Source organism: Flavobacterium sp. GW821-FHT12A05, assembly GCF_058807735.1.
Genome location: NZ_JBXAQY010000002.1, coordinates 712,097 through 769,767, shown reverse-complemented (window position 1 = coordinate 769,767; position 57,671 = coordinate 712,097). Strand labels below are relative to the sequence as shown.

The 57,671-nt window shown below is 34.0% G+C and carries 45 protein-coding genes, 1 tRNA gene and 1 riboswitch (2 of these 47 running past the window's edge); of the genes, 22 read left to right on the top strand and 24 right to left on the bottom strand.

From position 1 onward, the window contains the following. From AC1RRQ_RS06620 to AC1RRQ_RS06570, 11 genes are all read right to left on the bottom strand, one after another. On the bottom strand, positions 1-423 hold the 5' portion of the coding sequence (locus tag AC1RRQ_RS06620; RefSeq protein ID WP_493022219.1) for a Crp/Fnr family transcriptional regulator. The gene continues 150 nt to the left of window position 1, outside the view; 423 of the gene's 573 nt are visible here — the first part of the coding sequence; its start codon is at positions 421-423; its stop codon lies off the left edge, out of view. A 3-nt stretch (positions 424-426) separates the two neighbouring features. Continuing rightward, a complete protein-coding gene (locus AC1RRQ_RS06615) occupies positions 427-1,074 on the bottom strand; it encodes an HAD family hydrolase (RefSeq protein ID WP_493022218.1) in 648 nt (215 codons plus the stop codon). 4 nt (positions 1,075-1,078) lie between these two features. Continuing rightward, positions 1,079-2,287 carry a BaiN/RdsA family NAD(P)/FAD-dependent oxidoreductase gene (locus tag AC1RRQ_RS06610; protein ID WP_493022217.1) on the bottom strand — a complete coding sequence of 403 codons (1,209 nt, stop codon included), beginning with the start codon at positions 2,285-2,287 and terminating at the stop codon, positions 1,079-1,081. Positions 2,288-2,453: 166 nt separating this feature from the next. Next, positions 2,454-3,140, bottom strand: coding sequence for a glycerophosphodiester phosphodiesterase (locus tag AC1RRQ_RS06605; RefSeq protein WP_493022216.1), 687 nt, complete (start codon positions 3,138-3,140; stop codon positions 2,454-2,456). Between the two features lie 170 nt (positions 3,141-3,310). Then, positions 3,311-4,978 (bottom strand): alpha-amylase family glycosyl hydrolase, encoded by a 1,668-nt coding sequence (locus AC1RRQ_RS06600; protein ID WP_493022215.1) that lies wholly within the window; start codon positions 4,976-4,978, stop codon positions 3,311-3,313. A 206-nt stretch (positions 4,979-5,184) separates the two neighbouring features. Beyond that, the gene (locus tag AC1RRQ_RS06595; protein WP_493022214.1) at positions 5,185-7,047 is read right to left on the bottom strand and encodes a glycoside hydrolase family 13 protein; all 1,863 of its coding nucleotides are present in this window, start codon (positions 7,045-7,047) and stop codon (positions 5,185-5,187) included. A gap of 106 nt (positions 7,048-7,153) precedes the next feature. Further along, entirely contained in the window at positions 7,154-9,268 is a 2,115-nt protein-coding gene (locus AC1RRQ_RS06590) for a glycoside hydrolase family 97 protein (RefSeq protein WP_493022213.1), read from the bottom strand. A gap of 28 nt (positions 9,269-9,296) precedes the next feature. After that, positions 9,297-11,600 carry a glycoside hydrolase family 65 protein gene (locus tag AC1RRQ_RS06585; RefSeq protein WP_493022212.1) on the bottom strand — a complete coding sequence of 768 codons (2,304 nt, stop codon included), beginning with the start codon at positions 11,598-11,600 and terminating at the stop codon, positions 9,297-9,299. 165 nt (positions 11,601-11,765) lie between these two features. After that, on the bottom strand, positions 11,766-12,419 hold the full coding sequence (gene pgmB, locus AC1RRQ_RS06580) for a beta-phosphoglucomutase (RefSeq protein WP_493022211.1): 654 nt from the start codon (positions 12,417-12,419) through the stop codon (positions 11,766-11,768). 26 nt (positions 12,420-12,445) lie between these two features. Beyond that, positions 12,446-13,792 carry an MFS transporter gene (locus AC1RRQ_RS06575; protein WP_493022210.1) on the bottom strand — a complete coding sequence of 449 codons (1,347 nt, stop codon included), beginning with the start codon at positions 13,790-13,792 and terminating at the stop codon, positions 12,446-12,448. Positions 13,793-13,969: 177 nt separating this feature from the next. Next, positions 13,970-15,001: a LacI family DNA-binding transcriptional regulator gene (locus tag AC1RRQ_RS06570; protein WP_493022209.1), complete on the bottom strand. Its 1,032-nt coding sequence runs from the start codon at positions 14,999-15,001 to the stop codon at positions 13,970-13,972. 235 nt (positions 15,002-15,236) lie between these two features. On the opposite strand from AC1RRQ_RS06570, the gene AC1RRQ_RS06565 reads away from it, so the two are divergent. The 4 genes from AC1RRQ_RS06565 to AC1RRQ_RS06550 all read left to right on the top strand — a co-directional run bounded on the left by AC1RRQ_RS06565 (position 15,237) and on the right by AC1RRQ_RS06550 (position 23,927). Next, positions 15,237-18,212 (top strand): SusC/RagA family TonB-linked outer membrane protein, encoded by a 2,976-nt coding sequence (locus tag AC1RRQ_RS06565; protein ID WP_493022208.1) that lies wholly within the window; start codon positions 15,237-15,239, stop codon positions 18,210-18,212. A 35-nt stretch (positions 18,213-18,247) separates the two neighbouring features. Next, a complete protein-coding gene (locus AC1RRQ_RS06560) occupies positions 18,248-19,855 on the top strand; it encodes a RagB/SusD family nutrient uptake outer membrane protein (protein WP_493022207.1) in 1,608 nt (535 codons plus the stop codon). Between the two features lie 20 nt (positions 19,856-19,875). Continuing rightward, positions 19,876-20,973: a SusE domain-containing protein gene (locus AC1RRQ_RS06555; RefSeq protein WP_493022206.1), complete on the top strand. Its 1,098-nt coding sequence runs from the start codon at positions 19,876-19,878 to the stop codon at positions 20,971-20,973. Positions 20,974-21,056: 83 nt separating this feature from the next. Further along, a complete protein-coding gene (locus AC1RRQ_RS06550; protein WP_493022205.1) occupies positions 21,057-23,927 on the top strand; it encodes an alpha-amylase family glycosyl hydrolase in 2,871 nt (956 codons plus the stop codon). A 115-nt stretch (positions 23,928-24,042) separates the two neighbouring features. Here AC1RRQ_RS06550 and AC1RRQ_RS06545 read toward each other — a convergent pair whose 3' ends face one another. Together AC1RRQ_RS06545 and AC1RRQ_RS06540 are read right to left on the bottom strand one after the other, a co-directional pair. After that, a complete protein-coding gene (locus AC1RRQ_RS06545; RefSeq protein ID WP_493022204.1) occupies positions 24,043-24,270 on the bottom strand; it encodes a DUF6814 family protein in 228 nt (75 codons plus the stop codon). Between the two features lie 11 nt (positions 24,271-24,281). Then, complete coding sequence (locus tag AC1RRQ_RS06540; RefSeq protein ID WP_493022203.1) at positions 24,282-25,778, bottom strand: MFS transporter; 1,497 nt, start codon at positions 25,776-25,778, stop codon at positions 24,282-24,284. Between the two features lie 242 nt (positions 25,779-26,020). Further along, positions 26,021-26,216, top strand: a riboswitch (cobalamin riboswitch). Between the two features lie 103 nt (positions 26,217-26,319). Between AC1RRQ_RS06540 and AC1RRQ_RS06535 the strand changes: the two genes are divergently transcribed. Beyond that, positions 26,320-26,517 (top strand): hypothetical protein, encoded by a 198-nt coding sequence (locus AC1RRQ_RS06535; RefSeq protein ID WP_493022202.1) that lies wholly within the window; start codon positions 26,320-26,322, stop codon positions 26,515-26,517. A 33-nt stretch (positions 26,518-26,550) separates the two neighbouring features. After that, positions 26,551-27,870 carry a DUF5074 domain-containing protein gene (locus AC1RRQ_RS06530; RefSeq protein WP_493022201.1) on the top strand — a complete coding sequence of 440 codons (1,320 nt, stop codon included), beginning with the start codon at positions 26,551-26,553 and terminating at the stop codon, positions 27,868-27,870. Positions 27,871-28,308: 438 nt separating this feature from the next. Here the strand turns inward: AC1RRQ_RS06530 and AC1RRQ_RS06525 are convergent, their stop codons facing one another. Next, positions 28,309-29,889, bottom strand: coding sequence for a C1 family peptidase (locus AC1RRQ_RS06525; protein WP_493022200.1), 1,581 nt, complete (start codon positions 29,887-29,889; stop codon positions 28,309-28,311). A gap of 374 nt (positions 29,890-30,263) precedes the next feature. Then, a tRNA-Phe gene (locus AC1RRQ_RS06520) sits at positions 30,264-30,339 on the bottom strand. A 104-nt stretch (positions 30,340-30,443) separates the two neighbouring features. On the opposite strand from AC1RRQ_RS06520, the gene AC1RRQ_RS06515 reads away from it, so the two are divergent. The 7 genes from AC1RRQ_RS06515 (at position 30,444) to AC1RRQ_RS06485 (ending at position 37,405) form a co-directional block, all read left to right on the top strand. Further along, positions 30,444-31,178: a type III pantothenate kinase gene (locus tag AC1RRQ_RS06515; RefSeq protein ID WP_493022199.1), complete on the top strand. Its 735-nt coding sequence runs from the start codon at positions 30,444-30,446 to the stop codon at positions 31,176-31,178. Beyond that, positions 31,171-32,400 (top strand): BamG family beta-barrel-assembly machinery protein, encoded by a 1,230-nt coding sequence (gene bamG, locus AC1RRQ_RS06510; protein ID WP_493022198.1) that lies wholly within the window; start codon positions 31,171-31,173, stop codon positions 32,398-32,400. Before AC1RRQ_RS06515 ends, bamG begins: the two co-directional genes overlap by 8 nt. 52 nt (positions 32,401-32,452) lie before the next feature. After that, positions 32,453-33,010: an LPS export ABC transporter periplasmic protein LptC gene (gene lptC / locus AC1RRQ_RS06505; protein WP_493022197.1), complete on the top strand. Its 558-nt coding sequence runs from the start codon at positions 32,453-32,455 to the stop codon at positions 33,008-33,010. A gap of 2 nt (positions 33,011-33,012) precedes the next feature. Then, a complete protein-coding gene (locus tag AC1RRQ_RS06500) occupies positions 33,013-33,204 on the top strand; it encodes a hypothetical protein (RefSeq protein WP_071636096.1) in 192 nt (63 codons plus the stop codon). A 5-nt stretch (positions 33,205-33,209) separates the two neighbouring features. Beyond that, entirely contained in the window at positions 33,210-34,469 is a 1,260-nt protein-coding gene (locus AC1RRQ_RS06495; protein WP_493022196.1) for a hemolysin family protein, read from the top strand. Positions 34,470-34,578: 109 nt separating this feature from the next. After that, complete coding sequence (locus tag AC1RRQ_RS06490; RefSeq protein ID WP_493022195.1) at positions 34,579-36,678, top strand: peptidylprolyl isomerase; 2,100 nt, start codon at positions 34,579-34,581, stop codon at positions 36,676-36,678. 292 nt (positions 36,679-36,970) lie between these two features. Next, positions 36,971-37,405, top strand: coding sequence for a hypothetical protein (locus AC1RRQ_RS06485; RefSeq protein ID WP_493022194.1), 435 nt, complete (start codon positions 36,971-36,973; stop codon positions 37,403-37,405). 20 nt (positions 37,406-37,425) lie between these two features. On the opposite strand, the gene AC1RRQ_RS06480 is transcribed toward AC1RRQ_RS06485, so the two are convergent. Both AC1RRQ_RS06480 and AC1RRQ_RS06475 read right to left on the bottom strand, forming a co-directional pair. Then, on the bottom strand, positions 37,426-38,340 hold the full coding sequence (locus AC1RRQ_RS06480; RefSeq protein ID WP_493022193.1) for a GYDIA family GHMP kinase: 915 nt from the start codon (positions 38,338-38,340) through the stop codon (positions 37,426-37,428). A 117-nt stretch (positions 38,341-38,457) separates the two neighbouring features. Further along, on the bottom strand, positions 38,458-39,771 hold the full coding sequence (locus tag AC1RRQ_RS06475; RefSeq protein ID WP_493022192.1) for a hydroxymethylglutaryl-CoA reductase, degradative: 1,314 nt from the start codon (positions 39,769-39,771) through the stop codon (positions 38,458-38,460). A gap of 180 nt (positions 39,772-39,951) precedes the next feature. Between AC1RRQ_RS06475 and AC1RRQ_RS06470 the strand changes: the two genes are divergently transcribed. The 6 genes from AC1RRQ_RS06470 (at position 39,952) to AC1RRQ_RS06445 (ending at position 47,238) form a co-directional block, all read left to right on the top strand. Continuing rightward, positions 39,952-42,123, top strand: a complete 2,172-nt coding sequence (locus tag AC1RRQ_RS06470) for a S9 family peptidase (protein WP_493022191.1) — start codon at positions 39,952-39,954, stop codon at positions 42,121-42,123. Positions 42,124-42,159: 36 nt separating this feature from the next. Further along, complete coding sequence (locus tag AC1RRQ_RS06465) at positions 42,160-43,836, top strand: peptide MFS transporter (RefSeq protein ID WP_493022190.1); 1,677 nt, start codon at positions 42,160-42,162, stop codon at positions 43,834-43,836. Between the two features lies 1 nt (position 43,837). Further along, complete coding sequence (locus tag AC1RRQ_RS06460) at positions 43,838-45,322, top strand: peptide MFS transporter (RefSeq protein ID WP_493022284.1); 1,485 nt, start codon at positions 43,838-43,840, stop codon at positions 45,320-45,322. A 53-nt stretch (positions 45,323-45,375) separates the two neighbouring features. Continuing rightward, the gene (locus tag AC1RRQ_RS06455; RefSeq protein WP_493022189.1) at positions 45,376-45,843 is read left to right on the top strand and encodes a thioredoxin family protein; all 468 of its coding nucleotides are present in this window, start codon (positions 45,376-45,378) and stop codon (positions 45,841-45,843) included. 226 nt (positions 45,844-46,069) lie between these two features. Continuing rightward, positions 46,070-46,522 (top strand): thioredoxin family protein, encoded by a 453-nt coding sequence (locus AC1RRQ_RS06450; RefSeq protein ID WP_493022188.1) that lies wholly within the window; start codon positions 46,070-46,072, stop codon positions 46,520-46,522. A gap of 266 nt (positions 46,523-46,788) precedes the next feature. Then, positions 46,789-47,238: a thioredoxin family protein gene (locus tag AC1RRQ_RS06445; protein ID WP_493022187.1), complete on the top strand. Its 450-nt coding sequence runs from the start codon at positions 46,789-46,791 to the stop codon at positions 47,236-47,238. 6 nt (positions 47,239-47,244) lie between these two features. Here the strand turns inward: AC1RRQ_RS06445 and AC1RRQ_RS06440 are convergent, their stop codons facing one another. The 5 genes from AC1RRQ_RS06440 to surE are packed head-to-tail and all read right to left on the bottom strand — an operon-like array spanning position 47,245 to position 52,025. Then, the gene (locus AC1RRQ_RS06440) at positions 47,245-49,281 is read right to left on the bottom strand and encodes a ComEC/Rec2 family competence protein (RefSeq protein ID WP_493022186.1); all 2,037 of its coding nucleotides are present in this window, start codon (positions 49,279-49,281) and stop codon (positions 47,245-47,247) included. A 51-nt stretch (positions 49,282-49,332) separates the two neighbouring features. Then, the gene (locus AC1RRQ_RS06435) at positions 49,333-49,818 is read right to left on the bottom strand and encodes a C40 family peptidase (RefSeq protein ID WP_493022185.1); all 486 of its coding nucleotides are present in this window, start codon (positions 49,816-49,818) and stop codon (positions 49,333-49,335) included. An 11-nt stretch (positions 49,819-49,829) separates the two neighbouring features. After that, complete coding sequence (gene lpxB / locus AC1RRQ_RS06430) at positions 49,830-50,945, bottom strand: lipid-A-disaccharide synthase (protein WP_493022184.1); 1,116 nt, start codon at positions 50,943-50,945, stop codon at positions 49,830-49,832. Positions 50,946-50,980: 35 nt separating this feature from the next. After that, positions 50,981-51,253, bottom strand: a complete 273-nt coding sequence (locus AC1RRQ_RS06425) for a hypothetical protein (protein ID WP_493022183.1) — start codon at positions 51,251-51,253, stop codon at positions 50,981-50,983. Then, entirely contained in the window at positions 51,246-52,025 is a 780-nt protein-coding gene (gene surE, locus AC1RRQ_RS06420) for a 5'/3'-nucleotidase SurE (RefSeq protein ID WP_493022182.1), read from the bottom strand. Before surE ends, AC1RRQ_RS06425 begins: the two co-directional genes overlap by 8 nt. Before the next feature lie 212 nt (positions 52,026-52,237). On the opposite strand from surE, the gene AC1RRQ_RS06415 reads away from it, so the two are divergent. The 3 genes from AC1RRQ_RS06415 to glsA all read left to right on the top strand — a co-directional run bounded on the left by AC1RRQ_RS06415 (position 52,238) and on the right by glsA (position 56,357). Beyond that, complete coding sequence (locus tag AC1RRQ_RS06415; RefSeq protein ID WP_493022181.1) at positions 52,238-54,421, top strand: carboxy terminal-processing peptidase; 2,184 nt, start codon at positions 52,238-52,240, stop codon at positions 54,419-54,421. 86 nt (positions 54,422-54,507) lie between these two features. Continuing rightward, entirely contained in the window at positions 54,508-55,287 is a 780-nt protein-coding gene (locus AC1RRQ_RS06410; protein WP_493022180.1) for a DNA/RNA non-specific endonuclease, read from the top strand. Between the two features lie 59 nt (positions 55,288-55,346). After that, complete coding sequence (glsA, locus tag AC1RRQ_RS06405) at positions 55,347-56,357, top strand: glutaminase A (protein WP_493022179.1); 1,011 nt, start codon at positions 55,347-55,349, stop codon at positions 56,355-56,357. 63 nt (positions 56,358-56,420) lie between these two features. Here the strand turns inward: glsA and rpe are convergent, their stop codons facing one another. After that, on the bottom strand, positions 56,421-57,083 hold the full coding sequence (gene rpe, locus AC1RRQ_RS06400) for a ribulose-phosphate 3-epimerase (protein ID WP_493022178.1): 663 nt from the start codon (positions 57,081-57,083) through the stop codon (positions 56,421-56,423). Positions 57,084-57,485: 402 nt separating this feature from the next. After that, a protein-coding gene (locus tag AC1RRQ_RS06395) for a sigma-70 family RNA polymerase sigma factor (RefSeq protein WP_007804760.1) crosses the window boundary here: on the bottom strand, positions 57,486-57,671 show its final stretch. The gene runs 678 nt beyond the window's last position; only the last 186 of its 864 coding nucleotides appear in the window; its start codon lies off the right edge, out of view; it ends in the stop codon at positions 57,486-57,488.

Below are 57,671 nucleotides of genomic sequence, written 5' to 3'. Positions count from 1 at the left end.
TTTTAAAACGCGGTCTGCCATGCACAGATAATTCTGCTCAGCTAAAATTCTTCCAACACGTTCCCAGTTTGGAATTTCGGCATATAAATAGTGCATTTTTTCGAAAGTAATTGAAAGAACTTCACAGTCTTCGATACACTGAATATTCTCAAAAGAAACAGATTGATTGATGAAACTGGAATATGAAGCAATAAAACCGTCATCACAGCTTAAATAGGTTGTGATTTCTTTTCCGTCTTTGAGATAATAGACTCTCGCCAATCCGTTGAGAATGAAAAAAATCTTGTTACTGATTTTTCCCATTGACGAAAGAAATTCTTTAGCCGAAAATTTTTCATATTCAAAGCAAGAATCGATCTTTTCGATTTCATTTTCAGAAAACGAAGCGATCGCTAGTATTTGTTTTAGTAATTCAGCATTCACGATTTACAATATTTCAATTAATTCCGAAGCATTATTAATAACCACTTTTGCGCCACTAGATCTCAATTCACCTTCGGTTCTGTAACCCCAAGTTACGCCAACAGGAAACATATTTGCATTTATTGCCGTTTGCATGTCAATATCTGAATCGCCTACAAAAAGGATTTCTTCGGGTTTTAAATTCCATTTTTTACTGATTTCAATTGCTTCAAACGGATTTGGTTTTTTAAGATCTTCTGTGCTTAAACCAACTGCTGTATCAAAGTGATTTGGAAATATTTCGGATGCTATTTTCTTCGTCAGTTCATCGGCTTTATTGGAGAAAACCGCCATTTTAATGTTTTGTGAAGTCAGTTTTTCAAGCAATTCAACGATTCCATCATACGGTTTTGTTTTCAGCGTACAGATTTTAGTATATTCTTCAACCATACATTCAAAACAACTTTCGATTTCATCATCAGAGCTGTTTGCAGTGGGCAGAGCTTTGCTAACAAGATTTCGTAAACCGCTCCCAATAAAATATTGATATGTGTCGTAAGTATGAGTTGGATAATTTAAAGCGGTAAGTACTTTATTCATCGCATCTGAAATGTCGTGTAATGAATTAACTAATGTACCGTCTAAATCAAAAATAATTCCTTTAAATTTCATTTTATTAAATATTATTGGCCAAGATAAACCCGCTTGTCCAGGCATTCTGAAAATTAAAACCTCCCGTTATAGCGTCGATATTTACAATTTCACCAGCAAAATAAAGATTTTGGTGAATTTTACTTTCCATGGTTTTAAAATTGATTTCTTTTAAATCGATTCCGCCAGCCGTTACAAATTCTTCTTTAAAAGTACTTTTTCCGTTTACCTTAAATTCGGCTTTTGTTAGTTGTAAAACCAGATTCTGTAATTGATTTTTAGATAAATCGGCCCATTTTGTTTCTGCATCAATTCCCGAAGCCAGAACTAAACTTTCCCATAAACGGTTCGGGAAGTCAAATGGAGATTTTTTAGAAACGGCTTTTTTTGCGTGTTCTTGTTTTAAGTCTTTTAGGATTTTTTCGGCATCTTCAAAATCAACATCATTTAACCAATTTACAAAAATGGTAAACTGATAATTTTTATCGTGTAAAATACGTGCGCCCCAAGCCGAAAGTTTCAGGATTGCGGGTCCGCTCATTCCCCAATGAGTGATTAATAAAGGTCCTGTAGATTCCAGTTTAGTGTCTTTTACTTTTACCGAAACTTGTGCTGCAACGCCGGGTAATTCTTTAATTCTCGAATCTTTGATATTGAAAGTAAATAGGGAAGGGACAGGGCTTACAATTGCGTGTCCGTGTTCTTGAAGCATTTCCCATATTTTTGGGTTGCTCCCTGTTGCCATTACTAATTTTTCAGCAGCATAATTATCGCTTTGGGTATCAATTTTCCAGTGATTTTCTTTTTTGAAAATTGACTGAACGCTTTGGCCTGTCAGTACTTTTATACCTAATTTTTCGGTTGCTTTTAGGAAACAATCAATTATGGTTTGCGAGGAATTCGAAACCGGAAACATTCGGCCGTCTTCTTCGATTTTTAATTCTACACCATGTTTTTCGAACCATTCAATGGTATCACCGGAACAAAATTGATGAAAAGGCCCGCGAAGTTCTTTTTCGCCTCGGGGATAAAATTTTACCAGTTCGTTGGGTTCAAAACAAGCGTGCGTAACGTTGCATCGTCCGCCTCCGGAAACGCGGACTTTAGAAAGGACTTCTTTTCCTCTTTCTAAAATGGCAATTTTTAGTTTCGGATTTTTCTCTGCAATATTAATCGCGGTAAAAAAACCTGCAGCGCCTCCGCCAACGATGATTATGTCGAAATTTTTGATCATATTTTTTTGGGTTGCCACGAATTACACGAATTGGCACTAATTTTTTTCTGCCACAGATTACACAGATTAAAAGAATTTTCTTTTAGCAACGAATTAATTTATTCATTTTTAAATTTGTGAAAATTTGTGTAATTCGTGGCAAAAAAATCTGTGGCTATTTTAAACTTTATATTTTATCTGGATTATCAGAGATAATTCCGTTTACGTTGTAACTTTTTACTTTTAGGATATCTTCTTCTGTGTTTACCGTCCAGGGTAAAACCAAGAATCCTTTTTCTTGTATATGTTTGGTGTTTTCAGTATTCAATAAATTAAAATCAGGATGAATTGCTTTTGCTTTTATTTTTTCGGCGAAAGCCAGAGCGGTATCAAGATTTTCTTCGGTTAAAACACCAATTGGAATATTTGAATTTAGGTTTGATGTTTCCTCCAGCATATTCCAATCAAAACTTGAAATGATGAAATGATTGTAGTTCCAGTTTTTTTCTGAAATATATTTCTCAATAAGCTGAACAACTTTGCTGGGAGTTCCTAAACCTTTTAATTCGATATTGATCAGGCATTTTTTGTCGACTAAATCAAAAACTTCTTTTAGAGTTGGAATTTGATGTTTTCCATCAATTAAAAATGATTTTAATTCAGAAAGAGAAAAAGCATTTACCAAACCTTTTCCGTTAGTGGTTCTGTCTATGGTTTCGTCGTGAATTACGATGATATGACCATCATTGCTTAAGTGAACATCAAGTTCAATTCCGTCTGAATTTAAGTCTAAGGCTTTTTGAAAAGCTTGTAAAGTATTTTCAGGTTCGTAGGCTTTGGCGCCTCGATGTGCAATCTTCAGTATTTTATTCATTTTTTGAAGGTTCAGAGTTGCAAAGGTACAAAGGTGCAAAGGAAAAATAATAGCCACAGATTAAAGGATTAAAAGGATTTAAAAAAATCTGTACTAATCTCTTTAATCTGTGGCTAAAAAACTTTGTGAATCTTTGCGAAAAATCTTTGTGTTTCTCTGTGGTAAAATCGTTATATTTTTTCTAGTAAAACAATATCAAAATTGTTCTCTATAATCACTTTTCCATCAATTACTTCAACTTCTTGGTTCGAGTAAGTATCTTTTATTTTTGTTCCGTTTGGGAAAATATCGCCAACAGGAAGCTCTTTTCTGCCTTTTGGTAAATCTACTCCCATAACCACTTTATCTGTAAAAGAGCCTTTTGTGTAGATTCTGGAAAAAGTATAAGGGTATGGATTAATCAGTTTATGAACGCCTGCTCCAACAGCTGGATGGTTTCGTCTAAACTGACCTAATTTCTGCCAATGCAAAAGTGTTTTTTGTGTTTCAGGATTGTTCTGGATATCCTCCCAGTTCATGTTGGAACGCAGAGTTGCATCGCCTTGAGTGCCTTCAATAACTAAAGATCTTGCCGATTCATCTCCATAATAAACCTGAGACATGCCTGGCGAAAGCAATAGTTTAGTTCCGGTTTCGATGCTTTTTGTTCGGTTCGCATCAAAAGGCTGTCCGTCGTCGTGAGAAGACATATAATTAAGGACAGAATATCCTTTTAAATCATTGTTCAGCGCATTCGAATATTTAGAAAATAAACCTTCGTAATCGTTTTGGGCAGCATTCCATTTGAACTCAAAATTGATCATGCTGTTAAAACCATTCTGGAAATAGTTTACTTTTCGGTCTCCAAAATCATAATCTTGTCCGCCGCTTATTCCGTAACCGTAAACTTCGGCAATCGTATAAAACGGATTTTGATCTAAAACTTCCAGCGGATGGTGTTTTTTCCAGGTTTCAAATGCATAATCACATTCTTTTTTAAAATCGGCCCAGACATTTTCATCTGTATGTTTTACAGTATCTCCTCTGTAACCATCAATTCCAAATTCAACAACATAATCTGTCAGCCATTTTATAATGTAATATTTTGGTGTTCTTGGATATCCTGTTCTTTTGAAGAATTCATCAAGCGAAGCTTTTTCTTTTTCATAACGGCCTTCTTTTTTCCATTTTTCAACTAAAAAAGGAGGCACTTCTACTTCCTGCGTGCTTTCAGTTTTTACGTCTGGAAGATTTTCTACTAAAGTACACATGGTTGTATTTTCGAATGATTTGTAATCGCATACCACGCCAGTTCTTACCCAGTCTGAAGGCCAAACAGGATCTTCTGGAGTTACTGGTCCGGTATGATTAATTACACCATCCAGAATTATTCTAATACCCTTTTCGTGAGCTTTTTTAACCAATTTTGCCAAATCTTCTTTTGTTCCAAAGTTCGGATCGAGAGCCGTCCAATCTTTTGCCCAATAGCCATGAAAACCATAACTCAATCCAGTTCCTTCGTCAACACCATCATGAATCTGTTCGACAATCGGCGTAAGCCAAATCGCATTTATTCCTAATTTTTCAAAATATCCAGATTCGATTTTTTTGGTAATTCCGATGATATCACCGCCTTCAAATCCGCGTAATTTTCCCGGAGTTTTGGTTCGGTTAAAATTAACATCGTTCGAAGTGTCTCCATTGTAAAAACGATCTGTAAGTAAAAAATAAACATTTGCTCCTTCCCAAACGAAAGGTGTTTTCGAAGTGTTTTCGTTATTCATTGTAACTGATTTTGAGCCAGAACAACTCATTGTTAAGTATACTAAAGATAAAAAAAGGAAAGTGTATTTTTTCATTATTTTAGAATATTTTAGGATGGATTGTGTTGAAAAAAATAGCCACGAATTCACGAATTATTTTTTAAAATCTTTGAGAATAAAAATTCGTGAATTCGTGGCGGAAAAACTTTGCGTAGACGCACTGCAGTGCGCCTCTACGATATATACTGTGGTAAAAAATATTGCGAACTTTGCGCTTGTCCTTGCGAACTTTGCGTTTAGGTCTATTCCAATTCTAAAACCAAAGCTGATTTTGGTTCTAAAGTAATTTCAGAAGCTAAATCGAATGTTTTTCCTGAAATAACATCTTTTCCTAGTTTAAAGTTTTTGATGTTTTCTTTAAAACGATTTGTTTTTACAACCTGCTCTTTTGCATTGTTGTTGAAGATTACCATTACGGTTTTAGCATCTGTATATCTGAAATAAACGTAAGTGTTATTTTCTGGAATATAATGTGTCATTTTCCCGAAATGAACGGCTTCATTCGTTTTTCTCCAATTGAATAATTTTGAAGTAAAATCGAAATATTTAGCCTGCTCAGCTGTTCTTCCTGATGCGGTTAAAGCATTGTTTTTATCGCCAGCCCATCCGCCTGGAAAATCCTGACGAATATCGGCATCTCCTTTGCTTTTGTCACCGCCCATTCCAATTTCTGAACCATAATATACTTGTGGAATTCCGCGAACGGTAGCCAATAAAGTCATGGCAAGTTTGTATTTTGGTAAATCATATTTGAATTTTTCATTCATACGATCCGTGTCATGATTTTCAGCAAAAACTAAGATATTATTGGTATTTGGATATAAAAAATCCATTGCAAAATTGTTGTAGAATTTAATCAATCCGCTGTCCCAGTTTGGTTCATCTTCACTGAAGGCAGAAGTAATCTGACTTTGTAGCGTAAAATCCATTACAGATGGAAGGTTTGAATTGTAATTTTCAATTGCACCAATTTTACTGTCTTTTTGCCAATAAGCTAAGTTCGCCTGATTGTGCATCCAGATTTCACCCACGATATTAAAATTTGGATATTCGTTTGTAATTGATTTTGCCCAATTTGCCATTGCTGTTTGGTCAGAATAATTATAAGTATCTACTCTAAATCCGTCAAGATTAGCAAATTCGATCCACCAAATCGCGTTTTGAGTTAAGTATTTTGCTACTAGAGGATTTCTTAAATTCAAATCGGGCATCGAAGGTACGAACCAACCATCAACACAAACTTCCTGATCTATTTTTGAAGCATGAATATCTGTAATAACTTCACGACGGTGATGCGTTTGTGTATAGTTTTCGAATTGGTTAATCCAAGATTTTGTTGGTAAATCTTTGATCATCCAGTGCGTAATTCCCCAATGATTGGTTACATAATCCATAACCAGTTTCATGTTCTTTTTGTGCATTTCTGCCGCTAAACGAACGTAATCATCGTTAGTTCCGTAACGCGGATCTATTTTGTAAACATCAGATTGTGCGTATCCGTGATAAGAATGCTGTTTGTCGTTGTCTTCGCACAAAGGCGTGCTCCAGATTGTAGTTGCACCAAGAGACGAAATATAATCCAGATTTTTGATGATTCCTTCGATATCGCCGCCATGACGTCCGCTTGGATCTTGACGATTTGCTTTTTCAGTTAAAGAAGTGTTGCTGTCGTTTTTAGGATTTCCATTTGCAAAACGATCCGGCATGATTAAGTAAATCATATCCGATGCATCGTAACTTTTTCTATCTGCTGAATTTGCTCTTCTTTCTTTAAGCGAATATTTCTGCGTAAAGGCAACTTTGTTTTTGTTTTTGAAAGAGAAAACCAATTCAGATGCTTTTAGATTTTGCGTATCAATGGTTACGAAAAGGTAATTAGGATTTTCGGTTTTTTCTACATTTTTTATCACCACATTGTTTGAAACCGAGGCTTCGTATTGTGCAATGTCTTTTCCGTAAAACATAATCTGCAACTCTGGATTTTTCATTCCAGCGTACCAAAATGGCGGTTCTACTTTTTGGATTTGCGCTTTCGCGGAAGCGGAAAACAACAAAACCATTAAAACTAATTTATATATGTAGTGGTTTATTTTTAGGTTATTCATAGTAAAGATGAATTTAAACCATATAAGAAATGTAAGAACATTTAAGACAAAAACTGGGGAGATTTCTATTTAAATGGACTTACATTTCTTATATGGTTAATTAAAATTATTTGTTTTCAATAATGCTTATCGCATATCCTCCGCCTGGTGCAGAAAGCTGCGATAATTTTGATTTGTTTGTTACAGCAATTTTCTTGATAGTGTAAGCCTGCGGATTCGTTTTGTAATGCGCATCTTTTGCATCAGCATAAATTGTTGCAGTGTATTTTTTTCCTTTTTCAAGGAAGCTGAAATCGATGTTTGATGTACGCGGAGTTTCTCCGTTTACGTTTCCAACAAACCAGTTGTTTGTTCCTTTTGCTTTACGGGCAACTGTGATAAAATCTCCAGGCTCAGCCTCAATATATTTACTTTCTGACCAATCTACCGCCACATCTTTTATGAATTGGAATGCATCCGGGAAACGGTTGTAGTTTTCCGGAGTATCAGCTGCCATTTGCAATGGGCTGTACATCGTAACATATAATGCCAATTGATTTGCAATTGTACTGTTTACATGCGATTTGTTATCAGGATTCATTTTGCTGATATCCATTTCGAAGATTCCAGGAGTATAATCCATTGGACCTCCAATTAAACGTGTAAATGGTAAAACGGTAACGTGATTTGGTTTAGAACCTCCAAAAGCTTGGTATTCTGTTCCTCTTGCAGACTCATTTCCAATTAAGTTTGGATATGTTCTCGCAATTCCTGTTGGGCGAACTGCTTCGTGAGCGTTTACCATAATTTTATAATCGGCTGCTTTTTCGATAGCGTATTGGTAATGGTTTACAATCCATTGATCGTAGTGGTTTTCACCGCGAGGCAAAATGTCTCCAACATAACCGCTTTTTACAGCAGTGTATCCGTTATCGTTCATGAATTTATAAGCTTTATCCATGTGACGCTCGTAGTTACGAACAGAACCTGAAGTTTCGTGGTGCATGATAATTTTTACACCTTTCGATTTTGCGTATTCGTGCAAACCTTTTACATCAAAATCCGGGTAAGGCGTTAAGAAATCAAAAACATAATCTTTTGAATGTCCAAACCAGTCTTCCCAGCCTTCGTTCCATCCCTCAACTAAAACAGCGTCGAAACCATTTGCAGCAGCAAAATCAATATATTTTTTTACGTTAGCATTGTTTGCTCCGTGTGTTCCGTTTGGTTTTGCTTTTGAGAAATCAGAAACTCCTAATTGCACCGTTGGGAAATCGTTTGTGTATGACCAAGAGCTTTTTCCTGTAATCATTTCCCACCAAACACCAACGTATTTTACTGGTTTAATCCAAGAAGTATCATCAATTTTTGATGGATCGTTTAAGTTATACGTCATTTTTGAAGCTAAGATTTCTCTCGCGTCGTCGCTTACCATAATAGTTCTCCAAGGAGAGTGGCTTGGTGCCTGCATATAGCCTTTATCTCCTTTTGCATCTGGTGTTAACCAAGAAGTGAAAGTCATGTTTTTATCATCTAAATTCAAGTGCATACAAGAATAGTTGATCAAAGCCGCTTCGTGAAGGTTGATGTAGATTCCGTCGTTTGTTTTTAACATCAAAGAAGTCTGAACTCCTGTTGGTGAAAAAGATTTTTGAGAAACGTTTGCTGTATAGGCTTTTTGAGATAAACCTCTAATTTCAGATAATTTCGATTTTGTATAATCATATTCCTGCGTATCATAATCTCCTGGAATCCAGAAAGCAGTGTGATCTCCAGTCATAGCAAATTGAGATCTTTCTTCTTTAATTACAAAATAAGTAAGATTCTTTTGCGCTGGAAATTCATATCTAAATCCTAAACCGTCATCAAATAAACGGAAACGGATAATGATTTGTCTTTCTGTTCCTTTTTGATTTAAAGTTACAGCCAATTCATTATAATGATTTCTGATGTGATCTACTTCTCCCCAAACCGGTTTCCAAGTTTCATCAAAAGTTGAAGTTTTTGTATCAGTAATTGTAAAATCGTTTAACAAAGACTTTTTATCATCTTTAAGTTCAAGACCTAATTTACTGGTTTTTACAACTTCTTTGTTTTTGTATTTCAAATTGTAAGTTGGAGTTCCGTCGTTTTGAAGAGAAAATTCCATTACGAACTTTCCTTCGGGTGATTTTAATTGTTGTGCTTCTGCAATTGAGCTTAAAGCAAACAAGATTAAACTTGCGAAAAATAAGTTTTTCATGTTTTTTAGTTTTTAAGGGTATTGTAATTTAATTAATTTGTACAAATTTACTTGCAATTACAGGATTTCCGTTAACTACAATTGTTAAATCTTGATCACCGTCTACAGTAAATGTTGTTTCGTTATGATTTACAGCTACTTTTAAAATTTGGTTTCTGAAATTAATTTTAAAAGAGTAGCCTTTCCATTCTTTCGGGATCTTTGGAGAGAAATGCAATTGATTATTTTTAACTCTCATTCCTCCAAAACCTTCTACAATACTCATCCATGTTCCGGCCATTGAGGTAATATGACAGCCTTCTTCCACTTCTTTATTATAGTCATCTAAATCCAGACGAGAAGTTCTTAAGTAGAAAGTATACGCCATATCCATTTTGTCTAAAACAGCAGCCTGAATTGAGTGTACGCAAGGCGAAAGTGAACTTTCATGAACCGTAAATGATTCATAAAAATCGAAATTTCTTTCTAATTCTTCTCTCGAAAAATGATCTTCGAAGAAATAGAAACACTGTAAAACATCGGCTTGTTTGATGTATGGCGAACGTAAAACACGGTCCCAAGACCATTTTTGGTTAATAGGACGCTGCGATTTATCTAAATCTTTTACCGGAACTAAATCTTTGTCTAAGAATCCATCTTGCTGCAGATAAATTCCTAAATCCTGCGAAGTTGGGAAATACATATCATCGGCTACTTTTTTCCATTCCTGGATTTCATTCGCCGAAAGGCTCACTTTTTCTAAAATGCGTTTGTGATCTGCAGGATATTCTGCGCTAACTTTAGTAATTTGTTCCGAGGCAAAATCAATACACCATTTTGCAATATAATTGGTGTAGAAATTATTGTTGATGTTGTTTTCGTATTCGTTTGGTCCTGTAACTCCTAATATCACATATTGATTTTTCTCTTTTGAGAAAGAAGCTCTTTGGTGCCAGAAACGAGCAATACCAATTAAAACTTCTAAACCTTTTTCCGGGATATAAGAGTAATCTCCAGTGTAACGGTAATAGTTGTAAATCGCAAAAGCAATCGCTCCATTTCTGTGGATTTCTTCGTGCGTGATTTCCCATTCGTTGTGGCATTCTTCACCATTCATGGTTACCATTGGGTATAATGCTGCTCCGTTTTTGAAACCTAAATTATCCTTAGCGTTTTCAATCGCTTTGTCTAATTGATTGTAACGGTAAGTCAATAAATTACGTGCAACCTGCTGATCTTTTGTTGCCATGTAAAACGGAATACAATATGCTTCGGTATCCCAATAAGTAGATCCTCCGTATTTTTCTCCGGTAAAGCCTTTTGGTCCAATGTTTAATCGGCTGTCTTTTCCTGAGTAGGTTTGGTTTAATTGGAAGATGTTGAAACGAATTCCCTGCTGCGCTTTTACATCGCCTTCGATTGTAATATCTGACATTTCCCAGATTTTTGCCCAAGCCTCAATTTGATTTTGAAGTAAAGCATCGTATCCTGAATTTACGGCAGATTTTATTACTTTTTCGGCTGCAGCCAAAGTGTTTTCGTGGTTTAAAGAAACCGTATATCCTCCAATTTTCTGGATAGATGAGGTTTGGCCTTTTGCAATAATAGTTCCGTACGTATATTGAACTTTATCTGCAGTTGAATCGATTGTAGATGGTGAAACATGAATATCTTCATCATTTGCCAAAATCGTATTGTGCATAAAAGTCGTAACTTTAAAATGCGTTTTAAACGTTTGAGCGGTTACAAAAGCTTCGTTTGTGCCTTTTTTAACTTCAAGCGGTTCCCAGAATTTCTCTTCCCAGTTAGCATCTTCATTGGTTACGCCTGCATCTATGTAAGGTTTGTAAACGATTTTAGCATCTTTATTTAAAGGCGTAATATCGTATTTAATGATTCCGGCTTCGTCTAAATCTAACGAAAGAAAACGGCGAACATTTACAGCGATTTCGGTTCCGTTTTTTAGAACTGCTTCAAAAGAACGGTTGTACCATCCTTCTTTCATATTCAATTCTCTGCGAAAGTTTCTAACTTCGGTACAAGTACTTAAATCAAGATTTTCTTCATTGATTTCTATGTCAATTCCTATCCAGTTTGGAGCGTTTAATACTTTGGCAAAATATTTCGGATATCCGTTTTTCCACCAGCCCACTTTTGTTTTATCTGGATAATAGATTCCGGCAATGTAACTTCCCTGAAAAGTTTCTGCGGAATATGTTTCTTCAAAATTGGCGCGCTGCCCCATAGCACCGTTCCCGATACTAAAGAGACTTTCAGACGATTTTACTCTCTCGGCATCAAATCCTTCTTCTATAATTGACCAATTATCTGGTTTTATATAATCTTGGTTCATTTTTTCTTTAATTAGAGAATTAGATAATGGCCAATTTGATAATTACTTTTTGGCTATTTCTAATTCTGATTCTTTTTACTGTTTTGATTGATGATTTGTAACGATTTATTAGTGTGTTTAAATTTGATAGTTATTCATTTTCTAATTATCAAATTGGCACATTTTCTAACCGATTAATGATTGTATAAAGGATTCTTCCATAGAAGTAAAATCTTTAAAAATATAGTCAGCTTCATGTAAAATTGTTTCCTCACCAATTCCTACACTTACCATTCCGCCAATATTTGCTGCCTGAATTCCGGCAACAGAATCTTCAAATACGATTGAATTTTTTGGATCAATATGTAATAATTGAGCCGCTTTTAAGAAAACTTCCGGATCTGGTTTTGCATTGGTCACATCGTTTCCGTCAACAATAACATCGAAATACGAAAGGATTCCGGTTTTCTCTAAAATTGGTCTTGCATTTTTACTGGCAGAGCCCAATGCAATTCCCTGGTTTTTATCTTTTAATAGTTTTAGCGTTTTTAAAACTCCTGGAAGAATCTCACTTTCATCCATGTCAACTAAATAAGATAGGTAATCTTCATTTTTTTGAATCAGCCATTTGTCTTTGTCTTCCTGCGAAGCTTCAACATTTCCTAATCCAAGTATAATATCCAGCGAACGAACGCGGCTTACGCCTTTTAAAAGTTCGTTGTCTTCATGCGTAAAATTTATATTTAGAGATTGTGCAATTTTCTGCCATGCCAAAAAGTGGTATTTAGCGGTATCAACGATTACTCCGTCAAGATCGAATATGAATGCTTTTTTGTTCATTTTAAAAGGAATTCTTCTTTATGATTTTAGATAGTGTCGTCTACATCTTTTACTTTGTAGACTAAAAGAGCGGCAATTAAAAAACTTACTCCGCTGGTAATTAAGGCATAAATTGCGTCTCCATTGTAAAGGTATTTTACAATTGGCCCGCCAATTAATGCGTTTACGATTTGTGGAATAACAACAAAGAAGTTGAAGATTCCCATGTAAACTCCCATCTTTTTTGGAGCAATAGATCCTGCAAGAATTGCGTAAGGCATTGCCAGAATACTTGCCCAGGCAACTCCAATTAAAATCATTGGCAGTACAACCCAGTCTTCATTTGGCATAAAATAAATGGATATTAAACCAATTCCTCCAATAATTAATGAAACGGCGTGAGTTGATTTTCGTCCAATTTTTTTTGCGATGTAGGGTAAGAAAAACAAAGCGACTATGGCAGAAACTAAGTTGTAAACGCCAAACAAAATTCCGACCCAGTCACCAGCGTCCTGATATTGCTGACTAGAAGTGTCTTCCAATGGCAGCCCGTAAATGTGATGTGCGATTGCCGGAGTTGTAAAAACCCACATTCCGAATAATCCGAACCAAGAAAAAAACTGCACCCAGCTAAGCTGACGCATTGTAGTTGGCATTTTTGCAAAATCAGTAAAAATGTCTGTGATTTTTGATTTTTCCTCAGAATCAGAAATCGCATCATTTTGCGGATCTTCAAATTTTGCTAACTCTTCTGGTGAGTATTCTTTGGTTGTGAATAAAGTTACAAGGATAGAACCAATTAAAACTGCTGCGCCAATTATAAAGGACAAAGTCAGGTTTAAAGGCACGCTTCCGGGAACTGTACTGTTCGAAACATTAAAGTACTTTGTTAGTACATAAGGCAATGCTGAACCAATTACGGCTCCAAATCCAATTAATGAAGTTTGAATGCTAAATCCTGCAGTACGCTGATCTGTTCTTAAATTATCACCAACAAGTGCGCGAAACGGCTCCATGGCAATGTTAAAAGAAGCATCCATGATCATTAACATTCCGGCTCCAACCCATAAAGCGGGTAAAACGGAAATGAAAATATTAGCCTGCGGCATTAAGATTAATCCAACCGAAGCTAAAATTGCGCCTACTAAAAAGAAAGGTTTTCGTCTGCCGAATTTTCCCCAGGTTTTGTCGCTGTAATGACCAATGATTGGCTGTACTATTAACCCCATAAGAGGAGCAATAATCCAGAACCATGAAAGTTCATGTACGTCGGCACCAAAAATTTGAAGAATTCTGCTGGCATTTGCGTTTTGTAAAGCAAACCCCATTTGTATTCCCAAGAAACCGAAACTCATATTCCAGATTTCCCAGAAACTTAATTTACGCTTTTCCATTATCGTAATTTGTAAAAATTATACGATAAGCGCTTTGCTTATCAAAACTTACTGTTTTTTTCGAAGTAAAAGTAAAAGCCTTGACGGGCGTAAAAGTATTAATTATTTTTTTAAAAACGCTAACAAAAAAGCCATAAATATTTTTTATGGCTTTAGAAAGTGTTGATTTTAAGAAAATTAGTCAGTAGATTCTCTTTGTATTAAATGGGTTTCTATGACTTCTGTTGTATAATTTTCGTTTTCTTCGTCGTCGTCATCGTGTTCGGCTTCGAGCCTTTCAATCAGCATTTTGGCTGCTTTATTTCCCATTTTTTCACCGCTTTGGCTTACTGTTGTAATGGTAGGTGTTGAATATTTGGAAATGATTCCGTCAGTAAAAGCAATTACGGCTAAATCTTCGGGAATTTTTAATCCCATTTTTGATGCAGTTTTAATAATTGTTACAGCAAAAAGCTCGTTTACAGCAAAAACAGCATCAAAAGCTCTGTCGTGTAAAAGCTGACTGATTGTGATTTCGCAGGTGTCTACGTCTTCAATTTTTATGATTAAATCTTCGTTAAAAGGAATTCCGTTGTCTAAAAGTGCTTTTTCATAACCATCTGTTCTTAGTTTACCAACACTTACATAATCGACTGTTGTTACTAAGGCAATCTTTTTTCGGCCATTATCAATGAGACTCTGAACGGCTTCATAAGCTGCGGCTTTATCATCAATAATCACTTTATCACATAAAATATCGTTGGTAACGCGGTCGAACATTACAACCGGCATTCCTTGATTTATAACTTCGGTAATATGGTGAAAATCGCCTTTAAACTGGGTTTCTTTAGAAAGAGACATGATAAAACCATCGATACTTCCATTGGCTAACATTTCCATATTCAGGACTTCTTTATCGAAAGAATCATCAGATAAACAAATGACAACACTGTATCCATTTTCGTTTGCAACCTGTTCGATTCCGTTGATTACGGTAGAGAAAAAATGATGTACAATTTCGGGAATAATGATGCCGATACTTTTGGTTTTTCTGTTCTTTAAACTAAGGGCAATATTGTTTGGTTTGTAGTTATAAAACTTTGCAAAAGCCTGCACTTTTAATCGTGTTTCTTCTCCAATTTCCAAACTGTTTCTAAGTGATTTTGAGACAGTTGAAATAGAGACATCAAGCTCTTTTGCAATCTGTTTTAGGGTTATTTTACGTTTCATGGCGTGAATTGAAAAAAATCTAATTAATAATAAAGGTATCTGAAATTTTTATAATTGACAATTTTTACCTCAAAAGACTACAAAAAATAGAAAGTTTTCAACACTACCACGTTTTCGTAACTCAATAAAAATAGTCTCAGGTCGAGCACGTTAATAAATTCATAATTTTGAAATTCGAAGTAAAATTAAAAACTTAACTAACAATCACAAACTCAAACTAATTTAAACAAAAAGTATGAAAACAATTTACAAAAAGTTGTTATTTTTATTCCTATTGTTGCCGTTTACAGTGTTAGCTCAAAACACTCTAAGCGGGACTGTTGTCGATAAAGCAACAGGTCAGCCAATACCGGGAGTAAACGTAAATGTACAAGGTGCTCCAAACGGTGCATCGACGGGATTTGATGGTAATTACCAGCTGTCAAATGTTAAAAACGGAAGTAAAATCGTTGTTTCTTTCATTGGATACAAAACTGCAACAATTGATTACACCGGCCAAAAAACATTAAACGTAACTTTAGAAGAAGATACTAACCAACTGAAAGAAGTTGTAGTACAAGTAGGTTACGGAACCGTTAAGAAAAAAGACGCAACAGGTTCTGTATCACAAATTTCTGCTAAAGAGTTCAATAAAGGAATTAACGTAACGCCTGAGAGTTTAATCAGCGGTCGTATTTCTGGTGTAAATGTTGTTGGCGGTGGTGCTCCGGGCGCTAAAGCAGATATTAGAATCCGTGGAGGATCTTCATTAAAAGCTTCTAACGAACCTTTAATAATTTTAGACGGACTTCCGTTAAGTAATGCGGTTCCTAGTGGTGCAACTAGTATCTTATCTACTATTGATCCTAATGATATTGAGTCTTTTACAGTTCTTAAAGATGCCTCTGCAGCAGCAATCTACGGATCTAGAGCAGCAAATGGTGTAATTGTAATTACAACTAAAAAAGGGACTAAAGGCGGTGTAAAAGTTAATTTCAGCTCACAAGTTGGTATTAATACAGTAGCTAATACAGTTGATGTGTTAAACGCAGATCAATTCCGTGATTTAGTTAATACAAAAGGTACAGCTGCTCAACAAGCATTAATGGGTAAAGCAAATACAAACTGGCAGGATGAAATTTTCCATACAGCTTTAACTACCAACAATAATATCTCTGTAAGCGGTTCTTTATTTAATAAATTGCCAGTACGTTTATCTGTTGGAAATGTTGATAATCCTGGAATCTTAAGAAACACTTCTTTTGAAAGAACTACGACATCGATATCGTTAAACCCGGTTTTATTTGATAATCACTTAAAAATTGATATCAACGGAAATTTAGCTTTTGCTAAAAATCAATTTCAAGACGAAGCAGCGATTATTGGCGGTGCTATCGGGTTTGATCCTACACAGCCTGTTTACGATGCAAATTCTCGTTATGGTGGCTATTTTGAATGGTTAGAACCAAACGGAAATTTACCATTATTGCCTTCAAGAAATCCGGTTGCGAGATTAAACTTAGAGGATAAAAGAGCTACATCTACCAGAAAATGGGGTAATGTTAGATTAGATTATAAATTCCATTTCTTCGAAGATTTAAGAATTATTGCAGAAGCAGGAATTGACAGATTTGATAGTAATGGATATAACAGACAAAGTACACAAAGTGCTTTAGGATATCAGCCAAATGCTTTTAGTACTGGAAACTGGGTGAATTTAGGAAACTACAATAGTTATACAAATGATCTTCAGAACAAGAACTTAAATACCTACTTTAACTATACTAAAGATTTAGGAAAGTTTAAAATTGATGCAACAGCTGGTTATAACTACCAAATGTTCCAAAAGCAGAAATATGAATCTGGAGAAACTACGCAGCCAACTCGTAATGAGTTAACGACTATTGATCCAGATGTTAATTTACAATCTTATTTTGGTCGTTTGACATTAAATTATGACAGTCGTTATTTATTAACACTGAATTATAGAAGAGACGGTACTTCTCGTTTCTCTAAAGAAAACAGATGGGGTAATTTTGGAGGAGCTGCTTTTGCATGGAATCTTGCTGAAGAGGCATTCTTAAAAGATAATCAAACTTTATCAAGCTTAAAATTAAGAGTTGGTTACGGTACAACCGGACAACAGGATATTGATGCTCAATATGATTACTTAAGAAGGGTTACACTTGGTACGATTAATTCTCAATATATTTTTGGTAATACTGTTTATAAAACAGCAAGACCAGAAGGATATAATGAAGATATTAAATGGGAAGAATTAGCCGAGATGAACGTTGGAGTTGATTTTGGATTCTTAAATGACAGAATTACAGGTACATTAAACTACTTTGATAAAAAATCGACTGATTTATTAGCAGATGTTGTAGTTCCTGATGGAGCAAATATTAGAAATACCGGAACATATAACGTTGGTAGTTTAAGAACTAAAGGAATCGAATTTAATATTCAGTCAGACATCATTAAAGGAGATAAATTGAATTGGAATGTTGCCTTTAATGCGACTTATCTCGATAGAAAAATTACAGATTTAGGTGTTACCGTTCCAGGTTTCTCTGGATACTTGGCCGGAGATAATATAGCTGGCGGCGGTGGAAATAAAATTCTGGTTAACTCTGTAGGTTATGCCCCTGAGTCATTTTTAGTGTATGAGCAATTATATGACGCTAATAAAAGACCAATTGCAGGAGCTTATGTAGACAGAAACGGAGATGGTAAAATTGATGATGGAGATCGTTACAGATACAAAAAACCAACAGCAGATTACACATTTGGATTGTTCTCTACTTTAAACTACAAAAAGTTTGATTTTACAATGAACTGGAGAGCTAGTTTAGGAAATTACATTTTTGATAATGTGAGTTCTAATTTAGGTTACTCAGATGCTGGTTTAAGAAGACAAACAGATTTATCTAACGTATCTTCAGATTATCTTAATACAGGATTTACTTTTGAAGATAATGGTACATCTCGTTATTTATCTAATTACTACATAAAAGATGCTTCTTTTATTAAGTTAGATAATGTTACCCTGGGGTATACTTTTGATAAAACATTATTAAAAGCAGCAAGTTTAAGATTTACTGCAGGTGTTCAAAATGTTTTTGTACTTACAAAGTATAACGGTTTAGATCCTGAGAAGTTTAATGGAATCGACAATAACGTTTATCCAAGAGCCAGAACATTCTTGTTTGGAGTAAATGCAAGTTTCTAATCGCGTACTGAAAAATAAATTTAAAAAGAAACAAAATGAAAATATCATTTAAATATATATCTTATTTTTTCCTATTCATTGTAGGATTAAGTATGACGTTGACTTCGTGTACTGACGATTTGAACGTGACACCACGTGATAAAAACGAATTTTTATCTGAGACCTTTTTTCAGGATCCGTCTTCATACAAACAAGTTTTAGCAAAATTATATGCTGGTTTATATGTAGGAGGTAATGACGGAGATGGTAAACCAGATATTGCGGGGCTTGGAGGAGACTTTAGCAGTTACTTAAGATTACTTTTTGTAACACAGGAACTTCCTACTGACGAATCAATTATTGCTTGGGCAGATGGTACTTTACCAACTTTAAATACACAAAACTGGTCGCCTGCAAACGAATTTTTAGCAGGAGCCTATTCTAGAGCATTCTATGAAATTAGTGTTGCAAATGAGTTTTTAAGACAAACTACAGAGGCAAAACTTAATGCAAGAGGTGTTGATGCAAATTTAAAAACTGAAATCGCTGCTTTTAGAGCAGAAGCTCGTTTTTTAAGAGCATTTTCATACTATAACTTAATGGACTTGTTTGGAAATGTGCCTATTACAACAGAAGCGGATCCGGTTGGACTTTTTTATCCGGTTCAAAGAACAAGAGCAGAAGTTTTTGCATTTATTGAAGCTGAATTAAAAGACTTAGATAATAGTTTAATTGCTTCAAAAGGAAATGAATACGGTAGAGTTGATAAAACAGCGGCTAAATTTTTATTAGCACAGATTTATTTAAATTCTAAAGTATATACAGGAGTAGACAAAAATAACGAAGCGGCAATATTGTGTAATGATATCATTACTAATTCAGGATACACATTTGCAGATGTTCCTTATAGATATTTATTTTCTGCAGATAATAACAGAAATGGAGCGCAAAGTGAATTTATTTTCCCTGTTATCAGCGACGGTAATGCGATTAGAGCTGTAGGTGGAGGAATGAGTTTTATTATTCATGCTTCTATTGGCGGTAGTATGAATTCTGCAAACCAAGGTATGGATGGCGGATGGCAAGGTACGAGAGCTCGTAAAGAGTTTGTAGCTCTTTTTCCTGATGCAGCAGCAACAGGTGATAAAAGAGGTACGTTCTATACAGATGGCCAGTCATTGGATATTAATAACGTTGGAACTTTTACAGATGGTTATGCAGTAACGAAATTCATTAATGTTAATTCTGACGGATCAAAAGCACAAAGACCTGATGTTCCAGACACTGATTTCCCAATGTATAGATTATCTGACGTTTACTTGATGTATGCTGAGGCTACAGTAAGAGGAGCTGCAGCAGGTAATTTAGCTGCATCTGTAAACTACATCAATAAGCTTAGAGCAAGAGCTCAGGCGGCACCTATTTCTAGCGGAGATTTAACTCTTGACTTTATTTTAGCAGAAAGAGGGCGTGAATTGTTTTGGGAATGTCATAGAAGAACTGATTTAATTCGTTTTGGAAAATTCACAGGAGGATCTAAAATCTGGCAATGGAAAGGCGGAGTTATGGCGGGTACAGCAACTGAATCTTATAGAGATTTAATGCCGATTCCTGCAAGAAATATTCAGGCAAACCCAACATTGAAGCAAAATCCAGGATATTAACACCTTTATAAAACAGTAAAATGAAAAATATATATAAAATTTTAATCGCATTTATTGGTGTATTGACGGTTTCATGTAATGCTGATGCTGTTGATGATAGACCAATTGTTGATGCTGTTTCGACACCTGAAATAACAGCACCTGCAACAGGAAAAGAGTTTGTCTTAGATGCAGATAAAGCTTCAGAAGAAGCAGCGAAATTTACATGGTCGAAAGCAGGATATTCTGCTTCTGTAGTAGTAAGTTATAAGTTGTTAATTGATAAAAAGGGAGGCGATTTTTCAAAAGCAATTACCCTTGAGACAACTAGTAATGCTACTGAAGTTTCAGTACTGGTTAAAGACTTAAATCAGGCTGCAATTGATCTTGGAGGACAAACAGAAGTGGCTTCATTATTTGATGTAAAAATAGCTTCGAATGTTTCTGGCGGCGTTCCTCAAATTTCTAAAACATTAATCACAATTAGCGTAACTCCTTACACAGGAAAAGTGGAGTATAATTTTAATGATTGGTACTTGGTAGGAGATGCAACAGCTTCAGGCTGGGATAACAATAAAGGAAATCAGATTTTATTTAGAAGTGCAAAAAACGCTAATGAATATACTTTTACAGGATTCTTTAAAGCAGGAGCATTTAAAGCTATAAAAATTTTAGGAAGCTGGGCGCCAATGTATGGTGGTGCAGATGGAACATTAGCGTATAGAGGAAAAGATTCTGATCCGGATCCGGCAAGTTTTGCAATTCCACTTGATGGATATTACACCTTTACAATGGATGTACAGAAATTGACTTACAAATTAACTCCTTATGATGCTACTGCTGCAAAATCGTTTACGACAGTTGGTATTATTGGAGATAGTACACCAAAAGGCTGGGATAACTCAACTCCTATGTTGAAGTCTTCTTTCAATGGACACGTTTGGAGTTTAGGCGTAACTGCTTTAAAAGACGGTGGTCTTAAATTTAGAGCAAATGACAGCTGGGATGTATCATGGGGAGGAACAACTCCATTTGCTGGAGGAGGAAACGGTGAAAACATACCAGTAGCAAAATCTAAATATGTAATTTATTTCAATGATTTAGATGGAAGTTACTTAATGATTCCTAATCAGGGGTAAGACTTTCTTAAATATTAAAATGGGGCTATCTGCTAGGATAGCCCTTTTTTAATCAGGCTAACTAACCAAATAACCACAACATTATGAAAAAAACTTTACTATCAATATTTTTATTGATGGGGGTAATGGCTTTTGCTCAAACTCAAACCGTTACTTATTCAATAAACCCGTCAACTTTTGAAGAGACTACACCAATTACCATTACTATTAATGGTAGTATTGATGAAGGCCAATGGGGAATTACAGATCACTCCTTGTATCTGTGGACTTGGGCTTTTGATACCAATGATACCACTCAAAAAGGAACTCCAAATAATGGTTCTTGGGATGCTTCAAGTGAAGCGAGCAAGTTTACGTATAATGCAGGTACCGATACTTATACCAAAACAATTACACCAACAACCTATTACAATACAACAGGAATTGGAAAAATTGGGTTTTTGGTTAAAGCAAAAAACGGAAATGGCGATAAAAAATCACAAGATATTTTAGTAGAAGTAGGCTCATTTCAAGTTTCTTTGACTTCACCAATAGAAAACAGCGCTTCCATTATAGCATCGGGTTCTAATTTTAATATTACGGCCACAAATACAAACGGTGCAGCGAGTTATTCTTTAAAAGCAAACGGAACAGTTATCAATACAAATGCAAGTACCGCAAGCTATTCTTATGCTCATGTTGGGATTACAAATAATCAGACTTATGAATTGAGTGTGACTCAGGCAGGAACTACCATTGTAAAAAAGTTTTCGGTTATAGTAAATCCAAATACGGTTTCGTTGGCAATGCCGGCAGGATTGGTTGACGGAATTAATTACAACCCAGCCGATGCGACAAAAGCAACTTTAGTTCTAGATGCACCTTTAAAAGATTTTGTTTACGTTGCCGGAAGTTTCAATAACTGGCAGCCAACTTCGGCGTATGCCATGAAAAAAGATCCAGTTTCAGGAAAATTTTGGCTGGAACTGACTGGATTGGTTTCGGGGGCAAATAATACGTATCAATATTGGGTTGTAGATGCAACACCGCTTGCTAATTCTCCGTCTTTAGTAAAAACGGCAGATCCTTATTCGACTTTGGTTTTATCTCCTTATGATGATCCGTCAATTCCGGCAAGTTCCTATCCAAATTTACCGGCTTATCCGGCAGGACAGCAATTTGAAGTTACAGTTCTTAAATCAGGGCAGACGTCTTATAACTGGCAGGTAACAAATTTTACAAAACCAGAAAAAGAAAAATTAGTTGTTTACGAAGTTTTAGTTCGTGATTTTGATGCAGCAAGAAATTACCAGAGTTTAATTGATAAGATCGATTATTTTAAAAATCTTAAGATAAATGCAATCGAATTAATGCCGGTAATGGAATTTGAAGGCAATGAAAGCTGGGGTTATAATACCTCATTTCACATGGCTTTGGACAAGTTTTATGGCACATCGGATAAATTAAAAGAATTGATCGATGTATGTCATCAAAACGGAATTGCCGTTATTCTGGATGTTGCCTTAAATCACGCTTTTGGAAGAAATCCAATGGTCAGGATGTGGATGAACGATCCTGACGGAGATGGTTTTGGTTCGCCAACAACAGAGAATCCTTATTTTAATACAGTTGCAAAACATACGTATAGTGTAGGGGAGGATTTTAATCATCAATCGGCTAGAACGCAATATTATGTAGAACGCGTCATTAAACAATGGATTCAGGAATATAAAATTGATGGTTTCCGTTGGGATTTAACAAAAGGTTTTACACAGGCTTGTACGGCTTCGGATGAAGCTTGTACCAATGCATATCAGCAGGATAGAGTGGATGTTTTAAAGAAATATGCGGATTATTCCTGGAGTTTAGACCCGACACATTATACTATTTTTGAGCATTTAGGAACTGAAGCTGAAGAAAAACAATGGGCAGATTATAAAATTTCTGAAACGCCAAGCAAAGGAATCATGATGTGGGGAAAAATGACAAAGGAATACAATCAGCTTTCAATGGGATATGTCACAGAAAGTAATATTTCGAAAATGTCAAGTGCCAATCGTGGTTTTGCCGCAAATCGTTTAATAGGTTATGCCGAAAGTCATGACGAAGAACGTTTGATGTATAAAAATGTACAATACGGAGCTGTAAACGGTACCTATAATGTAAAGACATTAAATACGGCTTTGTCAAGAATGTCTGCAATTGGAGCGGTTTCGTTATTAATTCCAGGGCCAAAAATGATTTGGCATTTTGGAGAGTTAGGATGGGAAAGTTCTATTTTTACCTGTAATAATAATTCTGTAAATACAGATTCAGATGCTGCGGCCGGAGATTGTAAATTAGATACAAAACCACAGCCTCAATGGGTCAACAATTGGTTAGGAAATTCAAATCGTAATAAAATTTATAACGATTGGGCTAAAATGATTACACTTAAAAAAACAGAGCCTGTTTTTTCTGGTACTTCGACAATTCCAAATGCTAATTCATTAACGGTAAACATTAAAATAACGAATGCCAGTTTGACTTCGGCACAATTAAAAGATGTTTTGATTCTGGCCAATTTTGATGTTACAGCTCAAAATGTTGCAACCGGTTTTCCGTATGCAGGAATCTGGGTTAATTTAATGGATAACACCACTATAAATGTTACGGATATAAATGCCCCGATAAATTTACCTCCGGGAGAATATAGAATTTACGGTAACAAACCAGCAAATTTAGCCATCGAAGATTTTGAAAAAGGAAATACGGTGAATTTGTTCCCAAATCCCGTTTCCAACTATTTTACTTTAAATACTGCTGTTGCAAAAGTTCAGGTTTTTTCAGTTTCCGGGCAGCTGGTTAAAAGTTTTGCTTCAAACGGAAATGTCGATTTTCAATTTGGCGTAAGCGAATTACAATCGGGATTATATGTTGTAAAAGCTTCAGATGAAAGCGGTAAAACGCAGGTAATGAAGTTTATTAAAAAATAAACATTAAAAATATATCTCTAACAGATTAAAGATTTGGTTTGGTTAGTAATGTGAAAGGGCTGTTCTATTGAAAAATAGACAGCCCTTTTCTGGTTTAGTTGTTTATTGTTTTTGTCTATTTCTTTTTATCGTTGTATTCTCCAATTACGGCGAAATAACCAAATGTTCCTAAACCTAAAACAATTAGCGGTGTTAGAATAAAAAGAATGATGATACCAAAGACTAAATCATCTTGTTGATCTGATAATAATTTAGGTAAGCCAAATTCAAACACGCAAAAGTAAGCAGCAGCAACTGCTAAAATAACCCATAAAACGCCTAAAGCCTGTTTGATTCTATCCATGTTCTAAAATGTTAAAGATGATTAATTTTATTTTTGTTGTCTATATAAACCATTCCAATTACAAAGCAGATCGAAGCAATAATAATAGGATACCAAAGTCCGTCGAGATAAAAATCGGTTTTTCCGGCTGCTTTCGCATGAGTTACAAAGTAGGTTGAAATTGCGGGCAGTAAACCTCCAAAGATTCCATTCCCTACATGATAGGGAAGTGACATAGAAGTATATCTGATTTTAGTTGGAAACATCTCAACTAAAAATGCGGCAATTGGACCATAAACCATTGTAACAAATAAAACCTGAATAAAAACTAAAAAAATTAAAGTCCATTCATCGCCGGAATTGATATTTATAGTGATAGTACTTTGAGATTTTTTATTATCAGCAAAATCTGTTTTCTTTTCGATATACGAAGTTCCATCCGTATAGGTTTTTGAAATAGTGGTAATTAGATCATTATTTTTAGTTTTTTCAACCTTTTGAGAGGTTTGTTCTACAATTTCGGTTTTGTAGCTCACATCGGTTGTGTTGTACATCATCTTATATATAGGTCTGTAGAATAAAATAGCGAGTAACATTCCAGACATCATGATGTATTTTCGACCAACTTTGTCGCTCAGCCATCCAAAAACAATAAAAAATGGAGTACCTATTAATAATGCAATTCCAAGTAAGCCGTCTACTTGCGAAGAGTCAATATTCATAACCGTTTTCATAAAGCTCATCGCATAGAATTGGCCTGTATACCAAACAACGCCTTGTCCCATTGTGGCGCCAAATAGTGCTAATAAAACAAATTTTAAATTGTATCGATTTCCAAAACTTTCTCTTAACGGATTTGTACTTGTGGTTCCTTCTTTTTTAGCTTTTGCAAACACAGGCGATTCGTCCATATTTTTTCTAATTAAATACGAAACCCCAAGCATTACGATCGAAACCCAAAATGGAACACGCCATCCCCAGGAATCAAAAGCCTCGGCCGAAAGTACATTTTTAGTAGCCAGAATCACCATCAAAGAAATAAACAAACCCACGGTTGCCGTGGTCTGAATCCAGGAGGTCCAATATCCTTTTTGTCCAACCGGAGCATGCTCTGCAACATAAGTCGCCGCACCGCCATATTCGCCGCCAAGGGCTAATCCCTGAAGTAATCTTAAAATCAAAACCAATAAAGGCGCCATAAAACCAATAGTTTCATAACTCGGAATACAGCCTATTAAAAAAGTAGAACCTCCCATTAACAATAAAGTAGCCATGAAAGTGTATTTTCGGCCAATAATATCTCCAAGTCTTCCAAAAAATAAAGCGCCAAAAGGTCTTACAACAAATCCAGCAGCAAAAGTCGCTAAAGTCGATAAAAAGGCAGCAGTTGGATTATCGCTGGGGAAAAATTTAGTAGAAATTACGACGGCTAAACTCCCAAAAATATAGAAATCATACCATTCAATCATTGTTCCCATAGAAGAGGCTGATATTACTTTCCAAATGCCTTTAGTAGAAGTTTTGCTCATAAAACGCTCTGTGTTTTTGATAATAAATAAAAATTTAAAATACGATTTTACGAATATATGAGATATTTTTTTATTTAGTTGATACTTTTTTAACAAAAAGTATTTAATTGTTGACTTTACGTTTCTTAGGTAATTCAATACTTGTTAATTCAAAATAAAGCAGATATTGATCCAGTATAATTGGTTTTTAAATGTCTGGAAGTATTGCTTTCTTAAGAAAGAAAACACTAGTTTTGCAGCTCAAATTTAAAGCAGAAAATGGTTGTCATATTTGAAAAAAAATATGGCATTAAAAGGGAATTTGGTGTAAATCCAAAACTGTCCCGCAGCTGTAAGCTCATTAACTGAAACCCTTTAATATGTCACTTTTCATTTTTTGAAAGGGAAGGCTGGGTGTAGGGAGCAAGTCAGAAGACCTGCCATTTTTATAGTAATAAATAGCTTTCGGGGATTGAAGCTTGAATTAAAACCAATACTTTTTATTCTATAGGATAAGAGTATTGTTTGGTTATTCTATTCTCGTAAGCTAAAAATAGAGTTTATGAGATTTTTTTTCTGCAAAAATGATATCGCAAAAGTAATTTCCTGTTGGATGTTTTTCTTTTCGATTCCTACTGTTTCTTCATTAAAAAAATCATTAAAACGTATCGTTGTACAAGATGTTTTGCTTTTTAAACAAAAGCAGACAAGAGTTTATTTTATTGAGCTTTTGCTAAAGGCGAACTGTACATCGGCTTAAAGATTTAAGTAATATAATTTTAAATATTTAATTATGAAAAACCAATTTTTTTCCAGGCAGTTACTTGCAATTGCTTCTTTAATGCTGTTAACAGTTTCATGTAATAATGATGATGATTTTACTGCACCTCCGGTAGTAAAAGGCGAACAGCAGTTAAAAGATACTTTAACCATTGGAAAAACACTAAAATTAAGCTCAAAAGTAGCAGATAGAAACAACGTTTCCTTTGAATGGGCTGTAGACGGAAAAGTAGTAGGGTCTGATTCTACTTATGTTTTTAAACCAGAAACAAGAGGAGATTTTAAAGTTACGATGACGGCTAAAAATAGCGGCGGAAATGTATCTCTAACTTATAATATTCATACATACGGAGCTTATGAAAATGGTTTTTTCATGATTAACGAAGGATGGTTCGGACACGGAACAGGAACAGTTGGGTTTTATAGATACGATACAAAAGCAATTGAAGACAGTGTTTTTGTAAAGGTGAATCCGGATAAGGATTTAAAACCAGAATCGTCTACATTAGAGTTTGGAACGATCTTTAATAAAAAACTATTCTTAGTTTCTAAAGTGGGCGGACCTGTTGTTGTGGCAGATGCTTATTCTCTTAAAGAAGAAAAAAGAATCCCGGCTCAAGGTGGAAATGACTGGCGTGCAGTAGTGGGAGTTGATGAAAATCAAGTATTGTTGACTTCTGGTAAAGGAATTTTTAAGCTTAATCTGAATACAATGGCGCTAAATGGTCAAATTGAAGGTGTTACAGGTCAGGTTGGAGATGTTGTTAAAGCGGGTAATTATATTTTTGCATTGTCTGCTTCAAAAGGAGTTATTGTGATTAATGCTTCGTCATTAGCAGTCGAAAAAGCGATTCCGGGTATGGTTCTGGGATTTGCCGTAACGGATGATAAAAAAGTATGGGCAGCTGGAGGTAAAAACCTTATCAGCATCGATTCTAATACTCTTGAAGTAAAAGAAATTCCGCTAGGTTTTCAGGCTTACGGAAGCTGGGGAGCTTGGCATCCAGGATCTATTACAGCAGCTAAAAATGATGTTTTTATTGCTAAAAACGGAAGCTGGAGCGGCGGTAAAGAAGTCTATAAATATACCGGTACTGCGGCATCTTTAACAGCGCCTTTTATTACGTTAACAAATTCGAACATATTATATGGTGCAGGAATTGGTTACGATCGCAAGAAAAATACTTTGGTTGTAAATACCGTAAATGAAGGATTTGGTGCGAATTTCGCAATCAATAATCTTTATTTATTCAATGCTGATTCTGGAGCTAAAACAGGAACCGTAAGTTTCTCAGGATATTATTTCCCTGCAGTTTCTGTATTTCATCAATAGTTTTTTTTTTTTTTACCGCAAAGAGCGCAAAGGTTTACGCAAAGTTCGCAAAGTTTTAATTTTTAAAAGGATGCAAAGAGCACAAAGCAACAGATTAAAAATTCGTGCTAATTTGTGTAATTTATGGCGAAAACAAAATCCTTTTAATCTGTATAATCTGTGACTAAAAATTTAACCGTAAAGAGCTAAGATTTTTATAAAAACAGTGCTTTCACAAAATTCAAAGTTCGCAAGGCTTTATATTGATAAGGCTTTGCGAACTTTTTTTTAGCCGCAGATTATACAGATTAAAATGATTTTTAAATCTGTAAATCTGTGGGCTATTCTTTTCTACTTTACAGTTAAATAAAAAACCTGTAAATTTTATTATAAGTGAATATTAATTTAATTTAAGAATAATTAGGTTTATATCTTCTTAATTTCATTTTCTTAGATTTACTATTCAAACCACTCCATTTTAGGTGTATTGCCATCAAAAGTGTCTATACCAATTTGCTTGCCATCTTTATAAAATCTAACATCACTCACACTACCTATAGTTCCAACAAGATGTATGTTAAAACGTCTTAATCGATTGATTCCTGATGGCATTTTAGTTGGCGTACCGCCGTCAGGGTCTACAAAAAATTGTCCATCTTTAATTCGGAAGCGTATAGTTTGGTCTTGATACAAAGGAATGTTGCCATAGTAGTTGCTAAAAAGATATTTGGATGCAGTTTTAGTAGTTTCTCCTAAGTCATTACTAGTATAACTCCATGGATCCAATCCTGCAATTGGTATATTGTAATATATAGTATTGCTTTTGCCACCGTATGCTCCATTCCATAATTCAAGCATAACACCTTTTACGGTATTAATCGGGTAGGTAGTTCCTTTGCTAGATTCTATTCGTATTCTGGCCTCAATAGTAAAATCTCCAGTTATGTCAATTCCATCATTAGATGGAGTCCAATAAGCAACATATAAAGAAGGAGTTGGGTATTGTTCATAAAGAGGTTTTGTTAGATTATTGTTCCAGTTTAATTCTCCATTGTTCATGAATGGTGCCATTTGATTTATGGAATAAACCAAATTGTCTGCGGGGAAATTAAAGTTTTTACGGAAGATGATATCACTTCCTCCTACATCATTTGTTCGTGTTAATAAATTGTCTTTTTGCAATACATACACGTCATTGTACATGGCTTGTTGTATTTTTTCGTAAGTAGCCCAGATATAGCCATTTTCGCCCCAGTTTGGCCCCCAGGAATTTAGAAGTCTAAAAGCTTGTTTTTCATTATCATATCCGGTTAAAACTACAGCATGACCACCATAATAACCACTATTGTTTGTATCCCATAATCTAAGAGAATAAGAGGTAAAATTACCATCAGCAGCTATTGCAATTATTACCGGATTGCCATTTGAAATTTGTTCTTTAATTTGATCTAGTGAAGGCTTTCCGTCTGCAGATGTTAATCTGTAGTAATCGTTTATTCTGTTTTTTTTCGCATTGTTTAATTGAGCATTAGTTGGCAAAACACCACAAGGTACATTGCCCATATCGGTGAAACTTGTTGTTCCTTCAGTTTTTAAAGCATCAAGAACTTCAATAAACTGTGCACCACTGTCGCAGCTATTTTTAAAAGACTTGTATTTTTCATGTAAATAGTCTCCGCTTGCATATACATTATAATTTGGTCTGCCATCTGTTAATGTTTTTGATTTACTATTTAGAATAGTACGGGCATGTGCAATTGCATAAGAAACACAAGCGCCTTTACTGCCTTGATTAAGAGCGGCTGGCAGTTCTGGCAAAACATACTTATTAGGTAGAGTTCCTTTTTTTGTTAACGAAGATATTTCAAGTTCTTTAATTTGAGCCAGCTGTTCAGGTGTAGATGGAATATACCCGGTGGCTCTATCTTCACTTGTGATACTCGATTTTTCAATATCCTGTGAAAGATCATCTTTTTGGCAAGATTGAATAGTTAAGGTGCCTAATAGCACTAATACTAAATTTTTAATTGTTTTTTTCATGGTTATGATAGTTTAAAAATTAAACAACAATAATATGAAAAAAAATAATTAAAAAATAATATTTTACCTACATTTTTATTTTGTTAATGTAAATAAAAGACTACTATTTATAAATGCTAATTTGTAACTTGCCGTAAGGTTAAAAATAAAAAAATCACTTAAAAAGAATAATTAATGAAAAGATTTTGTTTCAAAGACAGCAAAATAAAAACATAAAGTTCGCAAAGCCTGATATAAAGCTTTACGAACTTTGTGTTTTTTGAATCTATTTTTAATTAAAAAACCTTAGCGTTCTTTGCGGTAAAAAAACGGAGGTTAAATTTTTTATAGGAAAGTATTAAAAACAAAAAACCCGAATATTGCTATTCGGGTTTTGGTGGTACCTCCAGGGATCGAACCAGGGACACATGGATTTTCAGTCCATTGCTCTACCATCTGAGCTAAGGTACCGGCTTGTGCTCAATGCGGGTGCAAAGATAGAATCATTTTCCGTTTATCCAAAACATTTTTAAAAAAAAATCTATTCGTATCTTCGCAGAAACAAAAAAGGAAAAATGATTTTAACTGTTGATGTTGGAAACACAAGAATTAAAGCGGCTGTCTTTGAGGGAGCTACTATTCTGGAGAATTTCATTTTTGATAAAAATGAACTCGAAGAAAAAATTAAAAAAATTTTAGAAAAATTTCAAAATTGCTCAGATTTGGTTATAGCTTCGGTTGGAAACATCGAAAAACAATCTTTTTTAGCTTTCGAAAAGCAGCTAAATGTTCATTTTTTTACGCATGAAGATGTTTTTCCTTTTCATAATAAATATGCAACGCCAAAAACTTTAGGAATTGACCGTATGATTTTGGCAGCGGGAGCCACTTTACAGTTTCCAAAACAAAATAGATTGGTTATAGATGCCGGAACTTGCATAACCTACGATTTTATCGACGAAAACGACAATTATCTGGGTGGTGCGATCTCTCCGGGGCTTCGCCTGCGTTATGAATCTTTGCATCATTACACGGCCAGACTGCCTTTGCTGACTTTTGAAATACCCGAATCGTATGTTGGAAACTCAACCGCACAGGCGATTCACTCTGGCGTTGTAAATGGCTTCGTCTATGAGATTGACGGTTTTATCGATGAATATCGCGCAAACTTTTCAAATTTTATAATAATTTTAACGGGAGGTGATGCAGATTTTTTGGCTAAACGATTAAAAAATACCATATTTGCCAATTCAAATTTCCTTCTGGAGAGTTTGAGTCAAACATTTCAATATAAAATCGAAAATGATTAAAAAAATTATAATAGGCGCTTGTTTGCTTATATCGTTCGTTTCTTTTGCTCAACAAGGTACTGCATCGCCTTATTCTTTTTATGGAATTGGGGATATAAAATTTAAAGGTACACAAGAGTTTAGATCTATGGCAGGCGTTGCAGTTGAGCAGGATAGTATTCACTTGAATATTGATAATCCATCAAGTTATGCCAGTTTGATTCAGACCACTTTTACTGTTGGAGCAACTTTTGGAACTTCAACATTAAAAACAGATGTAGAATCTGCAAAAGCACAAAGAACAACTTTCGATTATTTAGCAGTTGGAATTCCAATAGGAAAATTTGGAGCGTCTTTTGGTTTAGTTCCGTTATCATCTGTAGGATATAAAATTCTTAACGATAATACTGCGACAGAAGGAGCAGTAAGTTCTCAATTAAGCGGGCAGGGAGGTATCAATAAAGTATACTTTGGTTTAGCCTATAAAATTAAGCCAAACTGGAATATTGGAGCAGATGTTCAGTATAACTTCGGAAAAATTACAACAACAAGTTTAGAAGCCGTAACAGGTGTTCAAAATAGTACTCAGGAAGTAAATGTTTCTACTTTATCAGGTATTAATTTTGATATTGGTACTATGTACGAAGCAAAACTGTATAAAAAAGTAAATTTATTTACCAGTTTGAGCTATGCTTTTAAAAGTGATTTAAATTCTGATAGTACAAGAGAAATCACTGTAAGCGGCGATCCGGATCCTTATACGTATGCACCTGAATCACAAAAATTAAAACTTCCTAGTAAATTAACTATTGGAGTTGGTATTGGTGAAGCAAGAAAATGGCTTGTAGGTACTACATTGGCTTTTCAAGGAGAAGGTCAGTTAACAAATTATTACAATGCATCTCAAAACGTTCGTTACGAGAAATATGCTAAGTATGCCGTAGGAGGTTATTACATTCCAAACTATACTTCTTTTACAAGTTACCTAAGCAGAATTACTTACCGTGCCGGATTGAAATATGAGAAAATTGGTTTAATCGTGAATAACGAATCAATAAGCGATGTAGGAATGAGTTTAGGAGCAGGAATTCCAATTCCGGGTTACTTTTCAAATTTAAATCTTGGAGTTGAATTTGGTAAAAGAGGAACAGTATCTTCAAACTTAGTTCAGGAAAACTATGTAAACTTTAGTATAGGATTCTCTTTCAACGACAAATGGTTTGTGAAGAGTAAATTCAACTAAACATAAAGACTTATGTTTTTATAAGCTCATTACAATTTATTACATTTGGCAAATGAATTTACCAAAGAGATATATTATAAACGCTGTCACAGTTATTGCTGTGACACTGTTTTTTGGATGCGAAAGTAATTTTAAAGATGTTCAGAAAATTAACTTCTCTGAGTTCGTTCCCGGAAGTGATGCCGATACTGTAAACATCAAATACACCGATTCGGGAAAAATTACCGCAGTTTTGATAAGCCCAAAAATGCTTGATTATTCCAATCTCGAATTTCCTTTTACAGAATTCCCAAAAGGAATTGATGTTACTTTATATGATAAAAAACAAAAGCGTACTTTTATAAGATCAAATTATGCTGTTTCCTATAAATCTACGCAGATAATTGATTTACAGGGAAAAGTAAAAATTACATCAGAAGCCGGGCAGGTTTTAGAAACTGAACAATTGTTTTTTGATCAAAAAAATGAATGGTTTTATACCGAAAGAAAATTTAAGCTTACAGATGCTAAGGGAGTTTCTTTTGGTCAGGGAATTGATTTTAGTAAAGATTTTAAAGTGATTAATTCGCAGCGAATAAGCGGTGAATTTGAAACAGAAGAAGAATTATAATTATGGGTTATTTAAAATACACACAATACGTTTATATCTTATTTGCAGTTTACTTTATTTATGATGGAGTAGTAAAACTGAATGAGAACAATGAAGGTTATCCTTTAAGTTTTGTTATTGCCGGAATGGCAATTTTTATGTTTTTCTTCAGGAGAAGATTTCTTAATAAGTACAACGACCGAAATAAAAAATAATAAAAATGGAAATTAGTATTATAATACTATGTTTAATACTATCAGCCTTTTTTTCAGGAATGGAAATAGCCTTTATTTCCTCCAATAAAATTTATCTTGGAATTGAAAAGAAACAAGATAATTTTCTGTCTCAAATTTTAACCAAACTTACCGAAAACCCTTCAAAGTTTATAGCTTCAATGCTTATTGGCAACAATGTAGCGCTGGTTATTTACGGTTTTTATATGGGAGATGTCGCCCTTGCGTGGATAACTGGTTTTGGTTTTCAGTTTTCAAACCTGACCACTATTTTGGTTCAGACTGTAATTTCGACTTTTATAGTTTTAATTACAGCCGAATTTTTTCCAAAAGTGTTTTTTCAGATTTATGCTAATTCTCTAATTAAGATTTTTGCAGTTCCGGCTTATTTGTTCTACAGGCTTTTTTATTATATCTCGACATTCTTCATTTGGATATCCGACTTTATTTTGAGAAAGTTTTTTAAAACCGAAGGCGATCAGGTGCAATTGTACTTTAGTAAAATCGAACTCGGAAATTACATTACAGAACAAATGAATTCTGTTGAAGATGATGATGAAGTCGATTCTGAAATTCAGATTTTTCAGAATGCATTAGAATTTTCGGGAGTAAAGGCACGCGATATCATGACGCCCAGAACAGAGATTGTTGCAATAGATTTATTTGAAAGCGTTTCGGATTTAAAAGATCTTTTTGTAGAAACCGGATATTCAAAAATCGTAGTAAGCCAAAATTCTCTTGATGATATTGTAGGATACGTACACTCATTTGATTTGTTTAAAAAACCAAAAACAATTAAATCAGTCTTAATGACGGTTGAATTTGTTCCGGAAACGATTCTGATAAAAGATGCTTTGAGTACTTTAATAAAAAAACGAAAAAATGTAGCCGTAGTTTTAGATGAATACGGGGGAACTTCGGGAATCATTACGATAGAAGACATTGTCGAAGAGCTTTTTGGAGAAATCGAAGACGAGCACGATTTAGACGAAGAATTGATAGAACAGGATTTAGGAGATGGTAAGTATTTGTTTTCTACTCGATTAGATGTGGAGTATTTAAATGAAACCTATAAACTCATGATTCCAGAAGAAGATTCGTACGGCACTTTAGGCGGTTTTATTGTAAATTCGACAAAAGAAATTCCGCAAAAAGGCGATAAAATTGTGATTGACAGGTTTCATTTCAAGATAGAACAGGCATCAAATAAGAAAATTGAGTTGGTCAAAATGACAATAAAAGACTGAATTTTGTAAGAATTAAAAAAAATTGTGTAAAATAAAACACTAGTTGTATTGTTATTAGCTAGATAATTGTATTTTCGCAAACTGAATATAAAATTAACGATAATTAGAAATGGCAGTTTTAGCAAAAATTAGACAGCGTTCCGCTTTATTGATAGGAGTTATTGCACTTGCATTATTTGCATTTATAATACAAGATCTATTTACTAGAGGAACCTTTGGTCAAAGTTCAAAAGATGTAGGAAGCATCGATGGAAAAGATATTTCATTTGAAGACTTTAGAGTTAAAGTTAGTAATCTTGAAAAAAGTGGTCAAGGAATTACTTCCACTGAAGCTGCAAACAGAGTTTGGGATCAAGAAGTTTCAATCGCTTTATTGTCAACTCAGTTTGATAAATTAGGATTGAGAGTTGGTGAAAAACACTTACTTGAAGTTTTGAAATCAGATCCAAATATTGGTAAAAACCCTATGTTTTTAAACGCAGCAGGATTGTTTGACGTAGTTAAATTTAAAGACTACTTTAAAGCAAACCCTGAGGCAGCTCAATATATTTCTGAAAAAGAAAAAGATGCTGAGTTAAATGCGAAATTTCAAATTTACAATACTTTAGTAAAATCTGGACTTTACACAACTGCTAGTGAAGGAAAATTAAAGTATGAAATGGAAGCGAACAAAGTAAACTTTGCTTACGCTGGAGCATTATACTCTTCTATTAAAGATAGTGATGTAAAAATTTCTGATTCAGATATCGTAGATTATATGAAGAAAAACGAGAAAAAATTCAAAGCGGATGCAACTCGTGAAATTCAATACGTTTTAGTAGAAGACAAAGCTTCGAAAGAAGATGAGGCTGAAATTAAAGCTAAAATGACTGCTTTATTATCTGGAAGTGTTGTTTACAACGCAAAAACAGGTAAAAACGATACATTGCCAGGTTTTAGAAACGCTACGAACATTGCTGAATTTGTAAATGCAAATTCTGATGTTCCTTACGATTCTACTTATGTGGCTAAAAATAGTCTTCCGGCAGTAGATGCTGATAAATTATTCAGCTTACCGGCAGGATCAATTTACGGACCTTATGTTTACGGAAGATATTATGCTATCTCTAAATCTTTAGGATTTAAAGCTGGTGTTAACGCAAAAGCAAGTCATATCTTAATTGGTTACGAAGGTTCTCAAACTCCAAACCAAAAAGAAAAAAGAACTAAAGAAGAAGCTAAAGCTAAAGCTGAAGAAATTCTAGCTCAGGTTCAGGCAAATCCTGATAGTTTCATGATGTTGGCTTTTACAAGCTCTGATGACTCATCTGCACAACAAGGTGGTGATTTAGGATATTTTGGTCAAGGCCAAATGGTAAAACCATTCAATGATTTTGTATTCAATAACGGAATTGGAAAAATTGGTTTAGTAGAAACTCCTTTCGGTTTCCACATTATCAAAATTACAGATAAACAAGACGGAATTCGTTTAGCTACAATTGCTCAAAAAATTGAGCCGTCTGAAGCTACTTCTGATAAAGTATTTACATTAGCAACTAAATTCGAAATGGAAGCTGCTGATAAAGACTTTGCTGCTACAGCAAAAGAATTAGGTTTAAAAGTTGCGGCTCCAATTTCTGCGAAAGCAATGGACGAACAATTTGGACCATTAGGAAACCAAAGAAACATCGTTAGATGGGCATTTGATAAAGAAACAAACACAGGAGACGTAAAACGTTTTGAAATAGCTAATGTTGGTCACGTAATTGCTCAATACAAAAGCGAAAACAAATCTGGTTTAGTTTCTGTTACTATGGCAAGACCTTATGTAGAGCCAATCTTGAAAAACAAGAAAAAAGCTGAAATTTTAAAAGCTAAAATGACAGGTTCAAGCATCGAGGCTATTGCTAAAAATGCTGGTGTAGCTGTACAACAAGCTGCTAATGTAACTTTAGATAATCCTGTTTTACCAGGTGGAGTTGGACAAGAGCCAAAAGTTGTGGGTAATGCATTTGCTTTAGCTGCTAATAAAATTTCTGCTCCAATTGAAGGTAATACTGGAGTTTATGTTGTAAAAAACATTAGTACTGTAAAAGCTCCTGCTCTTGCAAACCATGCAGAGTATGTTGCTAAAGTAAAAGCTCAAAGCGCATCTGATGCAAGCAGAATTTTACCAGCGTTGAAAAACAATGCTAAAATTGAAGACAACAGATTACAATTTAATTACTAGTTTTAGTAAAATAAAAAAATAAAAAACCCGAAACGTTCAATTGAATGTTTCGGGTTTTTCTTTGTTTAAAAAACAGACGAACGGTTTGTAGTAATTATTGTATGCAATTTCCTTAACTATATGGGAATTATGGAAATATAATCTGAAATATTTGTGATTTTCAAATTATTACAGTTAATTTGCCGAAATTTTTATTTTAACAAATGTAAAATTTTGACTATTAATGTTAATAAAGATTGTGGGGCAATGACAAAAAAATACTTTAATACTCAGAGATTTAATGTTTTTTAATATGTTTAGTTTTTTAAGAAGAAAACCTAAAGTGTATTCTAAAATTGAAAATCATATTTTTGGAATAATTACAGAACTTTTAAAAGTTAGCAGCACTGACATCAATGTTGATGAATTGGGTGGAAAATACTATTTAAGTAACGAAGAGCAGCATTTTAAGGTTACGATTTTGAGTAACGATTATGTTATCAGACTTACCAATACCCGTGATTCGGTTGCTGAGAAATACGATAAAGTTTTTGTAGATGATGTTTTAAGAGCTGTAAAAGAAGAAAAACACCGACGAATGGAATTGGTGTATGATTCTATTACAAACAGTATAGAAAAGATGGCGGAGCGTTTGCACAATACGCTTATTGAATCTAATGAGCAGGAAAATGAAAAAGTCCGGCACTTAGAAGCACAGCATATTGAAGAACAAAAAGTAAAATACTAACTTTTTAGAAATAGAAGCTTTTATTCTTGCAGGATCATTTCGTTATACGAAAGTATGGTTTCGTATCCTTTTGAGACAAAATAATGTTTCGGATCTTCTTCTGAAACCACCATTACAAAATCTCCTCCCCAAGCTCCAAGACTTTTTACAGCACCACCAAAATCCGGAAAAGCGATTTCTTTAATTGTTTCGATTTCCAGGATATTGCTTAAATGTATTTCGTGTTTTTCGACTGCGTAGGCAAACTGTTTTATAGTTTGAGCATTCAGAATTTCATGTGTTATTTTATTGTTCTTAATGACGCTTTTGCCTAAGTTTTGCTCTTTGTGTCTGTTATAAGCATGTATGGCAGCTTTACTGTTTTGTTTTTTATTAAGATAAACAAAATGGATGTTTTCTGTAAAATCTGGATTGAAAGTAACCGGTTCTACAAAATTGTTTTCTACTTTATATAAAATAGGAGTGTTGTTTTGTGCGCAGGCAATGTCGTAGCCGCTGCCTCCAAAACTGTTTTTAAGCAGCGTAAAGGCATTAATCTTTGTCCATTGAGCAATATTGTTAATTAAGGTAGAAGATGTGCCTAATCCCCATTTTCTTGGAAAAGTAAGATTTGTGGTTATTTTATATCCGTTTGATTTTTTAATAAAATCAGGATTTAAAATATAGGCTTCGTGCAAAATGGTAATTAAGGTTGTTTTTACAGTTTCGATCTCAAAAGCTGGATTGGTTACAACTTCATCAAATGAAATGCTGTTTTCAAACCAAAGGTGTTTGTCGTAATCGTAGCTTTTCCATTCAATTATATTGTTTTTTCCTTCTTCAACAATTAAATCCTGACCAAATTTTGTTGGGAGCGCAAATGCATCGGCACCATCTAATACTAGATATTCGCCAGAGATTAATAGTTTTCCGTTACTGTAAAAGGTTGTTTTCATGCTTTGATTTTAAAACAAATTCCAATCCCGAAGTTTCGGGATAAATTCCAAATTCCAATTATCTTGGAATTTGGAATTTTATTTTGAGGATATAATTTTTTGGAATTTTTATATATTTTATTTTCTTAAACTTTCAATAAATTCAACAACAGCGCTGTGTGAAACGGCCGTTTTCTTAAAATGAGCTTTAATTAAATGACGTTCTTCGTCAGTAGCTTCAAATTGATTGATGATATTATTTAGGTGCATTTTCATGTGTCCTTCCTGAATTCCGGTTGTCGTTAACGAACGAAGCGCTGCGAAATTTTGTGCTAAACCGGCAACAGCGGTAATTTCCATTAATTCTTTTGCCGAAGGTTTCTCCAGCATTTCTAAACATAATTTTACCAGCGGATGCAAAGAAGTCAGACCGCCTACGGTTCCTAAAGCTAAAGGAATTTCAAGCCAAAAGGTAAAAATTCCCTTTTCGATTTTAGCATGCGATAAACTCGCGTATTGACCATTTTTTGAGGCGTAGGCATGAACGCCGGCTTCTACAGCTCTAAAGTCATTTCCTGTTGCCAAAACCACGGCATCGACACCATTCATGATACCTTTATTGTGTGTTACAGCCCTAAAAGGTTCGATTTCGGCAATTTGAACAGCTTGAACAAAACGCTCTGCAAAATCCTGTGGGTTAGGAATATGTTTTTCGGCTAAATCTTCAATTGGGCATGAAACCTCTGCTCTTACAAGACAATTCGGGACATAATTTGATAAAATACTCATGATTACCGTCAGCGTATCCTCTTCAGAAAATAAATCAGAATGCTGAAACTCCTCTTTTAAAGTTGTTGCAAACTGCTCCAGACATGAATTGATAAAATTAGCGCCCATGCTGTCTTTGGTTTCAAAGGTGGAATGAAGCTGGTAATAATTTTCGAGTAAGTTTCGTTTGTCTTTTAACTGGATATCCAATATACCGCCGCCACGTTCCTGCATGTTTTTTGTAATGCTTTGTGTGTCAGAAAAAAACTTTGGTTTTATGTCTTGAAAAAAAGATTGTAATTTTTCAGCATCACCATTAAAATTAAAATGAACCTGACCAATTTTTTCGGTATCAATTATGGTTGCTTTAAAGCCGCCACGCACAGCCCAAAATTTAGCTGCTTTTGATGCAGCAGCTACAACTGAACTTTCTTCAATTGCCATTGGAATAGTTTTGTACTTTCCGTTGATTAAAAAATTAGGGGCAACTCCAAGCGGGATATATAAGTTGGTAATCGTGTTTTCGATAAATTCATCATGCAGCTGTTGAAGCTTTTCGTCTGAATTCCAGTAATTTCTTATAATATTTAAAGCCTCTTCGGGAGTCGAAAAATATTCATTGGCGATCCAGTTTATTTTTTCTTTTTTGGATAATTTAGAAAATCCGGCAACAGCGTTGTTCATTCTCAATATATTAAATAATAATGTTGCGGCAAAGATACTATTTTAAGAGTTTTGTTTGCAACGTATTTCAAACATGAAAATACGCAATCGTTATTTTTTTTAACATTTAACACTTAAAATGTGTATTATGTTTATTTTTTTTACTAAAATTGGGCTCTTTTTATATTTAAAATAATTCTAATGAATACAAGTAAAATTACTGTAGTACTTTTATTTATAGTTGCAACAGTTTTTGGGCAGCAAAAAATAACGGTTGAAAATATTTATAGCGGGGCATTTCGCGCAAAAGGAATGGACGAGCTGCAATCCTTAAAAAATACAAATCAATATACAGTTTTAAATGTTGATCAGGCTAGCAGAAGCATGCAGATTGATTTGTACGATTTTGCAACTCTAAAAAAAGTATCGAATCTTATTGATACTAAAAACCATAAAGAGCTTTCAAACGGAATTGACAGTTATATCTTCGATGCTGCAGAAAAAAAGATTTTAGTTGCTTGTAATTCTAAAAAAATCTTCCGTCACTCTTTTACAGCAGATTACTTTTTATACGATATTGCTTCAAAATCTTTGACAAAATTGGTTGATTTTCAAATTCAGGAGCCGACTTTTTCTCCTGATGGATCAAAAATCGCTTATGCTAAAGAGAACAATTTATATGTTTATGATGTTGCTTCTAAAAAATCAACAGCTGTTACTACAGATGGAAAGAAAAATGCAGTTATAAACGGTATTACGGACTGGGTTTACGAAGAAGAATTTGCTTTTGTACGGGCGTTTGACTGGAGTAAAGACAGTAAAAAACTAGCTTACATTCGTTTTGACGAAAGCCAGGTTCCTGAGTTTTCTATGTCAATGTTTTACAAGGATTTATATCCAACAATCGAAACTTTTAAATATCCTAAGGCTGGAGAAAAAAATTCGGTAGTTTCATTACATATTTATGATGCGGTTGGAAATGCTTCTAAGAAGGTTGATTTAGGAAATTATAATGATTTCTACATCGCAAGAATGCAGTGGACAAATGATAATAATACATTATCGGCTCAGGTTTTAAACCGCCACCAGGACAATCTTGATTTACTTTTTGTTGACGGAACTACAGCTGTGGCAAAAGTGGTTTTAAATGAAAAAGACAAAGCTTATGTTGATGTTACAGATAATTTAACTTTCTTAAAAGATAACAGCTTTATCTGGACAAGCGAAAAAGACGGATTCAATCATATTTATTTATATGACAAAACCGGAAAACTTAAAACTCAGGTTACAAAAGGAAACTGGGAAGTGGTTTCGTACTACGGCTTAGACGAAAAAACAAAAACTATTTTCTACCAATCTACAGAAAATGGTTCTATTAACAGAGATATTTACAGAATTGGTTTAGACGGAAAAAACAAAACCCGTTTAACTTCAAAAGTAGGAACAAGTGCTGCGACTTTCAGCCCGAATTTCCAATTTTTCATTACTACTTTCTCAAGCAATTTACAGCCTACAACTTATACTTTAAATGAGGCTAAAACAGGAAAAGAAATTCAGGTTATCGAAAATAATCAGGCACTTGCTGATAAATTAAAAGCATATAACCTTCCTGCAAAAGAATTCTTTGTTTTAAAAACAGCAAAAGGAAACGAACTAAATGCTTGGATTTTAAAACCAAAAGATTTCGATCCTTCTAAAAAATATCCTGTTTTCATGTACCAATATTCTGGTCCGGGTTCACAACAGGTAAATAACGATTGGAATAATACTGATGATTATTGGTTTGCTTCACTAACACAACAAGGTTATATTGTAGCTTGTGTTGATGGTAGAGGAACTGGTTTTAAAGGTGCTGATTTCAAAAAAGTAACTCAAAAAGAATTAGGAAAATACGAAGTTGAAGATCAAATCGATGCAGCAAAAGTAATTGGAGGATATCCTTATGTTGATGCTTCAAGAATTGGAATCTTCGGATGGAGTTATGGAGGTTTTATGGCTTCTAACTGTATTTTTCAAGGAAATGACGTATTTAAAATGGCAATCGCTGTGGCACCGGTTACAAACTGGAGATTTTATGACAGTGTTTACACTGAAAGATACATGCAGACTCCTCAGGAAAATGCAAGCGGGTACGACCAAAACTCTCCAATAAATCACGTTGATAAATTAAAAGGTAAGTTTTTATTGATTCACGGTTCTGGCGATGACAACGTTCATGTTCAAAACTCAATGCAAATGATGGAAGCCTTAATTCAGGCTAATAAACAATTCGATTCTCAAATATATCCAGATAAAAACCACGGTATTTTTGGCGGCAAAACGAGAATTCAGCTTTATAATAAAATGACTAACTTTATCAAAGAAAATTTATAATATAACTTTATCAAAATCAAATAAATAGTGAATAATATGGAAGAAACTCGAGTAAAAACTGCGCATCCAAAAGGGCTTTGGGTATTATTTGGAACGGAGATGTGGGAGCGATTCAATTTCTATGGAATGCGAGCTTTATTAACTTTATTTCTTGTGAATTCATTATTGATGAAGGAAGAAGAAGCGTCTTTAATTTATGGAGGTTTCCTTGGACTTTGTTATTTAACACCAATGTTAGGTGGATTTATTGCCGACCGTTTTTTAGGAAACAGAAATTGTATCCTATTGGGAGGATTGCTAATGGCAATTGGACAAATGCTTTTGTTTACAAGTGGAAGTGTTTTTGAGTCTAATTTAAGTTTAGCAAAAATCATTATGTACTCTGCATTAGGAGTAATTGTTTTTGGTAACGGATTCTTCAAACCAAACATTTCTAGTATGGTTGGAAGTTTATATCCAAAACAAGAAAAAACAAAATTAGATAGTGCTTTTACTATTTTCTATATGGGGATTAACATTGGAGCTTTCTTAGGTCAGTCTATTTGTCCTATATTGGGAGATGTTAAAGATGCTGGAGGAATTAGAGATATCCACGCTTTTAGATGGGGATTCATGGCGGCTTCTGTTGCGATGTTATTAGGAACAATTCTTTTCTATTTCTTGAAAAATAAATATGTGGTTTCTCCAGAAGGAAAGCCATTAGGAGGACTTCCTTCTAAAAATGATGCTTCAGATTTTGAAGAAGGTGAAGCTCAAAAAGCGAACTTTTCTAGTAAAGCTTTAGCAATTGCCGGAATTGCATTTATTGCATTAGGATTCTTTTTTCATTATATAGTAGGTCAAAACTTAATTTATACTTTGATTTATTCAAGTGGTTTATCATTGGCCGGATTGATTATTTCAGATACCTCTTTAACTAAAATCGAAAGAGATAGAATTATTGTAATTTATATCGTTTCGTTTTTTATTATTTTCTTCTGGGCTGCTTTTGAGCAGGCAGGTTCATCGTTAACCTTTATTGCCGATAACCAAACAGACAGAAACTTCTTCGGATGGCAGATGCCTCCATCAATGGTTCAGATCTTTAACGGATTATTTGTAGTGATCTTGGCGGTGCCTTTCAGTATTCTTTGGGATACTTTAAGAGCTAAAGACAAAGAGCCAATTTCTCCAGTAAAATTAGCTGTAGGTTTAGTGGTAATTTCGATCAGTTTCTTCATGATTGCGACTCAGGTTTCTTATATTGGAACTTCAGGGTTGTTATTAGTAAAATGGCTTATCTTGTTATATTTCTTAAATACATGTGCTGAGTTGTGTTTATCTCCAATTGGTTTATCATTAGTAGGTAAATTATCTCCAAAACGTTTTGCATCTTTATTATACGGAGTATTCTTCTTGTCTAACGCATCTGGTTATGCATTAGGAGGAACTTTAGGTTCGATCTTACCGGCAACGGGTGATAAATTTGCAAAAGCAAAAGAATTGGGAATCGATCTTCAAGCTGTTTTAGATAACAAAATTGTACCAACTCCGGAGCAGTTATCTTTATTAGAGCAGCACCAAATTAGTGCTCATAACCACTTTTTTGCCGGATTCGAAATACACAATTTATATGAGTTTTTTATGGTATTTGTAGTGCTTACAGGTATCGCAGCAATTATCTTATTTGCTTTGACTCCATTCTTGAAAAAAATGATGCATGGCGTTAGATAATATGGAAAGTAAATTAACTTTAGAGGAAATTCAGAATTTTAAAGGCAAGTACCCAAAACAATTGTGGTACTTGTTTTTGGTTGAAATGTGGGAACGTTTTTGTTTCTACGGAATGCGTGGTGTTTTAGCTTTTTTTATGGTAGACCAATTAGGGCTGCTGGAAGGAAAAGCAAATCTTCAATATGGAGCAATTCAGGCTTTTGTATATGCTTTTACATTTATTGGAGGAATTTTTGCAGATAAAATTTTAGGATTTAAGAAATCACTTCTTTTTGGAGGAATTGTAATGATTTTGGGGAACTTGCTTATCGCAGCTTCGCCGCACGATTTTTTTTATTACGGAATAACACTTTCTATTATTGGTACAGGTTTCTTTAAGCCAAACGTATCTTCAATGGTAGGGGAGTTGTATCATGAAAATGACGGACGCCGTGATGCAGGTTACGGATTGTTTTATGCCGGAATTAATATTGGAGGAATGCTTGGAGGAGCAATTCCAATTTATTTAGGAAAAAACTATTCATGGAGTCTTTGTTTTCTTTCTGCGGCGATTGTTATGATAATTGGAGTTATAACTTTCCTTTTAACAAAAAAGCATTTAGCGCCAATTGGAAATTCGCCATTAGAAAATCACACGCCTAAAAAACGTAATCTTTACGAAACAGCTGTTTATGTAGGTTCTTTTGTTGTAATACCATTAGTATATATTATGGTTATCAACTCAGATTTTACAGAGTATTTCATGTACACAATTGGAGTGGCTGCAATAGGATATTTTTTATATGAGTTAATACAAATAAAAGATGCTAAACAGCAGCGTAAACTTTTGGCGGCGTTTGTATTTATTTTTGGATACTTTATGTTTATGGCTATTTCAGAGCAGTCTGGTGGTTCGTTGTCTTTGTTTGCTAAAGATAATTTGACAAACAAATTGTTGTTTTTTAATATTGATCCAAACGTTGTAAATAATAGTATAAACTCACTTTATGTTATTATTTTTAGCCCTTTAGTGGGATTGTTATGGATCTTCCTATACAAACGAAAAATTGAGCCAAATACCGTTATTAAGTTTGGTTTGTCATTTATTTTGCTTGCCGCTGGTTTCTTTATTTTTTACAGTGCAAGATTTTTTGTAAATGCAGACGGATTAAGTTCTCTTGATGTATTTGCTTTAGGATATCTTTTGTATACTCTTGGAGAATTATGTATCGGGCCAATCGGGATGTCGGTAATTACAAAATTATCTCCTAAACGATTGTTCGGGATGATGATGGGATTATGGTTTCTATCGAGTGCATTCGGACAGTTTGCGGCAGGAAAATTAGGAGCTGAAATGTCTAATGCTAATACAGGGACAACTTTAATGTCTAAGTTGATCGCTTATACAGACGGATATTATCAATTAGCATTGTATTCTTTAATTGCAGGTGTTGTTTTGATTGTTACAACTCCATTAATTAGAAAATTAATGCAAGAAGTAAAATAGGCGACATTTAGTGATTCTTTTTTTGACTAAATTTGTAAAAAATTAAAAGGACCATGAAAAAAATACTACTCATAACATTGTTTTTAGTTGGAGCATTTGCAACGCAGGCGCAAGAACTAAAGTGGTACACTGACGTTAAAGAAGCTATTAATGTTAGTAATAAAGAACAAAAACCTATGTTGATGTTTTTTACAGGAAGTGATTGGTGCGGATGGTGTATTCGTTTACAAAATGAGGTTTTGAAAACTGCAGAATTTAAAAAATGGGCTGTTGATAATGTTGTTTTGGTAGAGTTAGATTATCCAAGAAGTGTCGCACAGACTCCGGAGCTTAAAAATCAAAATAATGAATTGCAGCAAGCTTTTGGGATCCAGGGATTTCCAACAGTGTTTTTTACAAGTGCCGAAGCAAAAGACGGAAAAATTAATTTTAAAGGGCTTGGAAAAACAGGATATGTTGCCGGAGGGCCATCTGCTTGGTTAACAGTTGCTGAAGGAATTGTTCATCCTAAAAAGTCATAAATAAAAAGATTTTAAATACACTTTATATATTAAACTCCTTACAGCGATGTAGGGAGTTTTTTTGTTTAGTAAGAAAAGATTTTCATTTACTTGTGTTGAAATTGTTATTTATATATTAATTTATGTATAAAAAAACATATAATGTAATTTTTAAGTTTATATAATTTGGATAATTAAAATATTGTGTTAATTTAGTTGCGCTATACTAACCAAAACCAATATAAATATGACTAAAAAATTACTTGTCCTACTGTTTTTTTTAGGTTCATTTTTCACTCAGGCTCAAGTTCTTGCCTGGCGAACTAATATGACTGATGCAATAGCCATTAGTAATGAACAAAAAAAACCAATGTTAATTTTATTCACTGCCTCAGGTGTACCAGAAAATCTTCAAAATGAAATCTTTAAAACCCCGGACTTTGCTGTGTGGTCACGCGATAATGTGATCCTTGTAAAACTGGATTTATCAGACTCAACAGCTTCTGATGGTGATAAAGAACAAAATATCAGATTAAAGAACGCTTTTGGAGTTCAGGATCTTCCGGAAGTTTGCTTTGCAGTGGCTTCGGTAAGAAAAAATAAAACAACTTTTAGTGCTCTTGGCAAAATTGCTTATAAACCAGGAGGAGCAAAATCATGGATTGCAGAGTCGAATAATATTCTGCATCCAAGTGAGTAATAAATTTAAATTAAGTTTCTTAGTTTAATTTGTAGAATCCCTTTTCGGCTATGCCGGAAAGGGATATTTTTTTAAACAATTTAAAATGTGTGTTGTACATTTAATATTTTAGAGGCCTTAATTTTTCGTTTTTTTCAAATATCGAACTTTAAATAATTAATTTCATTTTAATGCTCATTTTTTGTAACTATTTGTTTTAAAGACGATTGTTGGAAATTGGTTTTGTGTTAATTTAGTTTTATTAACCCAGCCAAAAACCAATAATTATGACCCGAAAACTACTTATCCTGCTATTTTTTTTAATTACAATTTTAGCCAGATCTCAAAATTTAGATTGGAAAACGAACATTACTGATGCCATTACGTTAAGTAATGAACAAAGAAAACCTATGCTTATTTTCTTCACAGCAGCAGGAGTATCTGAAGCGTTGCAAAATGAAGTTTTTAAAACTCCTGATTTTGAAAAATGGTCTCGCAAGAATGTAATTTTGGTAAAAATCGATTTGTCCGACTCAAGTATAGACAATGACACTCGAGAGCAAAATTTAAGATTAAAAAATGCTTTTGGAGTAGAGAACATTCCAGAGGTTTGTTTTGCCAGCGGCGCTCTCCGAAAAGGAAAAACGAGCTTTAATACATTAGGAAGAATGTCTTATAATTCTGCAGGAGCAAAAGCTTGGATCACAGATTCAAATCTAATTATAAATCCAGACTAAAATCGATTAATTTAAGCTATAAAATCCCTTTTCGGCAGTGGCATGAAAAGGGATGTTTTTTTGCGCACAACTGGCTTTCCATATTTTTTGAAGCGCATAGGAATTAGATCCATCTGCAATAATAATTTTAGGATGAAGTTCGATTAAAAGTCTGTCGAAGTTTATTTTAGGAGATTGAGTCAGGATCAAAATATCGGGCTGGATTTTATTTTCATAAATTCCTGTGCTGTCAATAATGGAGATTTTTTCTCCATTAAAAAATAAAACATTTTTAATTTGCTGAGAATAATTTAAAACAGCAAAATTGCCTACTAGGTAAGAATTAAAAGCATTGCTTTTTGAACTTTTATCACTAATGGTATCATGAGCAAAAAGAGTGATGTCTCGTCCGTTTCTTTTAGAAATTAAAGTGTTTTTCTTGATATTATAAACAATCAATTCTTTCTGACTTGCTGTTTCTTTTTTAGTATAAAGAAGAGATATCTGAAAAAGAATTAGAGAAATGCATGCCATAACCAGTTTGTTATAACTCGGTTTTTTCAGCCAGATTATGGCGCTTATTATTACTAAATACAGTGTGGCTAAGTAATAAAAATTAAAACTGATATCCTGAATAACAAACGATTCGAGTGAAGCAACATAATGAATCATTTTGTTTAAAATGAAAATGCTTTTTTCGAATGGATAAACCAATATCGCAGGCGGGCTTGTAAAGATGGCTATAATCATGACAATAATTCCGGCAATCATAATAAAGGATAAAACAGGAAGAATTATAATATTGGTTACAAAAAACAATCCCGGAAATTGATGAAAATAGTAAAGACATAATGGTAAAGTACCAATTTGTGCTGCAAAAGAAACAGTTAAGGCATCCCAGATATAAAGTGATATTTTGTTTTTTGGAGACCATATTTTTTTTAATATCGGCTGGAGCCAAACAATAAAAAACAACGCCAAATAGCTCAGCTGAAAACCAACATCGAATAAAAAGTACGGTTCAAAAAGTAGAATCAATAAAATAGAAACCAGCAATGTATGGTATATATTACCGCTTCGGCGTAAATGGTTTGCAATGGCAACAAAAGAAAACATAACTACAGAACGCAAAACAGAAGGCGACAAACCTGATATAACGGCAAAACCAGCCAATGAAATTAAAATAGAAGTTAGTTTTATGGCAGAACCTTTTCGGGTATTTGAAATAGGTTTTAGAATAAACATGATGAAAAGCATTATAAACCCCACGTGAAGACCGGAAACAGATAAAACATGCGTAGCCCCGGAATACTGATAATCCTTTATAATATCGGCTGAAATCTCTTGCTGCTGTCCTAAGATCAAAGCCAGTGCTACATTCATTTCGTCTTTACTGAAATTTGCTTTTTCCAGATTTTTAAGAATAGTCGAATGTAACCGACCGGAATAATACCAAATGTCTTTTTTGATGATTTTATGAATCTTGATTTCAGATTTTTTGCAATAAACCTGAGCGTAAATTTGCTTGTCGGCCAAGTATTTAGCATAATCAAATTGATTGGGATTTTTGCTCGAAGATATTTTTTGCAAAACGGTTTTAACTCGAATTATATTTCCAATTAGTAACGGATTCTGCAAACTGTCTCTTTGGATATTTACAATAATTTTACCCGAAAAAGTTTTACTGTCAATACTGTTTACAAGTCCAATATATCGATCGTTATAATCATTGCTTTTGAGTTTTTCTCGTAAGATGAATGTGATAAACTGAGGCTCATCAAAAGCGGTGTTTGAATGTATATAGTTTGATTTATCGAAAGTATCCGTATGAAAAAGCAGAACGCAGATTCCTATTGAAAATGAAATACAATAACTGCTGACTCCAAATAAGATAGTGGTGTTTTTATTTTTCTTCGAAAGAAAATAAGAAACACAAAATAATATTACGCAGAAGATAAGAAATAAAATTGCAGTTTCAATTGAAGGCTGGCAATAATAAGCAGTCAAAATCCCGATAAGAAAACCAATCGTAATTTTTACTAAAGGAAAATCTAATACTTTCATGGCATAAAAGTATTAAATATTTGTAAGAAAATAAATATATTTTATTTTAAACTATTCGATTATTCTGTTTACTTGTTCGAATGAGTTTTTGTAATAAGCTTCTTTGGTAGAAGAAATTATAACACCTTTTGAAGTAGAGGAATGCACAAATTTAATCTCATCTGAATTGACTTCGGTTATAAGTCCAACGTGATTGATTTGTTTACTTTTGTTGGTTTTAAAAAAAATTAAATCGCCTTTTTGAGCGCTGCTTAACGGAATAACTTTTCCAATTTTTGCCTGCTCGTAAGAGCTTCTCGGTAGCTTTATGTTTTCGGTTTCGAAAGTTGTGTAAACTAATCCCGAGCAATCAAACCCGCTTCTTGTTGTACCTCCGGCTTTGTACTTAACTCCAATATTGTCTGTCGCCTTCTCGATTAAATTTTTTACAACATATCTATTTTCTTTTTTCGATTCGTTTTTGCTCACAGCAGTCGAAGTCGATTTACAAGAAACCAATACGATTGATAAAAGAAGGAAGGCGAATATTTTTTTCAAAACAGAAATATTTAAGATTTTAAATCGGCAACAATAAGTTTGGCTGTTTTTTTACTTGCACCAATTCCGCCAAGTTTTTGTTCTAAAATATCGTAGTTTTTTAGCAGTTTTTCTCTGTAAGAAGATTCAAGCAGTTTGTTTAATTCTTCTTTGATGCGTTTTGTATTGCATTCGCCCTGAATCAATTCGGTTACGACTTCCTGATCCATAATTAAGTTTACAAGCGAAATGTATTTTAATGTAATAATTCGTTTTGCAATTTGGTAAGAAATAGAACTTCCTTTGTAGCAAACGACCTCTGGAACTTTAAAAAGAGCTGTCTCTAAAGTTGCTGTTCCAGAAGTAACCAAAGCTGCGGTTGACGAACGAAGTAAATCGTAAGTTTTGTTAGAAACAAATGCAATATTTTTGTTTTTTAAAAACTGCTGATAAAATTCATATTCCTGACTTGGTGCGCCAGCAATAACGAATTCATAATCCTGAAAATCATCAACAACGCTAAGCATTACGCTCAGCATTTTTGTAATTTCCTGTTTACGGCTTCCCGGTAAAACGGCAATAATTGGTTTTTCGCCCAAATTATGTTCTGCTCTAAAAGCCGATTCATTAAAAGCAGGCTGGTTTTGAATGGCATCAATTAATGGATGTCCAACAAAATCTACCGGAAAGTGATGTTTGTCTTCGTAAAAACTTTTTTCGAAAGGCAGAATAACAAACATTCTGTCAACGTCTTGTTTTATAGCGTTGATACGATTTTCTTTCCAAGCCCAAATTTGTGGAGAAATATAATAATGTGTTTTGTAATTCAGTGCTTTGGCCCATTTTGCAATACGCATATTAAAACCTGGATAATCAATAAAAATAATAACATCCGGTTTGAATTCAGAGATATCTTTTTTGCAGATTTTAATGTTGTTTAAGATCGTTTTTAAATTAAAAACAACTTCAACAAATCCCATAAAAGCCAATTCGCGATAATGTTTTACTAATGTTCCGCCGGCTTTTTGCATTAAGTCGCCGCCCCAAAATCTAATGTCAGCCTGAGGATCTTCCTCGTATAATGCTTTCATTAAATTTGAACCGTGTAAATCTCCAGAAGCTTCGCCAGCTATTATGTAATATTTCATATCAACGAATTTTTATTGCAGCACAAAGATAGGATTTAAATAATTATGGTTGAAATAGCGAGAACAATCACGGCTAAAATCACGCCTCGAGCCATCATTTCTTTATTTCTTTTTAGAAGAAGCAGAAAAACAGCAAGATCTAAAACGGTTCCAATTGTAATTACTTTTCCTAAATATCCCATTTGTCTTAATGTTTGAATTCCGGTAGAAATATCAAACTTTGTAAAAAAGGTTATGAATAAATAACTTCCCAAAAGCGAAGTAAATATGCCCACAAAAAAGCCGATAATAAGTTCTTTTTTATCCATTTAATTTCCAGGTATTAAGTTGCTGCATAGTATGATGTGCTGTTAAATCGAACTGAACAGGAACTACAGAAATATATCCGTTTTCAAGTGCCCATTCGTCTGTATCTTCGCCATTGTCTTCGTTTGTAAATTTACCGGTAAGCCAGTAATAATCTTTCCCGAAAGGAGTTTGTCTTTTGTCGAATTTCTGTGCATAATACGCTTTTGCCTGACGACAGATTTTAATTCCCTTAATGTCTTTTTCTTTTAATTTGGGGAAATTTACATTTAAAACTACACCCGGAGGAAGTTTGTTTTTTAATGTTTCAAGCGCTATTTTTTTTACAAATGATTTAATAGGTTCAAAATCGGCATTCCAGTCAAAGTCTAAAAGAGAAAATCCTATGGCTTGAATTCCTTCTATTCCGGCTTCGACAGCGGCGCTCATTGTTCCGGAATAAATAACATTTATAGAGGAGTTTGATCCGTGATTAATTCCAGAAACACATAGGTCTGGTTTTCTTTTTAAAATTTCATTTACCGCCAGTTTTACGCAGTCAACCGGGGTTCCGGAACAGCTGTATTCTGTAATTGTGTCCTCTTCTTTAGAAATTTTATCTAAAAATAAGGTGTTATTTATCGTGATGGCGTGCCCCATAGCACTTTGAGGTTTGTCTGGAGCAACAACAACGACATCGCCAATGGTTTCCATAACGCTTATTAAAGCCCTAATTCCGGGAGCAAGAATTCCATCGTCATTGGTTACTAATATTAGTGGTTTTTCGTCTTTCATGCTGTGTTTTTTATTTTTGATTTATCAAAATTAAAGCTTGTTAGAGCAAATGTAGTAACAGATTTTGGTAGAATACTAACAAATAAATAAAAATTGTAAACTAAATTCGAGAAGACTTTTGGGCATCAAACATTTTTATATCTTTAACAAAAAATTATACTGATCTTGGCATGTTGGCATAGTTTTTACCGTAACTTAGATTAAAAAATTTGATGAATGCTATTATTAAGTTTATGAAAAGAAATTATAAAATACTTATAGCCGTATTATGCTTGTCTTTAACCCTGTTTGCTTTTAAAATAAATGCTGACAAGAACGATGATCCGGACCCAAATAGAGACAAGACACTTTTAGAATTACTGGCTTTTGTTATTGAGAAAGGACACTATAGTCCGGCTGAAATAAATGACGAATTTTCGAAAGGTATTTTTAAAGATTATATCGAAGCATTAGATCCTTCGAAGCGATTTTTCCTGCAGTCTGATATTGATGAATTTAAGCAATATGAGCTGATGCTGGACGATCAATTTTTGAATAAAGACCTGACATTCTTTAACCTGACTTATACAAGGTTGATGAAAAGAATGGAAGAAAGTAAAAAACGTTATAAAACTATTTTAGCGCAGCCGTTTAACTATACGACAGATGAGACTTTTAATGCGGATTATGAGAAACTTCCGTATGCAAAAAACTTAACTGAGATTAATGAAAGATGGAGAAAACAAATTAAGCTATCTACTCTTTCTTCTCTTGTTACAAAACAAAAAATTGAAGAGGAAAAACAGAAAAAAGATCCTGCTTATAAAGAAAAATCTTTTGAAACATTAGAAAAAGAAACTCGCGAAAGTTCATTAAAATCTTTAGATGATAACTTTAGCGTAATTAAAGATTTGAATAAAGATTACTGGTTTTCAGTGTATTTAAATTCAATTATGGCTCGTTTTGATCCACACACAAGTTATTTTGCTCCAGAAGAAAAAGATCGTTTTGATGTAAACATCAGTGGAAAATTAGAAGGAATTGGTGCGAGATTAACTAAGAAAAATGACTTTACTCAAATTGATGAATTAATTTCTGGCGGACCAGCATGGAAAGGAAAACAACTTGAGGCAGGAGATTTAATTTTAAAAGTGGCTCAAGGAAATGAAGAACCTGTTGATGTAGTTGGAATGCGTCTTGACGATGTTGTGAAGAAAATTAAAGGTCATAAGGGAACTGAAGTAAAATTGACGGTTAAAAAAGTTGACGGAAGTATTAAAGTAATTTCAATTATCAGAGATGTTGTTGAAATTGAAGAAACTTATGCAAAATCGAGTATTGTTGAAAAAGACGGATTGAAATACGGCGTTATTTATCTTCCTAAATTCTACATTGATTTTGAAAATAAAGATGGCCGTGATGCCGGAAAAGATATCGCTCTTGAAGTTGAAAGACTGAAGAAAGAAAATATAAACGGAATTGTTCTTGACGTTCGTGATGACGGTGGAGGATCTCTTTCTACTGTTGTTGATATCGCTGGTTTATTTATTGAAGATGGACCAATTGTACAGGTAAAATCTGCAGGAAAGAAAAAAGAAGTTTTATACGATAAAGATAAAAAAATCGAGTGGGACGGACCATTAGTAATTATGGTGAATAGTTTCTCAGCTTCGGCTTCTGAAATTTTAGCAGCTGCAATTCAGGATTACAAACGTGGTGTTATCATTGGAAGTAAACAAACTTATGGTAAAGGAACGGTACAAAATGTACTTGATTTAAATCAATTTGTTCGTAATGCAAATTATGGAGATTTAGGCGCGTTGAAAATTACAGGTCAAAAATTCTACAGAATTAATGGTGGTTCTACGCAGTTAGAAGGTGTTCATAGTGATGTTGTGATGCCGGATCGTTATGCTTACTTAAAAATGGGTGAGCGTGATATCGACAACGCAATGCCATGGGATAAAATTGATCCTGCTGATTACAGCACTTGGACTTCTAACGAAAACTTTAGTAAAGCAATCGAGAAAAGTAGAAACAGAATTGCTCAAAGTGCTCAATTTAAATTAATTGAAGACAACGCAAAATGGATCGACGTTAAGAATAAAGAAAACACATACAGCTTGAACATTAATAGTTTTAAACAAACTCAGGAACAAGTTGAAAATGAAGGAAAGAAATACAAACCAATTTCTGATTATAAAAATAATTTAGTTTTTAAATCATTGCCATATGAAGATGTTGAAATGAGTAAAGATGCTACATTAAAAGAAAAAAGAGATGCTTGGCACCAAGCTTTATCTAAAGATGTTTATGTTGAAGAAGCATTGAATGTTTTAGATGATTTACAATCTAAATCTTATGTAAAAGCGGGTGTTTCTCCTAAAATGAAAAAAGATAAATTGGTAAAATCTTAAAGATTTTTAAAGAATTAATTTGTTATTAAAAACGCTTCTTAAGTAATTTTGAAGCGTTTTTTTAGTTTAAAAATAAAATGATATTTATGAAAAATATTTTAGTCTGCAGTTTGATTAGTTTGGCGCTTCTTTCTTGTAAAAAAGAAAATACGGTTAATACAGCAGAAATAGTACAGGAGCAAAGTTCTTTTGTTTCAAATCAAAATACTACCGGTGGATATTCGGTGGCTTATCAGCCTACTTCGACTACCAATCAAATTGTGAAGCATAAATATTACACACTTTCTTATAATGAAAAATTTGAGCAGGCAGAATGGGTGGCGTATGAATTGAAGAAAGAATATCTTAAAAATGGAAATTACAAGCGTCCGTATTTTATTGAAGATCCAAAGGTAACAACCGGTTCTGCAGATTGGAGAAACTATAAAAAATCAGGTTATGATAAAGGCCATCTGTGTCCTGCGGGCGATATGGAGTTTAGCGAAGAAGCTTATAATGATACTTTTTATACTTCGAATATTTCGCCTCAAAAACATGATTTTAATAGCGGAATCTGGAATAGAATTGAACAAAAAACACGTTATTGGGCTGATAAATACAATGATATTTATGTAGTAACAGGAGGTGTTTTAAAAGATTCAGACAAAAAAATAGGGACAGAAAAGGTTTCTGTTCCTAAATATTTTTATAAAATTGTTTTAGCCAAATCAGGAAAAGAACATAAAGCGATTGCTTTTTTAGTTCCAAATGAAGACAGCGACAAGTCTATTTACGATTTTGTAGTTCCTATTGAAACTTTGGAAAAAATGACTGGAATTGACTTCTTCCCAAATCTTAAGAATCTAAAAAGCAGTAAAGATTTTTAATTAAATACTGTTTATTCATAAATTAATTTAGAATAGAAATAAGAATGCATTTTTTTAAAATGAAGAAACAAATAATTTTTGCTGGTTTAATGATTGGTTTTATCATAAACCACGGCTATAGCCAAACAATACTGAATAAACAAAACATAGAAAATACTCTTAATGACGCCTTTAATAAATTTAAAGATTTAAAAGAAGGAAAAAATGCTGACTATATTAAAGAGCTGGCAAATGTTGATCCCAATATTTTTGGTATTGCACTTGTTACTGCAGAGGGAGCTGTATATACAAAAGGAGATATAACCTCAATGGTTTCAATTCAAAGTATATCGAAAGTATTTACTATGGCAAAAGTAATTGAGCAAGAAGGACCACAGTTTTTGCAAGACAAGATAGGAGTGAATGCCACTGGATTACCATTTAATTCTATTGTTGCAGTAGAAATGCAAAAAGGAGATAAAATCAATCCTCTTGTAAATCCAGGAGCTATTGCGGCCACGAGCCTTATTCGAGGTAATGATTCTATAGCAAAATGGAAAGAAATCCAGAAAATTCAGAGTGCCTTTGCCGGTAGGCAGCTTTCGATAAATCGTCCTGTTTATATAAGTGAGGCTGGTGATAATTTGCGGAATCAAGCTATTGCGCATTTGTTATTGGCTTATAGCAGAATATATTTTGATCCAGTACAAGCAACAGATCTTTATACAAAACAATGTGCATTGAATGTAAATGTAAAGGATCTTGCTGTAATGGCCGCTACGTTGGCAAATGGAGGTGTTAATCCTATTACCAAGAATAAGGTGGTGAGCCAGACAACAGTAATGTATACTTTGCCTGTAATGGCAACTGCAGGCCTCTATGAGAATTCTGGAATTTGGTTGTTTAACTCGGGACTTCCGGCAAAGAGTGGAGTTGGAGGAGGAATGTTGGCTGTGTGTCCTGGTAAATTTGGAATTGCCGTTATTTCGCCGCCATTAGATAGCTCTGGAAATAGTTTGAAAGCTCAGAAAGTTATTCAATATGTTGTAGAGAAACTTAAAGCAAATCCTTATTGGATTGATCCTAAGTAGGCTTCGGGTAAAAAAAAAGTCCAAAACTATTTTTGGACTTTTCTTTTTTTTTGTTTTTGAAAATTAAAAAGAAGTAAGACTTTTTAAATCTGCAATTGTTTCTGTTGGATTTTCGGCTTTAAAAACGAAGCTTCCTGCTACTAAAACATCGGCTCCGGCCTCTACTAATTGTTTTGCATTTTTGCTGGTTACACCGCCGTCAATTTCAATAATTGTGGATGCATTTTTGCGTGTAATTAAAGCTTTTAGCTTTTTAATCTTATCGTACGTGTTTTCAATAAATGATTGTCCGCCAAAACCAGGGTTAACACTCATGATACAAACTAAATCAATATCGTTTATTACATCTTCTAATAAATCAATATTAGTATGAGGATTAATCGCAACTCCCGCTTTCATTCCTTCTGCTTTAATAGCCTGAAGTGTTCTGTGTAAATGCGTACAAGCTTCATAATGTACAGTTAAACCGTTAGCACCTAAATCAGCAAAAGTTTTAATATATCGATCTGGATCAATAATCATTAAATGTACATCAATATATTTTTTGGCGTGTTTAGAAATGGCTTCCAAAACCGGCATTCCAAAAGAAATATTCGGAACAAAAACTCCATCCATAATATCAATATGAAACCAATCAGCCTGGCTGTTGTTAATCATTTCGACATCACGCTGTAAATTCGCAAAATCGGCAGCAAGAACTGAAGGAGCAATAAATGTATTTTTCATTGTAGTGTGTTGTTTTTTTTTACAAAGATAAATTTTTTATGCTGTGGATTGTAGTTTAACCACAAAGTCCGCTAAGAATTACGCAAAGTTCGCAAAGTTTTTGTTTGAAATTATTTAAGGAAATAGGGTTCGCAAAGCTTTGTGTTTTTTGTAAGTTTTCAAAACAAAGAGCAAAAGACTTTGCGAACTTTGCGTAATTCTTTGCGATCTTTGCGGTAGAAAACTTTTTCAGCTAAATAGTAAAAAATAAAAAACTCCGGTAATCAGCCGGAGTTTCAATCATCAATCAAAAAACGAACAGTCAATCAAACTGTTGTTTACTTTAAAATTACAATTTTTAAAATCCAAATCCCAATTTTGTTGATTGGAATTTGAAAATTAAAATATTGAAATTTATATTATTTATCCTAAATAAGTTTTAAGGATTTTACTTCTTGAAGTATGTTTTAATCTACGGATTGCTTTTTCTTTAATCTGACGAACACGTTCACGAGTTAAGTCGAAAGTTTCTCCAATTTCTTCTAAAGTCATTGGGTGCTGATCGCCAAGACCAAAATACAAACGAACAACATCTGCCTCTCTTGGAGT

Excerpts from the sequence above, each read along its gene's own strand:
- AC1RRQ_RS06615 (WP_493022218.1), bottom strand. The coding sequence starts at position 1,074 with ATGAAATTTAAAGGAATTATTTTTGATTTAGACGGTACATTAGTTAAT.
- AC1RRQ_RS06610 (WP_493022217.1), bottom strand. The coding sequence starts at position 2,287 with ATGATCAAAAATTTCGACATAATCATCGTTGGCGGAGGCGCTGCAGGT.
- AC1RRQ_RS06605 (WP_493022216.1), bottom strand. The coding sequence starts at position 3,140 with ATGAATAAAATACTGAAGATTGCACATCGAGGCGCCAAAGCCTACGAA.
- AC1RRQ_RS06600 (WP_493022215.1), bottom strand. The coding sequence starts at position 4,978 with ATGAAAAAATACACTTTCCTTTTTTTATCTTTAGTATACTTAACAATG.
- AC1RRQ_RS06595 (WP_493022214.1), bottom strand. The coding sequence starts at position 7,047 with ATGAATAACCTAAAAATAAACCACTACATATATAAATTAGTTTTAATG.
- AC1RRQ_RS06590 (WP_493022213.1), bottom strand. The coding sequence starts at position 9,268 with ATGAAAAACTTATTTTTCGCAAGTTTAATCTTGTTTGCTTTAAGCTCA.
- AC1RRQ_RS06585 (WP_493022212.1), bottom strand. The coding sequence starts at position 11,600 with ATGAACCAAGATTATATAAAACCAGATAATTGGTCAATTATAGAAGAA.
- pgmB (WP_493022211.1), bottom strand. The coding sequence starts at position 12,419 with ATGAACAAAAAAGCATTCATATTCGATCTTGACGGAGTAATCGTTGAT.
- AC1RRQ_RS06575 (WP_493022210.1), bottom strand. The coding sequence starts at position 13,792 with ATGGAAAAGCGTAAATTAAGTTTCTGGGAAATCTGGAATATGAGTTTC.
- AC1RRQ_RS06570 (WP_493022209.1), bottom strand. The coding sequence starts at position 15,001 with ATGAAACGTAAAATAACCCTAAAACAGATTGCAAAAGAGCTTGATGTC.
- AC1RRQ_RS06565 (WP_493022208.1), top strand. The coding sequence starts at position 15,237 with ATGAAAACAATTTACAAAAAGTTGTTATTTTTATTCCTATTGTTGCCG.
- AC1RRQ_RS06560 (WP_493022207.1), top strand. The coding sequence starts at position 18,248 with ATGAAAATATCATTTAAATATATATCTTATTTTTTCCTATTCATTGTA.
- AC1RRQ_RS06555 (WP_493022206.1), top strand. The coding sequence starts at position 19,876 with ATGAAAAATATATATAAAATTTTAATCGCATTTATTGGTGTATTGACG.
- AC1RRQ_RS06550 (WP_493022205.1), top strand. The coding sequence starts at position 21,057 with ATGAAAAAAACTTTACTATCAATATTTTTATTGATGGGGGTAATGGCT.
- AC1RRQ_RS06545 (WP_493022204.1), bottom strand. The coding sequence starts at position 24,270 with ATGGATAGAATCAAACAGGCTTTAGGCGTTTTATGGGTTATTTTAGCA.
- AC1RRQ_RS06540 (WP_493022203.1), bottom strand. The coding sequence starts at position 25,778 with ATGAGCAAAACTTCTACTAAAGGCATTTGGAAAGTAATATCAGCCTCT.
- AC1RRQ_RS06535 (WP_493022202.1), top strand. The coding sequence starts at position 26,320 with ATGAGATTTTTTTTCTGCAAAAATGATATCGCAAAAGTAATTTCCTGT.
- AC1RRQ_RS06530 (WP_493022201.1), top strand. The coding sequence starts at position 26,551 with ATGAAAAACCAATTTTTTTCCAGGCAGTTACTTGCAATTGCTTCTTTA.
- AC1RRQ_RS06525 (WP_493022200.1), bottom strand. The coding sequence starts at position 29,889 with ATGAAAAAAACAATTAAAAATTTAGTATTAGTGCTATTAGGCACCTTA.
- AC1RRQ_RS06515 (WP_493022199.1), top strand. The coding sequence starts at position 30,444 with ATGATTTTAACTGTTGATGTTGGAAACACAAGAATTAAAGCGGCTGTC.
- bamG (WP_493022198.1), top strand. The coding sequence starts at position 31,171 with ATGATTAAAAAAATTATAATAGGCGCTTGTTTGCTTATATCGTTCGTT.
- lptC (WP_493022197.1), top strand. The coding sequence starts at position 32,453 with ATGAATTTACCAAAGAGATATATTATAAACGCTGTCACAGTTATTGCT.
- AC1RRQ_RS06500 (WP_071636096.1), top strand. The coding sequence starts at position 33,013 with ATGGGTTATTTAAAATACACACAATACGTTTATATCTTATTTGCAGTT.
- AC1RRQ_RS06495 (WP_493022196.1), top strand. The coding sequence starts at position 33,210 with ATGGAAATTAGTATTATAATACTATGTTTAATACTATCAGCCTTTTTT.
- AC1RRQ_RS06490 (WP_493022195.1), top strand. The coding sequence starts at position 34,579 with ATGGCAGTTTTAGCAAAAATTAGACAGCGTTCCGCTTTATTGATAGGA.
- AC1RRQ_RS06485 (WP_493022194.1), top strand. The coding sequence starts at position 36,971 with ATGTTTAGTTTTTTAAGAAGAAAACCTAAAGTGTATTCTAAAATTGAA.
- AC1RRQ_RS06480 (WP_493022193.1), bottom strand. The coding sequence starts at position 38,340 with ATGAAAACAACCTTTTACAGTAACGGAAAACTATTAATCTCTGGCGAA.
- AC1RRQ_RS06475 (WP_493022192.1), bottom strand. The coding sequence starts at position 39,771 with ATGAACAACGCTGTTGCCGGATTTTCTAAATTATCCAAAAAAGAAAAA.
- AC1RRQ_RS06470 (WP_493022191.1), top strand. The coding sequence starts at position 39,952 with ATGAATACAAGTAAAATTACTGTAGTACTTTTATTTATAGTTGCAACA.
- AC1RRQ_RS06465 (WP_493022190.1), top strand. The coding sequence starts at position 42,160 with ATGGAAGAAACTCGAGTAAAAACTGCGCATCCAAAAGGGCTTTGGGTA.
- AC1RRQ_RS06460 (WP_493022284.1), top strand. The coding sequence starts at position 43,838 with ATGGAAAGTAAATTAACTTTAGAGGAAATTCAGAATTTTAAAGGCAAG.
- AC1RRQ_RS06455 (WP_493022189.1), top strand. The coding sequence starts at position 45,376 with ATGAAAAAAATACTACTCATAACATTGTTTTTAGTTGGAGCATTTGCA.
- AC1RRQ_RS06450 (WP_493022188.1), top strand. The coding sequence starts at position 46,070 with ATGACTAAAAAATTACTTGTCCTACTGTTTTTTTTAGGTTCATTTTTC.
- AC1RRQ_RS06445 (WP_493022187.1), top strand. The coding sequence starts at position 46,789 with ATGACCCGAAAACTACTTATCCTGCTATTTTTTTTAATTACAATTTTA.
- AC1RRQ_RS06440 (WP_493022186.1), bottom strand. The coding sequence starts at position 49,281 with ATGAAAGTATTAGATTTTCCTTTAGTAAAAATTACGATTGGTTTTCTT.
- lpxB (WP_493022184.1), bottom strand. The coding sequence starts at position 50,945 with ATGAAATATTACATAATAGCTGGCGAAGCTTCTGGAGATTTACACGGT.
- AC1RRQ_RS06425 (WP_493022183.1), bottom strand. The coding sequence starts at position 51,253 with ATGGATAAAAAAGAACTTATTATCGGCTTTTTTGTGGGCATATTTACT.
- surE (WP_493022182.1), bottom strand. The coding sequence starts at position 52,025 with ATGAAAGACGAAAAACCACTAATATTAGTAACCAATGACGATGGAATT.
- AC1RRQ_RS06415 (WP_493022181.1), top strand. The coding sequence starts at position 52,238 with ATGAATGCTATTATTAAGTTTATGAAAAGAAATTATAAAATACTTATA.
- AC1RRQ_RS06410 (WP_493022180.1), top strand. The coding sequence starts at position 54,508 with ATGAAAAATATTTTAGTCTGCAGTTTGATTAGTTTGGCGCTTCTTTCT.
- glsA (WP_493022179.1), top strand. The coding sequence starts at position 55,347 with ATGAAGAAACAAATAATTTTTGCTGGTTTAATGATTGGTTTTATCATA.
- rpe (WP_493022178.1), bottom strand. The coding sequence starts at position 57,083 with ATGAAAAATACATTTATTGCTCCTTCAGTTCTTGCTGCCGATTTTGCG.